Raw genomic sequence first — 41,101 nt, forward strand, 5'->3', positions numbered from 1 at the left:
ACGCCGCCTCCACCATTACCTGTGGGTCGCTCACTTTTGACGCGCAGCTCGGCACCTTCGAGCAGGACGGGCTGCCGTTGAAACTGACTGCGCTCGAATGGCGGGTTCTTTCTTGCCTCATCCTTCGCAAGGAGATCGTCGTGGATCGACGCGAACTGACAGAACGGGTGTATGACGGCGATGCGGAGGTCGATTCCAACTCGATCGAGGTGATCATCGCGCGTTTGCGGCGCAAGATCGGCGCGGACTGCATCGAAACCGTGCGGGGTCGCGGTTACATGCTGAAAGCGCAACCATGACACGCCCTTCTTCCGGTGCCAGTTCGTCAATATCGCGTCGCCTGACGATGTTTTCCGTGGTCTTCGTCACCGCAAGCGTGATTATCGCCTCCGCTATCCTCTACCTCATCGTTGCGGGTGTCGTGCGCGAACAGATCGATCAACGTCTTGATACCCAGATCGAGGGGGTGCGAAGCGCGCTCTCTGCCGATGGCGCAGGCGAGCTGACGCTGACTGCCGCGCTGGATGCGCCACCTTTCGACCGGCGTGGGTCGGGCTGGTACTGGCAGGTACGCGCCAAGGATACCATCATCGGCTCGCGTTCCCTTGCGGGCCGCACGCTCGACAATCCCCCTTCACCGATGGATTGGGGCAAGGTGCTGGGCCACGGCCCACACCCGGGAACCCACGCCAGTCTTGAGGGACAGGACCTCTATCTTCGGTCTATCCAGACCATCGTCGGCGGGACACTTGTCGACATCACCGCAACGGCGCCACGCGTCGCACTCGATACCCCCTCCCGACGCGCGCTTTTATGGCTCGTTCCAGCCATGACGCTGCTTGGCGCCAGTCTGGTCGCCGGCATCTTTATCCAGGTCAGATATGGTTTGAGGCCACTTCGCCAATTGACGGATGACATCGCCGCCATTTCGGCGGGTTCCCGAGACCATCTGCCGGACGTGGAGGTTGATGAACTCCGCCCCGCGACACGCGAAATAAACAGGCTCGTGGAACAGAACAAGGACAGGTTGACCGAGACGCGTCTGCATTTCGCCAATCTTGCCCACGGCCTCAAGACGCCGGTCACCAGCCTCTATCTGGCGTTGAACCAGACTAATGATCCTGATGGGACAATGCGCGGCCTGCTGGACAAGATCGATCAAAGAATTCGTCATCATCTTGCCCGGGCCCGTAAAACAGCCGCAGGCGGCGTCGTTGCCTCCACCGAGCTTTTGCCGAGAATCAACGACATCGTTGAGATCATGAGACACATTCACGCGGACCGTGGCATAGCTGCCCGTGTCGCTGTGGACGATTCATCGCGTGTGGGAGTCTTGCCGGAGGATCTCGACGAGATCATTGGCAACATCGTCGACAACGCCTTCAAGTGGGCAAAAAGCCGGGTGGAAATTTCCGCACGGAAAACAGGCCGCACCGTGAACCTCATAATTTCTGACGATGGACCCGGCATCGATGACGACCTCGTTGCGCAGGCCTTCCAGCCGGGAAAACGGATGGATGAGTCTGTTCCAGGAGATGGGTTCGGGCTCACCATCGTCAAGGAACTCGTTGAACTCCACGGCGGGCAAATCAACCTCGAGAGAAGCGCCGATCGTGGGCTGTCCTGCATCGTGACACTACCGACCGCTCTTTGATAGGAGCAACATCGACGCGATGTTGACCCTGTCTTCACCTAAGGGTAGACAGTGGCATCACAAGAAGGAGACTTATGCGCAGAGGTTGAAATTCTGGCCGTCATTCTGGCGGGTTCAGCCGGCCCTTGAGGGGCCGATCCTTTGACATGTCTCACTTAGTGGACTTTCCGTGAATAAAAAATCAGTCGAAATCCGGCCGTTTGACGCGGCGCGGGATACGCAGACTTTATCTCTCATCTGGCTCGAAGCCTCGCTGCTCGCTCACCCGTTCATCGGTACGGAGCGTCTTAGTGTACAACGCAAGCTGATCGAAGATACATATCTGCCGAATTCCGAAACATTTGTTGCCGAAATTAGTGGTCAAACAATCGGCTTTATCAGCCTGATCAATAATTTCGTCGGCGGCCTGTTTGTCTCGCCGCACTGGCAGGGCAAAGGTGTTGGCCGCGAACTCACCGCTCACGCTCTCACGATCCATGATGCGTTGACGCTCAATGTTTATACCGAGAACGCGCAGGCGATGGGTTTCTACAAATCACTGGGCTTCCGCGAGGTCACTCGCAGTTCCCACGATGATGACGGCATGCCGTTTGAAAATGCACGCTTGCAGCTGACGCGGTGAAGGAAAAAGGGCGGCCGCCGGGCCGCCCGTCTTTTTTTTCGCAGGAACGATCAGCCGAAAAGAACGAGACTGCTCTTCACGGTGACCCAGACACCCCAAAGAAGCGGAATTCCGACAGCTGCCCAGGCAAGGGCCGCCTTGGCGTCAAAACCGCCGCGGCCGATGCCGAACGAACCTGTTGGCCCTGCATTGGCAGCCGCTGTCTTCGCCTGAAGTGCGGCAACTTCAGCGTCGGACATGAACCATTTCTCCGAGAGCGGTCGGACGAAGGCATTTGCGACAAGGCCAATCGCCAGCATACCCGCCAGAATATACATCGTGCTGGTGTAAAGAGCAGGCCCGGGAGCCACGCCGGCAGCAATCTGCGCTTCGCGGATATAGTTGACGACGACGGGACCCGCGATGCCGGCAGTCGCCCAGGCCGTCAACAGACGGCCATGGATTGCGCCGACAAACTGAGTTCCGAAGATATCGGCGAGATAGGCCGGGATCGTTGCAAAGCCACCGCCATACATCGACAGGATGATGCCGAAGGCGAGGACGAAGAGCGCTTTGTTGCCCATCGTCGCGAGCGTCGGTGCGAGCGCGTACAGAATGATGCCGAGGATGAAGAAGCAGAAGTAGGTGTTCTTGCGGCCGATCTTGTCGGACATGGAGGCCCAGAAGAAGCGGCCACCGATGTTAAAGAGCGAAAGCAGGCCGGTGAAGCCGGCTGCAATCGCCGCAATCTGAGCCTTTTGTCCGGCATCGAGATCGGCAAAACCGACACCCGGAAGGCCGATGAGAGAACCCGCAAAAATTTCCTGCAGCATTGGCGAGGCCATGCCGATAACGCCGATACCAGCCGACACGTTAAGGCAGAGCACCGCCCAGATCAGCCAGAACTGCTTCGTCTTGTGGGCATCGCGCAGATGGACGTGGCGCGTTGTGATCATCGCGCTTTTTGCCGCCGGTGGTGTCCAGCCTTCCGGACGCCAGCCGGCGGGCGGAATGCGATAACCGAAGGCGCCGGCCATCATGAAAGCGAAGTAGATCACCGCCATAACGACAAATGTCTGCCAGACACCTACCGAAGTCTCGGTCTTGAAATAGTTCATCAGCAGGTTGGCAAGCGGTGCGCCAATCATGGCACCACCGCCAAAGCCCATGATGGCCATGCCTGTCGCCATGCCGCGACGGTCCGGAAACCATTTGATCAGGGTGGACACCGGCGAGATGTAACCGAGGCCAAGCCCGACGCCACCGATGACACCTGCTCCCAGCCACATCAGCCAGAGTTGATGGGTCATGACGCCGATAGCGGCGACCAGAATACCACCGCACCAGCAGCAGGCGGAAACGAAGCCTGCTTTGCGTGGGCCAACGCGCTCCAGCCACCCACCCCATATGGCGGCAGAGCAGCCGAGAAGTACGAAGAAGAGCGTATAAATCCAGCCGAGATCCGCCACGCGCCAATTGCACTCAGTGGTAAACAGCGCCCCGATCAGCGTCAGACTGGAGCAGCTGGGATCGGCAGCCGGCAGCGCTTTTGACAGCGGCAGCCAGAAAACGCTGAAACCATAGGCCATGCCGATGCACAGATGGATGGCAAGGGCGGCTGGGGGCACCAGCCAACGATTAAAACCCGGTGTTGCGATTATTCGTTCACGGTCCAGCAAACCGGTTTGGGTTGCCCCTCCCGCCGTTGCGCCTGCTACTGCCATCGACATTTCCTCCCTCATGGATGTCAGGACATTTCATTCGCCCCGCCAGGCGTCATTCGTTACGCCGCACCTCATCCTGCACGGCCTGTATTGATTCGTCTCGCCTGTCTCAAGCGCGTGACGTTTCCGGCACGCTAGGCTCCGACAACGATTCACCGGCAATCGGTCCCTTGCCGCCCGGAGCGCCCTTTGCATCATCACCAAGGCCCACGGCATCGCCCTCCGGTTCGCCAGGCCTCCTGATTTCTTTGGACGCTGCGATGACGAGCGGCAGGAAATCACCGGCACCGGCGTCCACCATCTCAAAGAAGCGCCTCCGCATGCGCGGTTCCCAGAATTTGTTGATGTGGGTGGCAACGCCATCAACTCGGATATCGTCCGGCTGCGACAGAAAAAACGTCGCAATCTGGTTTGCCATCCTCACCAGCTTTTCGTCCGTGTGATTGAGTAACATGATCTGCTCCCTGCGCCGGCTCGCGTCCAGACGCCACATGATGAGAAGGCCGGGACAAGCCCGGCTCCCGAATTATTCCGCAGCCTCCAGTTTGCCGGCGATGCGGCGGGACTGACGCGAAAGCGCATCATATTCCTCCTGCCATTCCGTCGGACCGTTTGAGGGAGAAACCTGAACCGCCGTCACCTTGTATTCCGGACAGTTGGTCGCCCAATCGGAGAAATCGGTGGTAATGACGTTCGCCTGCGTGCCGGGATGATGGAAGGTGGTATAGACCACGCCCGGCGCCACGCGGTCGGTAATCAGCGCCCTCAGCGTCGTGTCGCCCGAGCGGCTGGCGAGCTTGATCCAGTCGCCATCCTTCACCCCGCGCTGTTCAGCATCGTGCGGATGAATTTCCAGACGATCCTCCTCGTGCCAGACGACGTTCTCGGTGCGCCGTGTCTGCGCCCCGACATTGTATTGGGACAGGATGCGCCCGGTCGTGAGGAGCAGCGGGAAGCGCGGCCCCGTGCGCTCATCCGTCGCCACATATTCCGTGCGGATGAACTTGCCTTTGCCGCGGACAAAGCCGTCCACATGCATGATCGGCGAACCCTCGGGGAATTTTTCGTTGCAGGGCCACTGCACCGAACCCTTTTCTTCCAGATAGGCGTAGGAAACGCTGGCAAAACTTGGCGTCGTCGCCGCGATTTCGTCCATGATCTCCGAGGGATGGGTGTAGTTCCATGCAAGACCCATGGCCTGCGCCAGCTTCTGGGTCACTTCCCAGTCGGCGTAACCGTTCTTCGGCGACATGACCTTGCGCACGCGGTTGATGCGGCGCTCGGCATTTGTGAAGGTGCCGTCTTTTTCGAGGAAGGTGGAACCCGGCAGGAACACATGCGCATAATTCGCCGTCTCATTCAGGAAGAGATCGTGCACCACAACGCATTCCATGGCGGCAAGCCCGGCGGAGACGTGTTTGGTATCCGGGTCTGACTGGAGGATATCCTCGCCCTGAATATAGATGCCCTTGAAGCTGCCATCGACAGCGGCATCCAGCATGTTGGGAATACGCAGCCCCGGTTCGTTGTTGAGCTTCACACCCCAGAGTTTCTCGAACACATCGCGCGTCGCATCATCGGAGATATGGCGATAGCCCGGCAGCTCGTGCGGGAAGGACCCCATGTCGCAGGATCCCTGCACATTGTTCTGTCCACGCAAGGGATTGACGCCCACGCCGGGACGGCCGATGTTGCCGGTCGCCATGGCGAGATTGGCGATCGCCATGACGGTCGTTGAACCCTGGCTGTGTTCGGTGACGCCAAGACCGTAATAGATCGCGCCATTGCCACCCTTGGCATAAAGCCGGGCTGCCCCGCGCAAATCTTCCGCGGGAACACCGGTGAAACGTTCCGTCTCTTCCGGGCTGTGCTGCGGCTCGGCTACGAAAGCAGCCCAGTCCTCGAATTCCGACCAGTCGCAGCGCTCGCGAATGAAGGCCTCATTGAACAGCCCTTCGGTGACGATCACATGCGCCAGAGCCGTCAGAACGGCAACGTTGGTGCCCGGCAACAGTGGCAGGTGGAAAGCAGCCTCTACATGGGGCGTGCGGACGAGATCGATGCGGCGCGGATCGATGACGATCAGCTTTGCGCCCTGACGCAGCCGCTTCTTCAGTCGCGAACCGAAAACGGGGTGGCCGTCGGTTGGGTTGGCGCCGATAACTAGTACCACATCGGATTGCTCGACACTGTCGAAGTTCTGCGTGCCGGCGGACGTGCCGAAGGCCTGGCCGAGGCCATAACCCGTCGGCGAATGGCAGACGCGGGCGCAGGTATCGACATTATTATTGCCAAACCCGGCGCGAATGAGCTTCTGGACAAGGAATGTTTCCTCGTTCGTGCAGCGCGACGAAGTGATGCCGCCAATGGACTCGCGGCCATACTTGCCCTGAATGCGCCGAAACTCCGAAGCGACATAGGCAAAGGCCGCATCCCAGCTCACTTCACGCCAGGGATCGCCGATGTTCTCGCGGATCATCGGATTGAGAATGCGATCCCTATGGGTCGCATAACCATAAGCGAAGCGGCCCTTGACGCAGGAATGGCCGCGGTTCGCCTGCCCGTCCTTCCACGGCACCATGCGCACCAGCTCTTCGCCGCGCATTTCCGCCTTGAAAGAGCAGCCCACACCGCAATAGGCGCAGGTGGTCACCATCGAATGTTCCGGCTGGCCAATCTCGATCACGGATTTTTCGGTCAGCGTCGCGGTCGGACAGGCCTGCACGCAGGCGCCGCAGGAAACACAGTCTGAATCGAGAAACGCCTCATGCGCGCCGGGCGATACACGGCTCTCGAACCCACGGCCCTCGATCGTCAGCGCAAAGGTTCCCTGCACTTCCTCGCAGGCCCGCACGCAACGCGAACAGACGATGCATTTGGACGGGTCATAGGTGAAATAGGGATTGCTCTCGTCCTTCGGCATCCAGCGGGCATTAAGATCGCCCTCCCCGGTGCGGGCCTTGACGTGGTTGTCGCCCTCGTAGCCGTAGCGAACGTCGCGAAGCCCCACGGCGCCTGCCATGTCCTGCAATTCACAATCGCCATTGGCGGCGCAGGTCAGGCAGTCGAGCGGGTGATCGGAGATATAAAGCTCCATCACGCCCTTGCGGATCTGCTTCAGCCGCTCGGTCTGCGTGTGCACGAAGAGACCGGCAGCGACAGGCGTGGTGCAGGAGGCGGGGGTGCCGTTGCGGCCCTCCACCTCGATAAGACAGAGCCGGCACGAGCCAAAGGCATCCACCATGTCGTTGGCGCACAGTTTCGGCACATCGATGCCCGCTTCGCGCGAGGCGCGCATGATCGACGTTCCCGCGGGAACAGTCACCTGGCGGCCGTCGATTGTGAGCGTCACCATATCGGTAGCGTTGGACTTGGGGGTGCCGTAGTCGAATTCGGTTACAAGGGCCATGGTCTTACTCCGCCGCTTCAACACGTGGGGTGGGGGCAAAATCAGCAGGGAAATGCCGGAGCGCGCTCATCACGGGATAGGGCGTGAAACCGCCCAGCGCACAGAGCGAACCGAATTTCATGGTTTCGCAGAGGTCTTCCAGTAGCGCGGTGTTTTTCTCTCGCTCGATCCCGAGCGCGATCTTGTCCACCGTCTCGACACCACGTGTCGAGCCGATGCGACAGGGCGTGCATTTGCCGCAACTTTCGACGGCGCAGAACTCCAGCGCGAACCGAGCCTGATGCAGCATGTCTGCCGTATCATCGAACACCACGATGCCGGCATGGCCTATCAATCCACCAGCCGCCGTAAAAGCTTCATAGTCGAAGATCGTGTCGAACAGCGACACCGGAAAATAGGCACCGAGTGGACCGCCCACCTGCACGGCCTTCACGGGACGGCCGGTGATCGTGCTGCCGCCGATATCGTTCACCAGTTGCCCGAGCGTCAGGCCGAAGGCGGTTTCGTAAAGCCCACCATGTTTCAAATTGCCAGCAAGCTGGATCGGGATGGTGCCATGCGACCGGCCGACACCGAAATCGCGATAGAAGGCCGCACCGCGATCCATGATGACGGGAATGGAGGCCAGCGAAATCACATTGTTGACGACCGTCGGCTTGCCGAACAGGCCCTGCAGGGCGGGCAGCGGCGGCTTGGCGCGTACCGTTCCGCGTTTGCCTTCAAGGCTGTTCAGGAGTGAGGTTTCTTCGCCGCAGACATAGGCACCGGCGCCCATGCGCACTTCCATGTCGAACGCACGGCCTGACCCGAGGACGGAGGACCCGAGAATTCCCTCACGCCTTGCGATCTCGATCGCCTTTTCCATGACCCTGATGGCGTAGGGATATTCTGAACGCGTATAGATGAAGCCCTTGGTCGCGCCAACGGCCAAGCCGGCAATCGCCATGCCTTCGATCAGAACGAAGGGGTCGCCTTCCATGATCATCCGGTCGGCGAAGGTGCCGCTGTCGCCCTCATCCGCGTTGCAGACGATATATTTCTGGTCGGCGACTGCGTCAGCGACAGTCTTCCATTTGATACCCGTGGGAAATCCAGCGCCGCCGCGTCCGCGCAGGCCGCTCTGGGTCACCTCCGCAACGATATCGAGCGGGGCCATCGCCACAGCTTTTTCAAGACCCTTCATGCCCTGATAGGCGCGATAATCCTCCAGCGACAAGGGATCGGTGACGCCACACCGGGCAAATGTGAGACGCGTCTGACCCTTCAGGAATGGGATGTCCTTTGTCGGCCCGAGACAGAGGCGGTGGTCGCCGCCGGTCAGAAAACCGGCCTCGAAAAGCGAAGCGACATCGCCCGCCTTGACGGGGCCATAGGCGATACGGCCATGCTCGGTGCGCACTTCCACCAGCACTTCAAGCCAGAGCATGCCACGCGAGCCGTTACGGACAATATGGACGTCGAGGTTGCGGACAGTGGCTTCGCGGGCGATGGCATCGGCAACGCGATTTGCGCCAACGGCAAGGGCCGCAGAATCGCCGGGAACAAAAACGGTGACACTCATCGGCGTGCCTCCGTCAGAATCTCACTAAGACAGTCCTCATCAAGACGGGCATGGACCTCGCCATCCAGCATCAGGGCCGGCGCCTGGGCACAGAGGCCGAGACAGAAAACCGGCTCCAGCGTCACGGAACCATCAGCCGCGGTTTCATGCCAGTCGAGGCCGAGCCGGGACTTGATGGTTTCCGCAAGAGGCTCGCCACCCATCGACTGGCAAGCCTCGGCGCGACAGAGCTTCAGGACATGACGTCCGTGAGGATGATCGCGAAAATCGGGGTAGAAGGTAACGACGCCATGAACTTCAGCGCGCGAGATGTTCAGCGCGGATGCGATGATCTGCTTGGCGCTTTCCGGGATATAGCCGAATTCTTCCTGCACCGCGTGCAGGATGGGCAGCAGAGGCCCTTCCAGGTGAAGAAATTCGTCAATGACAGCGGAAACACGGGCCGCCTCATCCGCGGCAACCGCTCTGATATTCATAAGCCAGTCCTCCCAAACCGACAGGGGCAGGAATGGCGACCAAGACTTTCATCAAGCACGCCGCAGCCCCCTGCGTGTATAAACAATGGCGAAGCCGGGTGGATCAGGTCAATAAGGCGTTTCCGTCATCTGATAGGAAATGCCTATCAAACGCCTTTTCCGCTGCCCTTTGACGTGCCTCGTGTAGAAGCGCAGAGACCAGAGGCGTGTGTGGCTCCCGGTGGGTGGCGATCAAACCAACGAGATGCTCGGGTTCCGGATCGGTGATGGGAATGATCCTGATCTGCTTCGGAAAACCGAAGGATTCAGCAAGGTTACGCGGCATTATTGAAGCCCATTGTCCGGTGCGGATATGGGAAAACAGCACGATCATGGAGTTGGATTCAAGCGTCGGTTTAGCCTCCACCCCCGCCTCGGCCATGTGCTTGTTGATGATGCGCCTGTTCTGCATATCCGGCGTTAATAGGCAAAGCCTAAGACTGGAAACCTGCTTCCAGGTAACACTTTCCTGATCCGCAAGCGGCGTTCCGGCAGCGGCAATGAGGTGATATCGCTCAGAATAAAGCGGGACAGTGGTCACGCGCCCAAGTGGCTCATTGTCGAGGTAACTGATTCCCGCATCGATCTCGAGGTTTTCGATCTGGCTCAAGACCTGCAGCGAGGTGCGTGACGTGACGGAAAAAGTCACATCGGGATGGCGCGCCTGAAACGATTCCGTCAATCGTGGCACCATCGCAAGCGCGGTCGGAATGACGGCCAGGCGAATATGTCCGGTCAGGCCCTTGCGGGCAGCGCGCATTTCCTCACGCATTGTGCGTGCATCGCCAACGATGCGGCGCGCCCATTCCAGAACACGCTGGCCCTCCGGTGTCAGCCCCTGATACCGTGCCGAGCGCACCACCAGAACGACGCCCAGTTGATCCTCCAACTGCCGGATTGCCGCCGACAGGCTGGGCTGGGAGACACCACATTCCTCCGCCGCCCGGCCGAAATGTTCAGCCCGCGCCAATGCAATGAAAAATTCCAGCTTGTCGATCATACGCTCTCCCCCCGCGGCGCGCCCATTTGACCGGTGTGCGCGGGAGAACCCTAGAACGTGGCGCAAGCGCCCGCAAATGGCTGCGGGCATTTTCCTGCAAACTATGCGCAGGCCACGAGAGCGGGCCCCTTCACGCGCGGATAGTCATAGGCGTTGACCTTCGAGGTACTGTAGCCGGCACCAACAAGAGCTTCGGCAAGCTTGATCGCCGCCGTCACGCCATCGATGACCGGAACACCTGTGGCGTCGCGCAGCCGGTCGCAGAGCGAGGACATGCCGGCGCAGCCGAGAATGATCGCTTCTGCCGCATCCTCGCGTTTGGCGACCTCGATTTCGCGACGAAGCAGGGCTTCCGCGACCTCCGGGTCTTCTTCAAGCCCAAGAACCGGCAGATTGATTGCCCGGACCTTCCGGCAATGACGTTGCGCGCCGTAATCCTCCACAAGATCCTCGATAACAGGAATGGAGCGAGGAAGCGTGGTAATGATGGAGAAGCGGCGACTGATCGTCATCGCCACTTGCACGGCCGCCTGGCAGATGCCAATGACAGGCCCCTGCGCCACTTCGCGGGCGGCATGAAGGCCGGGATCGTCGAAACAGGCGATCACATAGGCGTCCACGCCCTGCCCCTCGCCCTTGCGAATTTCCGCCAGAAGCCCGGGAACGGCCATGGCCTCATCCGCCTGCCCTTCGATACTGACGGGGGTGTCGACCGGATTTGTCGCAGAGACTTGCGTTTCCTTTTGCTTGACCCGTAGCGCGCTATCAAGGGCCTGCGCGGTCATAGAAGCGGTGGAATTGGGATTGATCAAACGAATATGCATCGCACGCATCCTGATGAGCTGTCACTTGCCGTCAGGCGCGGTGAAATCGGTGATTGGTGGCGCCTTCAAAACAAACTGGCGGTCCGAGGTGATATAGTTGTCGGCGTGAAGCCGGGCGATCGGCTGATAGCGATCGGCATCGACATAACGTCCCTCTTCATCGAGGCATTCGTTATGAACATGCATGTGCACCACTTCGCCGAGCACCAGTGTGCGGCGGGGGTAATCGATCAGTCGTTCCACCTTGCATTCGAATGCACAAGGCGATTGCTCGGCATAACTCGCATCGATCTTGTTGCACGGCATGGCCGTAAGTTTGGCCATCGACATTTCGTCAACTTCATTGTCGAAGCCGAGGCCGCAGATCAGCATCTGCTCCGAAAGCGCCATATCGACCATATTGACGACGAACTCGCCGGTGCGGCGGATATTCACCATCGTGTCCTTCTCCTCGCCGCTGACCTTCGGCTGAATGCCAAGGACGACGATGGGCGGATCATGCGAAAAGACGTTGAAGAAGCTCATCGGGGCTGCATTGTTATGGCCGGCTTCAGAACGCGTCGTCACAAGCGCGATCGGTCGCGGACCGATAAAATTCGTCAGAAGGCGGTAGCGGCTCTGGGGCTCAAGCGCGCTGAAATCGAATTCCATGATCGGCATCCTATTATAGTCTACAATTATCTTTCATATTGTTGACAATGTTGCAACCAAAATCCCGTTGATACAGTTGACTTTTTCATTCACATCACGCTTCTCTATGGCGATTGGGGAGTATGTCGAATGAGCGAGCAGCCCGGCCCGTCCACGCAGCAGATTGTCGAGAAAGTATGGCTTTCGATCGCCGAACGCCGGCTGCGTCCGGGCGTGCAGCTGAAAGAAGAGCAACTGGCGACAATCTTTGGCGTCAGCCGTGCTAAAATCCGCCAGGCATTGTCCGTTCTCGAGCGTGACGGACTGGTGACCATCGTTCCCAATCGCGGCGCTTTTGTCTCCAAACCGTCGGTCGAGGAAGCCCGCGATGTCTTCTTCGTGCGCCGTACCGTCGAGCAATGCGTGGTCGAAAGACTGTGCAAATCCGCCACCAAGACAGATCTCAAGAAGCTACGCGACCACGTGGCCAAAGAGCGTGTGGCCAATGCCAAAAACGTCACGACCGACATCATCAAGCTTTCCGGCGGGTTCCACCTTCTGCTTGCGGAAACGCTCGGTTCCGACTTCCTCTTCACCACCATGCGCGACCTCATTTCCCGCTCGTCGCTCATTACCGCCGTTTACCGTAACACGGATCGCTTCAACTGCGGCCCGGACGAACATGCGGAAATCGTCGATGCGATTGCCAACAATGATCCGTCGCGGGCCATCCACCTGATGACCCACCACCTTGAGCATGTGGAAGCGGAACTCGATCTCAGCGAAATCCGCGACCTTTCCCACGACCTGCGCGCCGCGCTCGGCTGATCTTCCGCTCAGGCGCTTTGTCGCTCGCCCGCCCATTGCGTGTCATCTTCGACCAGATGACAGGCAACCCGCGTGCTGTTGGCGAGGCATTTCACCTTCGGGACTTCTGCCGAACATTGCGCCGTTGCGAGCGGACAACGGGGGTGAAACGCGCAACCCGAAGGTGGCTTCAGAGGGCTTGGCACTTCACCGGCAACAATCTCCCGGTCCCGCTGCGGCGTCTTGATATTGGGGATCGTCTGGAGAAGCAGCCGTGTATAGGGATGGCGCGGATTGGCGAAAAGCTCTTCCGTATCGCCCTCCTCCACGATCCGCCCGAGATACATCACCGCGATACGGTCTGACATGTGACGGACAACGCTCATGTCGTGGCTGATGAAGAGATAGGTGAGGCCGAGTTCATCCTGCAGGCGGCGCATAAGGTTCAGCACCTGCGCCTGCACCGACACGTCGAGCGCAGATGTCGGCTCGTCGCAGACGAGGAATTCCGGTTCGCTCGCCAACGCGCGGGCAATGGAGATGCGCTGGCGTTGGCCGCCGGAAAACTCATGCGGAAACTTTTCGCCGTCAGAGGCCGACAGCCCCACAGTGTTTAGAAGTTCCTCCACGCGCGCCATCGTTTCGGCCTTGGTCGCGCGCAGCTTCAGTTCACGGATTGGCTCTGCGATGATGTTCTTTACCCGCCAGCGCGGATTGAGCGAGGCATAGGGATCCTGAAAGATCATCTGCGCCGACAGGGGTTTGCCCTTGCCGCCTGCCGCGAAACGAAACTCGCCGGCGCTTGGCCGGAAAAGCCCTGTCACGAGGCGGGCGACGGTCGACTTTCCGCAGCCGCTCTCGCCGACAATGCTAAGACAGCCGCCGGCCGGAACGGAAAAGTCGATATCGTTGACCGCCTGTACGAATTGCCGGGGTTTGCGCTCGATAATACGGTTGAGCAGCGGAGCCGAAACGTCGAAGGTTTTCGTCAGGCCCTTCACCGTCAACGCCGGCTTGCCCAATGCTGCCTTTTGAGATGCGGATTGTGTCATGCTGTGCCTCCTGCATTCAGCCAGCACGCACTGGCGCCGTTGCCGACGGTTTCGAGTTCAGGCCGTTCCCGCCGACAGCGTGGCCCGGCAAATCCACAGCGGGGATTGAATGCGCATCCGGGCGGAATTGCATCGAGACGTGGCATCGCGCCGTCGATCTGGTTCAGCCGCTCTACCCGCGCACCAAGCGAGGGAATGGAGGCCATCAGGCCCTGCGTATAGGGGTGGCGCGGTTCGTGCAGCACCTGCTCGACCGGTCCCACCTCTATCAGCCGGCCGGCATAAAGCACCGCCACCCGGTCGGCAGCCTCGGCAATGACGCCCATGTCGTGGGTGACGAGCATGACCGCCGTCTGCTTTTCCTTGCACAGCCGCCGCAGCAGCGAAATGATCTGCGCCTGGATCGAGACGTCGAGCGCGGTCGTCGGTTCGTCGGCGATGATGAGTTTTGGAGAGGCGGCGAGCGCGAGCGCAATCACGACACGCTGGCGCATGCCGCCGGAAAACTGGTGCGGATAATGATCGACACGATCCGCAGGTGATGGAATGCCGACATCTTTCAACAGTTGAACAGCCCGTGCACGGGCATCTGCTTTCGACAGCGGCAGGTGCTGGCGGATCGTTTCGACAAGCTGCGCACCGACCGTAAAGAGTGGATTGAGCGAGGTCAGCGGGTCCTGAAAGATCGCACCGATCTCACGGCCGCGAATGCTTTCCATCGCCCGGTCATCCAGTTGATCGATACGCCGCGACCCGAGCCATATTTCGCCATCGGCGATGTGGCCAGGTTTCTCGAGCAGGCCCTGGATGGCAAGGCCCGTCATGGATTTACCGGCGCCGGATTCACCGACGACACCCAGGATTTCACCGGGCCGGATCGAAAGGCTGATATCGGAAAGGGCGGTAACGGTCCCGCGACGACCGGGAAACTCGACCTTGAGATTGCGGACATCGATAACCGATTGGTTCATATCAACCATGCTGGGCAACCTCCACCGGATAGCTCGGAGGGAAGATTTCGGAGACGGGCGGATTTGCCCAGCTCCGTTCGGGATATTTTGCAATCAGGCGGCCGAACTGCGCCTGTGCCTGTTCACGGGCACGCCGCATGTCGATGTGGGCGACCTGCCTTTCACGCATCGAAAGACGGCCGTCGACAAAAACGGCCCGCGTGACTTTGCCCGAGCCGCCGGTCACCAGCGTGGTGATCGGGTCGATGCTCGGCGCCATGACGGTATCGTCGAGGTCAAAGACGGCAATGTCTGCCCTAGCACCCGGCGAAAGATGGCCAAGGTCAGACCGCCCAAGCGCGCGTGCGCCGCCAAGTGTGGCCGCATCGAAAAGATCGGCACAGCGGATCTGGTCCGGAGCACCGTCATTGATGCGGCAGGTGATCAGCCCTACGAGCAGATTCATCAACATGTCCGCCGGGGCCGTATCCGTTCCCATCGCAATGTTGATGCCGCGTTTGCGGCAGGAAGAGAAGGATGAGAGCGTGCTGCCACCACGGCTCGAGACCAGCGGACAGTGGACGATGGAGACGCCGTTTTTCGCATAGAGTGCCAGGTCTTCCTCCGTCGCATTGGTGGCGTGCGGGGCGATCAGCCTTTCGCTGAGCAGGCTCGCCTTGGCAAGCCAGACTGGCGCGGTCGAGCCGTGGAGCTTGCGAACCGTATCGACCTCCATGGCGCCCTGCGCCATATGGAGACGGAACTTGCAGCCGAGGTCTCGGGCAGCCGCATCGGTGCGCTCTATGAGCGCAAGAGTGGAGGTTTCCACCCGATCCGGCGCGAGCATGCCGCGCACCAGATCGCCGTGCCTTCCACTCTGCTTTTCGATGAAGGCGATCGCGTCGGCGAGGCCCTGAAGGCCACGCTGCTCATCAAAGACCGGAACCATGCGGCCCGGCTCCTCAAGCACCATGCCACCCGAACGGAAGGCGGGGCTGAGATAAACGCGCAGGCCAAGTTCGCCGGCAGCATCCGCGGCAGCATCGAACTCCGCCACGGTCTCCCCCCACTCGCGATAAAACAGCGATGCGATGGGGGCTGCCGTGGTGATGCCGTTTAGGAGCAACTGCCCGAAGGCGAAACGCTTCTGAAAGGCAAGCTCTTCCGGGGAATACATTTCGTAAGGACCAGCCTCGACATAGGAGCGCGGCCAGACACGACCCTTCGCCCAGCCCGGATGATGATCGATGCCGAGGATCGTCGTATCCAGATCGGAAAGCGCATCGAGATCGATCAGGCCGGGGCTGACGAGCGCATTGCCAAAATCGATACGCTGGGCGACCTCTCCGGGAAATCGATGCCCGACAAAGACGATTTCGCCGTCTTCGAAAACAACTTCGCCGTTTTTAAGCAGCCGGTGCGAACCGTCCCGGTGCCCTACAACCCAGCTGGCTGTCAGCAACGTCCGTCCTTCCGGCCTTTTGCCAAGTTGCAACGAATTGAGAACATCGCTCATCACGGCGCCTCCACAATGGCTTTGCCATCTCTCGCCGTAACGCGGCCGCCTTTGACGACCAGTGGCCGGGGGGCGATATCGACAACGGCTTGCGCCAGCGTTTCACCGGTCAAGAGGGTAAAGTCGGCAGCGCAGCCGATTTCCAGGCCGTAATCTTCAACGCCCATGACATCGGCGCCGCCCTTGGAAACGACATAGAGCACATGAGCAAGTTCGATATCCGAACGCAGGCCGTTTTTCATGCCGATGATCTTGGCGCGATCCAGCATATCCGGCTGTCCCCACGGACCCCATGTATCGCGGATACCATCACAGCCACCGCCAACGCGCACACCCGCTTCCTTGAGGCGCATGATCGATGGCACGCTTGCCGATGGCGCACCCGTGGTCAGGATGGCGACATCAAGCCGCGCAATCTCGTCGATCAGCCTACCGACGCGAAGATAGTCATTCATGCCGAGCGCGAAGGCGTGGCTGATGGCAACATTGCCCTGCATGCCGTTTGCCCGGATGCGCTCGAAGATGAGCTCCATGGTGAAGGCGCCGAGGTCGGCGGCTTCGTGCAGATGAATATCGATCGGCACGCCGTGTTTTGTCGCGAGCTGAAAAAGAATGTCCAGCTGACCCTTGGGATCGCGGTCAATGCCACAGGGATCGATGCCGCCAAGCACCTCGCAGCCCTGCTTTAAGGCTTCATCGAGAAGCTCCACCGTGCCGGGCATGACCATGACGCCCGATTGCGGGAAGGCGACGACCTCGATATCGATGATGCCATCAAGCTTTTCCCGTGTTTCCCAGATGCCTTCGACCAGCTTCAGCCCATGGGTCGGGTCGATATCGACGTGGCTGCGAATATGGGTGCCGCCATTGGCCGCAAGCCCGATGGCATGGCGCATGGACTGGCGATGCGGATCGATGCCGATCTGAACGCGGTTTTCCCGCTCGAAATCGATCCGCTCGCGCAGGATGGCAGCACGATTGTTGACGTGCCAGGGCATGCCCCACGTCGTCTTGTCCAGATGCGTATGGGCATCGACAAGACCGGGGACGGCAATTGCTCCCTTGCCATCCTCAATCGGCATGCCGGGTTCGGCGTCGAACTTTCCGAAGCCGATAATCTTGCCGTTCCTGATCATGATGTCGCTGGCTTCGCCCGCCATGGGCCTTACGTTGCGAAGAAGAAGATCGTGCATGGAACTCACCTCAGTTTTGGATTGAGCGCATCGCGCAGCCAGTCACCCAAAAGGTTAACGGTGACGACGAGCAGGCAGAGCTGGAAGACAGGGAACAGCACGATCCACCAGGAGCCGGAGAACAAGAACTGGTTGCCGATACGGATCAGCGTGCCGAGCGACGGCTGGCTTGGCGGCATGCCGATGCCGAGAAAGGACAGGGTTGCTTCGGTAAGAATCGCCATGCCGAAATTGAGCGTCGCGGCAACCATGATCGGCGTCAGCGTATTGGGCAGGATATGCGCCGCCATGATGCGGCGGGCGGGGACGCCGATCAGCTTTGCCGCCTGAACATAGTCCTTGCCAGTTTCGACGATGGCCTGGGCGCGCACCGTACGGGCATATTGCACCCATGCGGAAAGCGCGATGGCGAGAATGAGCACGGCAGATGCCCCCACCTCCCGCAGATTGTCGGGCAGCATCTGGCGGACGACAGTGGAGACGAGGATCGCCACGAGAATGGTCGGGATGGAGAGCGTGATGTCACCGATGCGCATCAGGAGGCCATCGGCAAAACCACCGAAGTACCCCGCCACCAGACCTGCCGTCATGCCGATGACGAGCGAAAGCAGCACGGAGGCAACGCCGATGACGATGGAGATGCGTGTGCCGTAAAGAATGGCCGAGAGCATGTCGCGTCCCTGCGTATCTGTTCCCAAGAGAAACGGCCATTCGCCGCCCTCCTGCCAGATCGGCGGCAGCTCGGCCTGCCACATGTCCAGCGAGGCGCCATCATAGGGATTCTGGGGTGCAATCCACGGCGCGAAGACAGCGGCGAGGATGAGGATTGTCAGGATGAGCGCGCTGATCTTTGCCGATTTGCTGCGGCTGAAGGACCAGTAGAGATCGCTGTCACGCATGCGACTGAAAAGCGACCGGCGGGCGGATTTTTCCGTTTGCGAAAGGTCTGTCATGAAACCGGCTCCCTTCGGTTAGCGCGCGGCGCGCAGACGCGGATCGATGACCGCATAGGCGATATCAACGAGCGTGTTGAGGACTACGAAGATGAAGGAGATGATGCAGAGATAGGCCGCCATGACGGGGATATCGAGGAAGGTGACCGCCTGGATGAATAACATGCCCATGCCCGGCCACTGAAACACCGTTTCCGTGATGAGCGCGAAGGCGATGAGCGAGCCCACATTCATCGTCGTCAATGTCACCACCGGCATCAGACAGTTGCGCAGCGCATGACGGAAATAGATCCGCCAGCGTGGGATACCGCGAGCCCGTGCAAATTTCACGAAATCGGACCGCAGAACTTCAAGCATTTCCGCCCGCACCAGACGCATGACAAGCGTGATCTGGTACAGCGAAAGGGCAATGGCCGGAAGAATGAGGGCCGCGCGTCCGGATGAGGTCAAAAGCCCTGTCGACCACCAGCCGAGCTGAACGACATCGCCGCGACCGAAGGCCGGTGCCCAGCCGAGGGAAACGGAAAAGACCAGAATGAGAAGGATGCCGACAACGAAGCTCGGCAGCGAAACGCCGACAATCGACAGGAATTGCAGGCCCTCCGTATACCATTTTCCGCGCCGGATCGCCGTCAGAACGCCGAGAGGCAGACCGACGACCAGCGATATGATGGTGGCAACCAGCACCAGCTCAAGCGTTGCGGGAAACCTTTCGGCGATCAACGGTAGAACCTGCTGCCCATTGCGGTAGGAAACACCGAAATTACCCTCCGCTGCATCTTTCACAAATCGCAGATATTGGGTCGGCAGGCTGTCATTGAGGCCCAGCCGTTCACGTAGCGCGGCACGATCTTCCTGCGAGGTCTGTTCGCCGACCATCAGTTCGACGGGATCGCCCGCCAGCCGAAAAATGAGAAAGGCGAGAAGCGCGACGGAAAGCATGACGAGCACGGCATTTCCCAAACGCTTGATGATGAAAACCAGCATTGTTACCTCTCGGACGCGAGCCTGAGCCACGCGGGCTTTCAGGTTCGATCACTCTCTTCCAGAGATGGGCCAAAGATTTCACGGCCTGACTTAGCCGCAACAACATACAACTTTGTCGACAATTTCGACGCGGATTCACCCTGATCCCGGACCGGTTAACCGCCAAGCAACTGAGGCGCTCGGCCTGGGCCGGCGCCTCAACAACGCGTCTTACTTGTCGACCTGGGTCAGCCAATGGCGTGGCTTGTTGTCGGCACGGAAGTCGACACTTTTGACCTTTGCCAGCATAGCCCAGGCAATCGGCTGCTGGTGCAACGGCACGAGCATGGTCTCGTCCTTGGCGATCTTCAGCGCAGCTTCTTCAAGCGCCAGGCGCTTCGTATTGTCCTGCTCCTGCGCCGCCTGCGCGACAAGCTTGTCAATTTCCGGGTTGGACCAGCCGCCATAATTGGAGACGCCCATCGCACCCTTGCGGGTGGAGAGGATCTGCGACAGCATCGAGAAGGCGTCCAGCGTCGGCTCGTTCGCCCAGCTGAGGTTGAAGACGTCGGCCTTGCCGCCATTGCGCTTGGGTGACTGTACCGAACGTGGCGCAATATCGATCGTCGGCTGGAAGCCGCCGCGCTTCAACATGTTGGCAACGCCCGAGCAGATATCCTCCTCATTGACGCTCTCGTCATTCATGCAGGTATAGGTGAAGGCGAGGTTCTTCATGCCGGCATCGGCAAGCAGCTTCTGCGCCTTGGCCGGATCGGCCGGTTCAAAGGTATCAAGCGACTTGGCGTAGCCCGCAATTTCGGGCGCGATCAGCGAACCAGAAGGTCTTGCAAGACCACGCATGACTTTTTTGTTAATCAGGTCTCGATCGATCGATGCTTCGAAGGCCTGACGGACACGCAGATCATTGAAGGGATTCGGCTGGCCATTCTCGAGCTTTTCGCGGCGATTGAAGCCGATGAAGAGCGTGCGAAGCTCGGTGCGTTTCTTGACCGAGATATTGGGCGAGGATTCCAGGCGCGGCAAATCCTGGATCGGAGCGGAATCGATAAGGTCGATTTCACCCGACAGCAGTGCCGCAACGCGTGTCGCAGCAGATGCAATAGGCACGAATTCGATGCGGTCGAGATTGTGCTTCTTCTGGTCCCACCAGCCTTCATTCGCAACGAGAACAGTTTTGCTGTCCGGAACGCGGCTCTCCAGCTTGAAGGGGCCGGTCCCATTGGTGTGCATGGTGGTGTAGCCATCAACCTTCGACGCGAAGTCGGTAGGCTTCTCACTATTGTTATCTTTCAACCACTTGGCGTTGAAAATGAAGATGTTGGTTATGTCGTTCAGAAAGAGCGAGGTAGGCGCGTTGACATCGAGGTCAACCGTGTAGTCGTCGACCTTTTTGACGCCAGCGTAAATCGGAATATTGCCACGCAGCGGCGAGGTTGCGTCCGAAGCGCGTGTGAAAGATGCGACGACGTCATCGGCGGTAAAGTCTGCGCCGTCATGGAACTTCACACCCTTGCGCAGGGTGAAGCGCCAGGTCTTTCCATCAATCAGCTTCCACTCGGTGGCAAGTGCGGGCTCGATCTGAAAATCCGGCCCGTAGCGAACGAGGCCCTCGTAAATATGGTTCAGAAAAGCCAGGTTGGACGTCGACGGCACCGAATAGGGGTCTAGTGAATAAAGATCGGCGCGACCGCCCCAGCGAAGGGTCTCGGCATTGGCGGGAACGGCAATGGCGGCGGCAGCCATGGCCGCCAGGACGAAACTTCTGATACGGGACATTTGATCCCCCCTTTTTTATAAATCGTTGAAAGACCGCAAGGCGGTCCGGTCTGGCAGAGGGAGTATTGTTTCGCCCAGGCTTATTGTCAATAATATTGTTGACAATTATCGTACTCGAAATCGTATGTTTTTGGATACGGGCTGAAATTCAGGGAGGACGAAATATGACAGGCTTTCTGCTGCTGCACGGAACGATCGTCACGGTCGACAGAGAGAGACGCATGATTGAAGACGGCGCATTGGCCATCGAGGGCGACAGGATTGTCGACATCGGCGCTGCGCAAGATCTCCAGTCTCGGCACACCGACAAACAAAATATCGACTGCCGGGGAAAGCTGATCATCCCCGGCCTGATCGATGCTCATGGCCATGCTGGCCACGCGCTTCTTCGCAGCATTGCAGCGGACACCAATGCAATGTGGATGAAAATCATCACCCCCACCTATTATCACTACGTGACCCGCGATTACTGGTATGCGGACGGGTTGATTTCCGGCATTGAACGGTTGCGCGCCGGGGTGACGACCGGGGCGAGCATCATCTCCTCGATGCCACGCGCGGATGACCCCGTCTTCGCCATCAACCATGCCCGCGCCTATAGCGAAATCGGCCTTCGCGAAATCATCTGCGTCGGGCCGTCGGGCCTCCCCTGGCCGCATCCGGTTACGCGGTGGGAGAGCGGTTCGCCAGAGCGTCGCGACGTGAGCTTCGACGAGATGATGGAGGGCAGCGAAGCGGTGATCGAAGCATTGCACGGCAGCGCCGATGGCCGCATCAGCGTTTTCCTGACGCCTTTCACCATCGTGCCTTCGGTCGAACCATCAAATGCATCGACACCCGATCAGGCTGTGAAACTGACCGAAGGCGACAGGATGCAGGCCCGCCGGATACGCGAGATGGCGCGCAAGACAGGTGTGAGGCTTCATTCTGACGCCTTTGCGGGGCAAATCCGCATGGCGTTTCAGGACAAGGAAAATGCCCTGCTCGGCCCTGACATTCACCTTCAGCACTGCTGGGGCATCTCCCATGACGAGATCGACATCCTGGCGCAAACCGGCACCCGCGTGACCCACGCGCCACCGGGCCGCGCGACCCCCATCATGGACATGATGTCGAAAGGCATTCGTGTCGCCATCACCACCGATGGCGCGGCCCCCAGCCGCCATTTCGACATGTTGCAGACGGCGCGCCTTACACAGTTCACGCAACATCTCCTGCACAATCACGACCGCTACCTGCTTCCGCCCGGCAAGATATTTGAGATGATCACCATCGATGCCGCCCATGCCATCGGCATGGAGGACGAGATCGGTTCGCTCGAAATCGGCAAGAAGGCTGACGTCGTCATCATCGATATGCGCAAACCGCACCTCATGCCCATGTGGATGCCTGTTCATCGGTTGGTGCATCAGGTTCTCGGAAGCGATGTCGATACCGTATTTGTGGACGGCAAACTGCTGATGGAAAACGGACGGGTGCTGACGGCAGATGTCGATGCTGCCATTGCCTTTGGCCAGCAGGAAGCCACGGCGCTGACGGAGCGGGCCGGGCTGAGATCACATATGCATGATCCCGGCTGGGGCCGGCTGCTGCGCACATTTGACGAACCGGTGCACCCTCCGCGTCCACCGGAAGATGCAAGCGATCGCGCGGGCGAGCATGGACTCGATCAGAACCGATAGAACAACAGGCTACGGCAAATCCTCATTTGTAATACCGTCAGCTTCACGACAAAAACTCCCCGGCCTGGAGTGGACCGGGAAGCAAACCTGACATCATGTCAGGAACTTTGACTGGAGCTAGTGGCTCACCTGTCCGGGAACAGGGTGGATCTGAGTTGCCTAACCCAACTATATTTTTTATTCAGAGGATCAGAACGAACGCTCGAGACGAACGAAACCGGTCCAAGCCTCAGGCTTCTTTTCGACGTCGAGGTAGTTCGCCGCCAGCCTCGTGGAGAGGCCGTCGGTGATTTTGTAATCGACCGTCAGACCGGCCTTCCAGGCATCGTTGTTCGAGAAATTATCCCAGGAAGCGAGGCCATAGCTGCCGTAATACTGAACGCCGGGAGTGATCTTCAGCTTATCGGTTGCCTTGAGGGCGTAGGATGCAGCAACGGCCCATTCGGAAACGTTGTAATACGCGTTTGCACCGGAAGCCCAGACACCAGCCAGCGCGAGCGTGCCCGGACCAACGCCAGCTTCTGCGATGAGGCGAACGGCACCATTCTCACGATCGGTGTCATAACCGCCGATAAGAGCGAAGGATACGCTGTCGAACTTTGCACCAACGCCGGCAGCTACGCCCACATTGTTGTCGCTCTTGTTGAAGGAGCCAACAGAAATGCCTTCCAGCTCGTCAACCGAAACGCCAGCCCAGAACGAACCTGCGTCATAGGTGTAACGAATGGAGTTGAACTTGGAGTTCGACGACAGTTCGTCGGTTTCACCACCAATACCATCGTCCCACCAGCTGGTGAACTTACCAACCTTGAGGCCGGCGAGTTCAATGAAGGCCTGGTCAACGAAAACCGCCGAACCCTTATCATTGGAATTGGTCGCAGAAGCGGCTGCCGATCCGGTGTCAGCACTGCCCTGGAAGCCGATGAAGCCACGAAGAGCACCGAGCTCGGTGTCGGTGCGGGTGTCAACTTCGAACTGCGCACGTGTGAAGGAATCCCAGTCGGACTTGCCGGATTTATCGCGACCGAAGTCAGTCTGGAAACGCACGTAGCCCTGGTACTTCAGGCAGGTTTCGGTGCCTGGGATGTAGAAGAAGCCGGCGCCGAAAGCGTCGCAAACGCGAACGTATTCCAGGGGCTCAGGCTTAGCAGCGACGATAGCGTCGGCAGCGTGAGCGCCGGATACTGCTGCGAGGGCCGCAGCGGAGCCGATGAGAAGGCTCTTGATGTTCATTTGAAATCTCCAGTCAAAAATTTTTCAACGAGTGCGCAAATTTGAGGGCTGGTCTTTCCCTGCCGCCCGCCTCCCCTGCGCTGACTAAGCAAATGACAGAAATCATCAGCGACTCGCAATTAAAATCGTCAAAATCGAAATACTGATAAAGTATCGTTCAGAATGTCGTAGTAAAATTACAACAAATTAAAAGTTGTAAATAAAGTAATTAGTTTTTTTATTCTATATTTTTGTACTAAATTGCTGATGCATTATTTTATAATATACTTAATCGAAGCAGGTGGGCGGCACGGTGTCGCCGGGCCGCGAAAGCTGCGACTTATGCTGCCGTGGGGATGTTGCAGTTGGGAAACAAGAAAAGGCGATGACAGGAAATGCCGGCCACCCAGGTCGGGGCGCACGTCCGTTCTTAAATGGTCAGCAATGTGCCGCAATTTAGCGGCTGGCTTAGGATGCCCCGTTTGGGAAAATCGAGCTTTGCGCCAGCATGGCCGCGATCGCCTGAGCGGGCACCGGCGGGCTGAAATAATAGCCCTGACCACAGGGGCACCCGGCGTCCCGCAGAAATTTCGACTGCTCACCGGTCTCCACGCCTTCGGCGATGACATCGATACCCAGCGAGCTGGCAAGCTGGATCATGATCGAGACGATGGCACTGTCCTTGGCATTACCAGGCAGGTGGGCGAGGAAGGAGCGGTCGATCTTCATGCAGGAGAGAGGAAAGGTCTTGAGCATACCGAGGCAGGAGTAACCGACCCCAAAATCATCCAGCGCGAGGCTCACCCCCATGTCCTTGATGGCCCGCATGATGCGCACGGATGCGTCAACGTCCTGAATGATGAGCGTCTCAGTGATTTCGATTTCTAGAAGCGATGCCGGAAGTCCGGTTTCCTTCAGCGCGGCCCTTATCTGTTCAAGCAGCCCGCCCTGAAACTGCCGCGGCGAAATATTGACCGCCATCTTGACGGGCGGAAGCCCGGCGGCCGCCCATGCCTGCGCCTGATGACAGGCCTTGCGCAGGATGCTTTCGCCGAGTTCGACGATCAGGCCGGTTTCTTCCGCAAGTCCGATGAATTCCGAGGGAGCAAGCAGACCTTCCGTCGGGTGCTGCCAGCGCACCAGCGCTTCGACACCATTCATTACGCCGCTCGCAAGATTGATCTGCGGCTGGAAGTGTAGCACGAACTCGTCGCGCGTTACGGCCTTGCGCAGTTCCTCGATGCGGTTGACCTTCTTTTTCAGATCCTCCGCCATGTTGGGGGTAAAGGTGGCAATCTTGTCACGCCCGCTATGTTTGGCTTCATACATGGCAAGATCGGCGGCCGCGACGATCTCCGCCGTGTTCTTTCCATGCTCCGGGAAAAACGCCATTCCGATGCTGCATGTGACCTTGATATCGTAATTGCCGATACGCAGAGGTTGTGAAACAGCAGCGCGGATGCGGTGCAGCCGCGTTTCGACATCTTCTTGGCGTACGTCAAGAACGATAACGAATTCATCGCCGCCAACCCTCAGAACCAGATCGCTTTTACGCAGCGCTTTGGCAATGCGCGACGCGGTCTTTGAAAGAAGCGCGTCCCCGATGCTGTGGCCGAGCGTATCGTTGATTTGCTTGAAATTGTCGAGATCAAGAAAGCAGACGGCCACCCTTCCCTTCGTTTTCCCGGCCGTCTGCAATATTTCAGGTAGCCTGGTATCGAGAAAACGGCGGTTCGGCAGCCGGGTCAGCATATCGTGATCGGCGAGAAACGCGATGTGTTCCGCTGCCCTCTTTCGGTCAATGGCAAGGCCCGCCATGCGCGCCGCCGCGCCGATGAATTCGAGGAGCGCAGGATCCGGCAGACGGCCGGCCAGCATACACCAGACGAAACCGTGCGCCTTGCCCCCGCTTTCGGGGATATCGAAACTAAAGGCCACATCTTCGGCGGAGTGGGTTAGGCCGTCGGGGTCGCTGACGCTGGAGAGAAGCGCGATCAGTCCCTTTTGCTGCGCCAGAGCCGGCGAAACATAAACGGACGGTTCTCCCTCCGCAGCATCGAATACCCGCACGGCGCAGGCCAGTCCGGTTGCCAGATTTTCAATAGCCTTCACGAATTCTTCGAGAAAATCCTCGATGCGGGCGGCCGCGACAATCATTTCGAGAATATGCGCCTGTGCCTGAAGCAGTCTTTCCGACGCTTTTTTCTGGGTAATATCCCGCGAGGCGCCGACCACACCGATGATGTTGCCCGCCTTGTCCCTAAGCGGCACGCGGGACATCATGAGCCAGCGATCAACATCGCCACGCATGGCGCGTTCTTCATATCCAAGATCCGCCTTGCCAGTGCGCATCACGCGCGATTCGGTGTCGGGAATGCCGGCGATATTAGCCGCTTCCCCGTGAATCTCGTAGTCGGTGAGCCCGATAAGCTGCTCGACCGTGTCAAAACCGTTCTCATTGACGATGGCACGATTGGCGAAAAGGAAGCGCCCTTCCAGATCCTTGGCGTAAATGAAATCCGGCACGTGATCGATCATCGCTTCCAAAAGGGCGTGCCGGTCGGACGGATTGGTGTTTTCGCGAACGGCAGCTGAGGCTGGCGTGGCACTCCTGCGAGTTTTTCGCGACATCCGGGTCTGCTCGGGTGTCTTCGGGCCTTTGGAACGCACCACTCCGCCTCATTGCTTTATAAGAAAGCAGAATAGTAGGATTATACATATTATATAAATGTGAACGGCGGTTCGAAACGAGGCGTAAATCGCCGTCTTTCCGGGACCGAGAGCAGATCGGTGGATGCGTCACGCGAAACGGCGCGGACAAAATCCGCGCCGTAACAATGGCCAGTGTTCAGAAATTGTATCAAACGACAGGGGTCGGCAATTCCTGACCGGCAAAATGCGCGTCAAGATTGGCGAGAACCAGATCTGCCATGGCACGCCGGGTTTGGTGCGTGCCGCTGCCGACATGCGGGGCAAGGATGACCGTATCGAAGGCAAACAGCGCTTCAGGCACGCGCGGCTCTTCTTCGAACACATCCAGCGCCGCGCCGCCGATCGCGCCTTTCGATAGCGCCTCGATGAGCGCCTTCTCATCCACCAGCGAACCGCGCGCCACGTTGACGAGTATGCCCTGAGGCCCTAGTGCCCTCAGCACATCGGCATTGACGATGTGCCGTGTTTCGGCGGTGGCAGCGGCGGCGATGATGAGGACGTCGCAATTGGCAGCAAGGTCTTCTATGCTGCCGTAATAATCATAAGCGACCTCACGTCGGCTTCTGGCGGTGTAGGATATCTTCCCGTCAAAACCCTCCAACCGCTTTGCGATCGCCTGACCGATGCGGCCAAGGCCGAAAATGCCGTAGCGGCGACCGGCCACCCGTGTGGAAAGGCCCATGTCGCCCTTCAGCCATTGCCCCGTTCGGACATATTGGTCCGCCTGCGGCAGCTTTCGCGCCTGTGCCAGTATGAGGCCCAGCGCAAGGTCGGCCACATCCGCCGTCAGCACGTCGGGCGTATTGGAGACATGAAACCCACGTTTTCTGGCTTCAGCCAGGTCAACCTTGTCGAAACCCACCCCATTAATGGCGACAATTTCAAGGCTGGGGAGCGCAGCACCTATATCCGCAGGCAGACCGATATGGCCGCCAGTGACAACGCCGCGGATTGCGCCGCCGTGCTTGGCTAGGAAAGCAGCTTTGTCTGTGGCTTCAAACAGGCGATGTACCGTAAAGCGCTGTGCGAGTTCTTGTTCGAGTGCCGGGATGAGCGGGCAAAGTTGCAGGATTTCAGGGGTCATGAATTTTCCTTTGAGCCGGTGAGCTACTTCACATCGGCCTTGACGAACTGCCGGAGTTCCGGCGTTTGCGGATTGGCAAAGAGCTCGGACGAGCGACCCTCTTCCCAGATCTTGCCCTTGTGCATGAAGATGGTTTGCGTCGCCACGCGGCGCGCGAAGGCCATTTCGTGGGTCACGAGGATCATGGTCATGCCGTCCTTGGCGAGGTTCTCCATCACGGTCAGCACTTCCTCGGTCAGTTCGGGATCGAGCGCCGAGGTCACTTCGTCGAACAGCATCACTTTCGGCCGCATGGCAAGCGAGCGGGCAATGGCGACGCGCTGCTGTTGGCCACCGGACAGCTGGTCGGGATAGGAATCGAATTTCTCCGAAAGGCCGACCAGCTGCAGGACTTCGCGGGCGATATCCTTGGTTTCCGATTTTGGCACATCCTTGACGATGCGCGGCGCCAGCATGATGTTTTCGCCGACCGTCAGGTGCGGGAAAAGATTGTAGCTCTGGAACACGATGCCGACGTCGGTGCGCAGCTTGCGCAGAGCCTTGGCATCTTCGCCGATCGCATGACCGGCGATTTCTATGCGGCCGGAATTGATCTTTTCCAGCCCGTTCATGCAGCGCAGAAGTGTGCTCTTGCCCGAGCCCGAACGGCCAATGAGGGCAAAGACTTCGCCGCGACCGACCGAAAGCGACGCGCCTTTGAGGACTTCCAGGGCACCAAAGCTCTTATGAACGTTTTCAACGATTACTTCCGGCATGAAGCCTCCTTTCCAGCCAACGCGACAGCTGGGACAACGGGTAGCAGACGATGAAATAAAGAACGGCCACCGCGACGAAGACGCGGAACGGCTGGAACGTGGCATTGTTGATGAGTTGCCCTGCTCTTGCCAGTTCGACGAAACCGATGATCGATGCGATGGACGTGTTCTTGACGACCTGAACGGCAAAACCGACGGTCGGCGGTAGCGAAATGCGGATCGCCTGCGGCAGGATGACGTAGCGATACTGCTGGGCGCGGGTGAGAGCGAGCGATTCCGACGCTTCCCATTGCTGCTTCGGCACCGCCTGAATGCAGCCGCGCCAGATTTCGGCGAGATAACCTGACGTATAGATGGTCATCGACGCGCCGGCGGCAAAAAGCGGCGGCAGTTCCAGCCCGGCAAGGCTGAGGCCGTAATAGGACAGGAACAGGATCATCAGCACCGGAATCCCCTGAATGACCTGGATATAGGTGCCGGCGGCAATGCGCAGCAGCTTGCTGTCCGAGGTGCGGGCAAGAGCGATAAAGAAGCCGACAATGCCGCCGCCGATCAGCGCAATGATCGTCAGAAGCACGGTCCATTGCAGGGCGGTCAAAAGGAAGCCGAATTCGTTCCAGCCGAAAGTTCTAAGGGTCATGACTGCACCTCCGGCAAAGCGGTTATCGTCTTGCGGGCGACACGACGGCCAAACAGCCACATGCCGACAAGGGCAAGGATGAGCCGCAACGAAAGCGCCAGCGCCAGATAGATGAGCGTGACGACGATATAGACCTCGAAGGAGCGATAGGTTTGCGATTCCACGAAGGCTGCGGCCGCCGCAAGCTCATGGGTGGAAATGGCCGAACATATGCTCGATGCCAGCATCATCAGCACGAACTGGCTGCAGAGTGACGGATAGACCTTGGCGATGGCAGGCACGATGATGACGTGGCGATAGATCTGGTACTTGGTGAAGCCCAGCGCCTCGCCCGCCTCGATCTGCGACTTGTGCACCGCCTCGATGCCGGCGCGGATGATTTCCGTCGAATAGGCCGCGAGATTGATCGTCATGCCGATCAGCGCCGCGGTATCCGCCCCGACGCGAAAGCCCAGGCCCGGAAGGCCAAAATAGACGATGAACAGTTGCACGAGAAACGGCGTATTGCGGATCACCTCGACATAAGCGTCCACGATGATGCGGACGATGCCGCCATTGATGGAGCGAAGCGAAGCGAGAAGAATGCCGAAAGCGCAGCCGAGCACGATGGAGAGGACCGACAGTTTGATCGTCAGCCATATGCCGTTCAGAATCTCATTCTGATATTGGGCGAGTGCGCCGAATTGGAATGTGTAGGACATGCGTCACTCCGTTGACATTTCCCGTCCCGCCGGAAGCCTTCCCGGCGGGCGCGTTGAAAGGCTCAATCAGAAGCTTGGCAATTGCGGCAGCGGACGGCCGGTCCACTTGACCGAGATGCGGTCGAGATCGCCGGACATCTTCATGAGATAGATGGAGGTGTTCAGCCACTGGCGCAGCTCGAAATCCTCGAGCTTCGTCGCCATGGAGTTGCCCTGCTGGAAGAAGGTGAACCCAACCTGCAGACCGGCTTCCGGACGCTGTTTGATGATCGCCTCGCCGACTGTGGAGGGCAGTGCCACGGCATCGACCTGACCTGCAAGCAGTGCCTGGGCGCTGGTGGAATCGTCCTCGTAGACAACGATTTCCAGACCTTCGATATTGGCCTTGCGCAGCGCGGTTTCCTGCGAGGAACCGCGATTGACCGAAACGCGCTTGCCCTTGAGGCTGTCGAGATTTTCGAACTTCTGGTCCTTGCCGGAGATGATATCCATGTTGAAGGCGCTGTAAGGCTGCGTGAACATCACGGTCTTGGCGCGTTCGCCGGTCGGGGCGAGCGTCGCGACAAGGAAGTCGACCTTGCCGGTCTGAAGCGCGGGAATACGCGCCGGCGGCGTCAACGGCACCAGTTCGACCGGCAGAGACAGGTAGGAACCGATGAGATTGGCGACATCGACGTCATAACCGGAAGGATTGCCCTTCTCATCCACCATGCCCATGGGCGGTGCACCGGTCAGAACGCCGATCTTGACCTTGCCGCGCGCCGTGATCTCGCTAAGCGAGACAGCATGAGCGGATGTGCTGGCGGCAAGTGCCGCTGCGGCAACACCGACGGCAACGGTCATGTTTTTCAAAAATCTGGATATGCTCATGGTCTCTCCTCCAACCTTTTAAGCGGCTGCCCCACGCGGAACAGCGATCTTGCGCAAAGCGAAAAATGTTCTCGATAACATTTTACCGCGATTGACAAAAACTCCTCCCAAGAAAGAACGAAAGCTCGAAACGACGACATTTTTCGTTCTTTTTCAGCATTTTATCGGGGCGATCGATTTTCCTCTTGTCGACACTCTCTCTCGTTCTTGGCAGGATCAATAATGCATGTTATCGGTATCATTGCAAGTCTGATCTGCGGCCCTGTTGCATTGGACAGTCATTCGGGAGGAAAACCATGTATACACGCTCGGCAATTTTCGAAGGCAAGATCCACCCCGGCCGGGAGGAGGAGTTCTTCCGCATCGTCGAGGAAAAATTGCTGCCAGTCTGGAAACGTATGCCGAATGCACAGGCCGTGCGGGTGATGCGCACCGAACGCACCGATCCGGACGCGGCCTCAATCATCATGGTGCAGGAAATAGACTATCCGTCGATGGAGGCGGTGGAAGAAGCGCTGGTTTCCCCCGTCCGGCTGGAAGGCCGGGTGCTGACGGACGAGATGATGAGCATGTGCGACGGGCGTTTTTACCATCTGGTCTATAGCCGCGTCGCATAAATCCGGTGCACGCCGCATTGATATCAAATCATACGGCGTGCTTTCCCTTGATATCTTCGTGTATGTCTTGTCCTGAACCGGTTCGAATTTCGGGAGACATGCTTTGGTGGAGCGCACGCCCTTGGCCGCAGCGTTAGTCACGTCAAAAAAAGCTACCATGAGCGACGTCTCGAAACTCGCGGGCGTCTCCAAGATGACCGTTTCGCGGGTGTTGGCCGATCCTGCCCTGGTGTCGGAAGAGACGCGCCAGAAGGTGATGAACGCCATCGAGAAGCTTGGCTATGTGCCGGACCGAATCGCCGGTTCGCTCTCTTCCCGGCGCACCAATTTCATCACCGCCATCCTGCCGACACTCACCAACTCCAATTTCGCCGACAGCGCTCAGGGGCTGGCCAAAGCGCTGCGCGCGGCCGATTACCAGTTGCTGATCGGTTATACGATGTATGACCTGCAGGAGGAGGAGCGCGTCATTCGCACCATGATGGAGCGCCGCCCTGATGCTATCGTCGTCGCCGGCACGGTGCATACCAAGACGGCGAGCGAAGTGTTGATGCGCGCCGGTATCCCGATCGTTGAAATCTGGGACGTACCCGAACATCCGATCGACCACGCGGTCGGTTTTTCCAATTACGAAGTGGGAAGAACCGCCGCCAAACACTTGATATCGCTCGGCTTCAAGAGAATCGGTGCGCTCGGTTCCAGGGCCGACGGTGATGTGAAGGACTGGCGCGGAGAAAGCCGCTTGCTCGGTTTCGGGGCCGCCCTGCGCGAAGCCGGCATTTCCGACGATCTCATCATTCGTGAAGGCAGCGCGCCGGTCTCCTATGATCACGGAGCAAGGACGCTCGGTTCGCTGCTGACAAAGGCGCCCGACGTCGAAGGTATTTTCGCCGTCTCCGATATTTCCGCCGTTGGCGCGCTGATGGAATGTCACCGCCGCGGCATTACCGTGCCCGATCAGGTTTCCATTCTCGGCTTCGGAGATTTCGATATCGGCCGGCAATGTTATCCGGCGATTTCGACTATCCGGGTCGATGCGCAGATGATCGGCCGCAAGGCGGGCGAATTGCTGCTTTCGATATTGGAGCCGGAAAAGGATGCCGCTGTTCCCGAAGGGGCACGGGTGGATGTCGGGTTCGAGCTGATCGTGCGGGAGACGACAAAGCGGTTGGCTCAGTGAAGCTTTAGCGTTTCAGAACGAGCGGGTGTCGCTTGTTTCTTCTCCCCGCCAGGGAGAAGAAATATGCGGCACCGCTGTGGCGTACTCAACATTCCGCCTGAGTGACCTTTAACGCCCTTACCTCGCACCCCAGGTATCCGTCAGCCGATACCCCTCCGGCCATGGATCCGACGGATCGAGCATGTGCTGGTGTATTCCGGTGATCCAGCCTCGGCCGGAGATTTCCGGCAGGATGGCCGAGCGGTCGCCGACTGTTGTGGTTCCGAGGATACGGCCCGTGAAGGTCGAGCCGATCAGCGACACCGCCGTCAGCGTTTCGCCTTCCTTCATTTCGCCGCGTGCATGCAGCACCGCCATGCGGGCCGAAAGCGCTGTACCGGTCGGCGAGCGGTCCACCTTGCCCGGCTGGATGGCAACGGCCGCCCCTGCCCGCAGGCCCTCGGCTGTGCGTTCTACCTTGCCAGCGAAGAGGCAGAAGGAAAAATGTTTCCAGTCGGGGTTTTCGGGATGGTCGAAACCCAGAGCCTTGTTGGCGGCATTGGTGATGCGCACACCGAGGCGGGCGATCTCATGCGCCTCTTCCGGCTTCAGGCTGAAGCCCATCGCCTCGGCATCGACAATGACGAAACTATCACCGCCATAGGCGGTATCCACTTTCAACTTACCGAGACCTTCGACCTCAAGTTCCGCATCGAGCTTCGCGGCAAAGCTCGGCAGGTTCTGCACGAAAATGCGTTCGGCCTTGCCGTTACGGCATTCCGCGCGCACCTTCACCAGCCCACCCGGTGCTTCCAGCAGCATATGGGTTTCCGGCTCCTGCATCGGCACGATGCCGCCATCCAGCAGCACGGTGGACACGCAGATTGAGTTAGAGCCGGACATGGGCGGCGTATCTTCCGGCTCCATGATGATGAAGGCGGCATCCGCATCGGGATGTTTCGGCGGCACCAGCAGATTGACGTGGCGGAAGACGCCGCCGCGCGGCTCATTCAGCACGAAATTGCGCAGGGTTTCATCACGGGCGATGAAGCGGCTCTGTTCCCAGATCGTCTCACCCGGCGGCGGCTTCACCCCGCCAACGATCACATCTCCCACTTCACCTTCCGCATGGGCGGAGATGACATGAACGGTCTTGATACTGCGCATTAATTTCTCCTCAGGAAAGCCAGGAAGGAAGACGGGAAACGGCTTGGCCGGTCAGCGCGCTGTCGACACAATCGGCAAGGCTGCCGAAACGCACCGCGCGGCCGCTTAGACCAGGGCCGTAATGGGCGTACTTGCCGGAATTGGTCATGAGCGCACGGGTCTTCGTCGGAAAAACCGGCTCGGAAATCGAGCACCAGCAAAGGTCAGGCAGCACCTGCACGCCACTATCTTTCAGACGTTGCAGTGTGCCATCCTGTTTGGCCGCATCGATAATCTGCTGGCCGGCAGTCACGATGACGGCGACATCCGCATGGCGGTTGCGGCCGTTGAACGCGGCGGCAAGGGCGCGGCACTCTTCCAACGAGGCATGAGGGCTACCGATGGCAACGAGTTGCACCTCTTCCGGCCCCTCGTTCAGAAGCGACCACCCAGCGGCCATATCGGCGAGCGAAATGGTTACGGTGTCGGCGGTTTCGAGCGGCGCAAGCTCCGCCTCCGGCGTCACCCCCTCGATATGCAGCATGGGCGAGGCGGAGGTGGTGCCGAAAGCGGCGCAAAGCGCTTTCAGATCATCCCGCGAGGGCATTGCGGAACCGAGGCCGCGCAGCAGCGGAATGCAATCCGGCGCGGCCTTGCCGGCGAGATAGCCGACGAGCGGCCAGAAGGCGTCATCGATGCCAGCTGGCAACGCCACATCGATGATACGCTGCGGGCGGCGGTTTTCTTCGAGATACACCCCAGAAAGCGGCGCCCTGCCCGTCATCGCAATGCAGAGATCGAGAAAATCCGGGTGCTTTGCGGTGCGGGCACCGAGCACCGTATTGGCGAAAATCACCGCATTCGATTCGGCCCAGCCAATCGATTCGCCGGCGCCTGGAGCGCTATCCAGCAGGTAAGGCGAACACGTGAAGGTGGGACGACAGCCCATGCGCACATAGGCATCCGCCAGCCTTGCGGCCGGATCGCCGAATTCCTCCGGCACGCCTTGCGCCCGCCAATGCGCCTTGTCCACCGAAATGGCGTTCATGGTCGTCGCCACCCGCACCTTGCCGCCCATGTCAGCCATTTTTTCCGCAAAGGTTAGGTTGGCGGGACTGGCATAGATACAGCCATCGATATGGCCCTGCGTTACATTCACAAGCGCCGATGCGCCCTGCTGCGCGGCCATGGCGACAATGATGCGCATGGCCTGCCGTACAGCGATACCATCGCGACCATCAAGCATTGCCCCATCGTCCTCCTCAAGGTCGAGATGGGCCGTCGCCGGCGGCGCGATGGTAAGCGAGATACCATCAGCCTCGATGGTGTTCTCGTTGATGCGGACATGCGCGGCACGCGAGAAGCGGTCGAAATTATCCGCATCAAGACGCACGACCGGCAAAGCCTTTTCGAACATTTCCGCCGCCACAAGTGCGCCGAGCGTCAGAACATCTTCAGCCTCGCAGAAAACCAGCGCCGAGGGCGCTCGGCCGGTGAGGATAAGATCAAGCAGAACTCCCGAACCGGTGCATGAGCCGCGGCTGGTCGGCATGAACAGCACGCCGCCGGTGAGACAGACGCCATGCAACGGGTGGTGAACGTCGATCACCTTGCCGGTGGCAGGATCGACCCCGCCCCAGAAGCTCAGCGCTTCGGTCGCGGCGATCACGGGACCCTCGGCGGCTCCGGCCAGAATGCTGCGAGCTTCAGGAACGGCAGAAAACATCGAAAACCTCCCTAAAGCATTTCCGTCAAAACCGCGTAGCGGTTCTATGCCCGGTAAATGCTTGAAAAACAAAGCCAAGAGTTTTTGCCTTTCAGAGAAAAGCCAAAACTCTCTAGAAACGTTGCGGCGAAAATGCCCCTGTATCGATGGCGGGTTTTTGGCCCGTCAGAAGATCGGCGACAATGCGGGCGGTGCCGGCGGATTGCGTCAGCCCCAGATGGCCATGACCAAAGGCATAAATCACCCTCGCCGTGTGCGCTGCTTCACCTATGGCCGGCAGGCTGTCCGGCAGCGAGGGGCGAAAGCCCATCCACTGCTTGCCGCCTTCCGTTTTCAGGCCCGGCAGAAAAGCCTTCGCCTTGGTCAAAAGCGCCTCGGACCGGGCGAAATTGGCCGGAAGCTCCAGTCCGCCGAGTTCCACCGCACCGCCAACGCGAATGCCGGAGGATAGACGAGTAACGACGAAACCATGGCCACCGAAGGTGACCTGCGTGCGCAGGTCGAAAGCGCCGGACGGCAGGGTGGTATTATATCCCCTTTCCGTTTCCAGCGGAATTTTTTCCCCGAGCGAACGGGCGATGCGGTGCGAGAAAGCCCCCGCCGCCAGCACCACCTTGCCTGCCCTGCGCGTGCGGCCATCATGGCTCAACACCTCGACGCCATCGTCCAGGGGTCGGAGCGAGGCGACATCAAGGCATTCGATACGGCCGCCAATGGTGCGGAAATGGTCGGCCAGCGCCAGCGTATAAAGCTTGGGATCGGCGATGGAATACCAGCCGGGCGTAAAGGTGCCGCAGGAAAAACGCGGCGCGATGCCGGGCTGTATCTCGGCCATCTGTTCGGCGTTCAGATGCCGGAACTCGATGCCATGGCGTTCGCGCGCCTTCCAGCCGGGAAGCGAGGCTTCGAATTCGGCCTCGCTTTCATAGACCTGAAGGTTCCCCTCCTTGCGCAGCATCGCAATCGTGTCCGTCTTTTTGAGGAACGGCTCCAGCTCTGCCTTGGAAAGGTCCATCAGCGCCGTCTGGGCGACGGTGGAATGTTCGACTTTCGATGCCGCGCAGGCCCGCCAGAACCGGAGCATCCACGGCGTAATCTTCAACGCGTAAGAAGGTGGGACGCTGAGCGGACCCAGCGGATCGAGCAGCCATTTTGGTGCTTTCCACAGGATGCCCGGCGATGCGAGCGGCAAAATATCGGTAAAGGCAAATGCGCCTGCATTACCAGCCGAAGCGCCTGCGGCCGGTCCTTCGCGGTCGATAACGGTAACCGAAAGACCGCGGCCCTGCGCCGCGATTGCCGCCGAGAGGCCGACAACGCCGGCCCCGATGACGATGACATCACTTGCAGGCATTACCGAACGCTCGCCAGGAACTTCTGCGTCTCAGGATGCTGCGGCGCGCCGAAGAGCTGATCCGGCGTGCCGATTTCCGCCATCACGCCCTGATGGAAGAAGGCCACGCGGTTCGAGACATCACGAGCGAAGGCCATTTCGTGCGTGACGCAGATCATCGTCATGCCCTCATCCGCCAGCATCTTCAGCGTATCGAGCACCTCGCCCACCAGCATCGGATCGAGCGCGGAGGTGACTTCGTCGAACAGCATGTATTCTGGCGACATGGCGAGCGCGCGGGCAATCGCCATGCGCTGCTGCTGGCCGCCGGACATGCGGTTCGGGTAGACCTTCAGCTTTTCGGCAAGGCCGACATGGGTCAACTGTTTGACTGCGATTTCCTCGGCCTTTTCTTTGGAAATCCCGAGCACCTTGCGCGGCGCCAGCATGACGTTTTCGAGCACCGTCAGATGCGGAAAGGCGTTCCACTGCTGGAAGACGATGCCGACCTTGCGGCGCAGTTTGTTGAGGTCGGTCGACTTGGCGTGGACCTCGGTGCCGTCGATGACGATCTTGCCGCTGTCGATCGGCTCAAGGCCGTTGATGCAGGTAAGCAGCGTCGACTTGCCGGAACCGGAGCCGCCGATGATGGTGACCACCTCGCCCTTGTTGACGGTGAGGTTGATCCCTTTCAGAACCTCCAGCGGGCCGAAGGATTTGCGGACGTTTTCGATCTCAATCATTGGGGGACCACCGTCTTTCGAGATACCCGCCGAAACGGGCGATGGGGAAGCTGATAAGGAAGTAGATGGCGCCGCAGATCATCAGGATGGTCAGCGGTTCCTGCAGGCGGGTGACAAGGATCTGCGAGGCGCGCAAAAGCTCGATGAGACCGAGCCACAAAACAAGCGCGGAATCCTTCATCACGCCAAGCGTGAGGCCTATCCATGCCGGCAAGGATACTCGGGTAGCAAGCGGCAGAACGATAAAGCGCATGTCCTGTGACCAGGTCATGCCGAGCGACCGGCAGGCCCGGCGGGTGTTCGACGGCACCGCTTCGATGCCGCCACGCACGATTTCCGTGCAATAGGCCGCGGTATAGAGCGACAGAACCACGCAGGAAGTCGTGAATGGTGGCCAGCCGAGCTTGGCGATCGACTGGAAGGCATTGCCGAGAACCAGCTGGATGAGCAATGGTACGGAACGGAAAATATCCAGAATGAACGTCAGCGGCAGCGACCAATAAGGTCCGACCTGGAAACGGATGATGCCGAAGATGATCCCCATGATGGTGCCTGCCGAAACGGCAACGGCGGTGACGGCAAGCGTCATGCCGGCACCCTTGGCCAGGAAGACGAGATCACTCCAGGTGAGAGCGGTTTCAAACATGGCTCACCTCTCTCAGTAGCGGAACAGACGCGCGGCCAGCAATCGGGCGGCGAGCGTGACGATCTTGGCGATCACATAATAGATGACCGCGGCAAGCGCGAAGAACTCGAAGGTACGGAACGAGCGGGCGTTCAAGGCCTGCGTGACACCGGCGAGATCGGTGTTCATGCCAACCGTAACCCCGAGCGAGGTCATGAGGATCGCCCAAACCATCTGGTTTGTGGCGGGCAGAAACGCAACGCGCAGCATCTGAGGCATGATGATGAGACGGAACGTCTGCATCGACGTCATGCCCAGCGAGCGGCCTGACCGCGTCTGCGTATCCGGAATGGCTTTCAGCGCACCGCGGAAATTCTCTGCGAGATAACCGGCATTGTTGAAGGCGATGCCGACGAGAAGGGCGGTATAGGGGCTGAGGTGAATGCCGAAATTGCCAAGGCCGAAATGCGACATGTAGATCTGGAACAAGGCCGGCGTGTTGCGCGCGACTTCTACCCAGACAGCAGCGAAAGCACCCAGAATCCGGTTGCCGGAAAGCCGAAACAGCGTCAGCACAATGGCGCATGCAAGGCCGATAACCATCGACAATATGGCGATCTGGAGCGTCACCACCGCACCGTCCAGAAGCTGCGGCAGAGCCTTCAGCGCCTGATTCCAGTGGAATGTATAGTTGAACATGAAGGTCCCGCCTCCTCAGAAACGATCAACGGCGCGATCATTTCGACCGCGCCGTTTACGAAAAGTCCTGATTAGCGATAAACGCCGTTGACGGTGAGTGAAGGCACTTCGCCGCCAACCCACTTTTTGTAGAGTTCGGCGTAACGCCCTGTGCGGACCTGCTGATTGATGAAGAGGTTCAGATAATTGATGAAGCCGTATTCATCACGGTTGGTGAAGAGCGCGACATAGTCAATGTCGTATGGCGCCTTGCCGACAACGGAAATGCCTGCGAACTTGCCGCTCTTGACGTTCGACTGAGCAACCGTCGAGGTCGAAACGGTCGCGTCGATCTGGCCCTGGCTGAGAGCAAGGAAAACGTCAGCCTGAGTCTGGTACGGGCGGAATTCGCCGACTCCCCATTCCTTGACGGTCTTTTCAAGCGCGATCGCCTCGAAGGTGCCGGCAGTCGCACCAACCGTCTTGCCCTTCATGTCCTCGAACGACTTGACGCCCGACTTGTCGTTAGCAGTCACGGCCATTTCGAAAGCGAAATAAGGCACGGTCATGCCGACCGTTTTCGCGCGTTCCAGCGTATCGGAGGTCGAGGCAACGCCGACATCAACGCGGCCGGACATCAGTGCCGGAATACGCTCGGGGAACGGGGTCTCAACGATCTCAGCGGTGACGCCGAGCGCCTTGGCGAGATCGTTGCAATAGTCAACGTCAAAACCGATCGGGTTGTTGGCGTCGTCACGCGCGCCCATGGGCGGGAAGTCAAGGACGACGGCGCAGCGCAGCGTGCCGGACGAAATAATGTCGTCGAGCTTGTCGGCCTTGGCCGGGGTGATTGCGGAAGTGGCGGCCAACAGGCCGGCGAAAATGGCCGATTTTTTCATTTTTGATTTGCTCCCAGAATTGGTCTGCCCTTGAAGGCCAGGCCACTATTTCCCCACCCAAGCGAGAAATCAATATAAAAATACAAGGAGTATACAAAAAGAATTTTTGCACGTGCGAAATTGGAGGAGGCACCCGTTAGACTGGGTAGGAAAACCGCTTTGGAATCAATTGGGCAGGAGGGACAGCTCGACGCTGCCTCAAAGTGATGCTTTGCGCCTGCACTCACCCGATGCGCATTTGAATCTTTCGCGCCGATCAGCAGGTAGGGATTTGTTTGACTGGTCTAGATCTGCGAAAGCATTGGTAAATGGCTCGATTTTCGCCTCCTTATGCCTAAAGGAGCCGCGCGCTCTCGGAAGGATGAATAAAATGAACCGTTGCATTACGTCGCCCTTTGTATACTTTATGTATTCAAATTGTGCGATCCTGTTGGAGGACTATGATGAGCGACACGACCACCTTGACCGTTGAGGCACTCTTTCAGCGGGTCGAGTCGATTTTCCTGAGGGCCGGTCTCAATGATGTGCAGTCCGCTGCATTGGCGCGCGTCATCACAGCAGGTGAGCGAGATGCCTGCAAATCTCATGGAGTTTACCGTATCGAGGGCGCGTTGCGGACCGTTAAGTCCGGCAAGGTCAAGCCGGATGCAATACCGCAAGTCGCGGAGGACGATGGAACGGCAATTGTTAAGGTCAGTGCCAATGGCGGCTTCGCCAACCCCGCTTTCGAGCTTGGCCTGCCGGTTCTGGTGGAGCGCACGAAACGCCTCGGCGTCGCAGCGCTTGTCATCAATGACTGCACGCACTTTTCGGCACTCTGGCCCGAAGTTGAAGGGCTGACAGAAAACGGGCTCGCCGGGCTGGTGATGTGCCCGAGCTACGCCACCGTCGCACCCACGGGCGGTAGCAAACCCTTGCTCGGTACAAATCCCTTCGCTTTCGGCTGGCCGCGCAAGAACACCTCACCTTACGTCTTCGATTTCGCGACGTCGGTCGCTGCCCGTGGCGAGATTGAACTACACCGCCGCGCCGGTAAGGCCCTGCCAGAGGGTTGGGCCGTGGACTCCAATGGAAATCCCACCACAGATCCTGAAGCAGCACTTGCCGGCGCCATGCTTCCTTTTGGCGGCCACAAGGGATCAGCCATCGGCACCATGATAGAACTTCTCGCTGGCATCATGATCGGTGACCTGACAAGCCCAGAAGTGCTTGATTATCTTGGCACGACCACACTTGCGCCCTTCCATGGCGAGTTGATCGTCGCCTTCTCGCCGGAAGCCTTCGCCAAGGGCCGCCCCGGTGACCCATTCCAGCGCGCGGAAGTGCTGTTCGAAGCGATCGTCGGCCAGGGTGCCCGCTTGCCCTCC

The 41,101-nt window shown here is 59.1% G+C and carries 37 protein-coding genes; 8 read left to right on the top strand and 29 right to left on the bottom strand.

The features are described from left to right. The 3 genes from ACUTJJ_RS12430 to ACUTJJ_RS12440 all read left to right on the top strand — a co-directional run. On the top strand, window positions 1-299 hold a 299-nt coding region (locus ACUTJJ_RS12430; RefSeq protein WP_445542369.1), incomplete at its 5' end, for a winged helix-turn-helix domain-containing protein. Next, window positions 296-1,654: a sensor histidine kinase gene (locus ACUTJJ_RS12435; RefSeq protein ID WP_445542370.1), complete on the top strand. Its 1,359-nt coding sequence runs from the start codon at window positions 296-298 to the stop codon at window positions 1,652-1,654. The genes ACUTJJ_RS12430 and ACUTJJ_RS12435, both read left to right, overlap by 4 nt. 169 nt (window positions 1,655-1,823) lie before the next feature. After that, a complete protein-coding gene (locus tag ACUTJJ_RS12440) occupies window positions 1,824-2,276 on the top strand; it encodes a GNAT family N-acetyltransferase (protein WP_445542371.1) in 453 nt (150 codons plus the stop codon). 50 nt (window positions 2,277-2,326) lie between these two features. On the opposite strand, the gene ACUTJJ_RS12445 is transcribed toward ACUTJJ_RS12440, so the two are convergent. The 8 genes from ACUTJJ_RS12445 to ACUTJJ_RS12480 form a co-directional block, all read right to left on the bottom strand. Further along, on the bottom strand, window positions 2,327-3,979 hold the full coding sequence (locus ACUTJJ_RS12445; RefSeq protein WP_063951694.1) for an OFA family MFS transporter: 1,653 nt from the start codon (window positions 3,977-3,979) through the stop codon (window positions 2,327-2,329). Window positions 3,980-4,088: 109 nt separating this feature from the next. After that, window positions 4,089-4,433, bottom strand: a complete 345-nt coding sequence (locus ACUTJJ_RS12450) for a formate dehydrogenase subunit delta (RefSeq protein WP_063951693.1) — start codon at window positions 4,431-4,433, stop codon at window positions 4,089-4,091. A 72-nt stretch (window positions 4,434-4,505) separates the two neighbouring features. Then, a complete protein-coding gene (gene fdhF, locus ACUTJJ_RS12455; protein WP_445542372.1) occupies window positions 4,506-7,388 on the bottom strand; it encodes a formate dehydrogenase subunit alpha in 2,883 nt (960 codons plus the stop codon). 4 nt (window positions 7,389-7,392) lie between these two features. After that, a complete protein-coding gene (locus tag ACUTJJ_RS12460) occupies window positions 7,393-8,949 on the bottom strand; it encodes a formate dehydrogenase beta subunit (RefSeq protein ID WP_445542373.1) in 1,557 nt (518 codons plus the stop codon). Further along, entirely contained in the window at window positions 8,946-9,425 is a 480-nt protein-coding gene (locus ACUTJJ_RS12465) for a formate dehydrogenase subunit gamma (RefSeq protein ID WP_445542374.1), read from the bottom strand. The genes ACUTJJ_RS12460 and ACUTJJ_RS12465 overlap by 4 nt, the downstream gene beginning before the upstream one ends. Before the next feature lie 103 nt (window positions 9,426-9,528). Further along, window positions 9,529-10,464: a LysR family transcriptional regulator gene (locus tag ACUTJJ_RS12470; RefSeq protein WP_063951689.1), complete on the bottom strand. Its 936-nt coding sequence runs from the start codon at window positions 10,462-10,464 to the stop codon at window positions 9,529-9,531. A 101-nt stretch (window positions 10,465-10,565) separates the two neighbouring features. Continuing rightward, complete coding sequence (locus ACUTJJ_RS12475) at window positions 10,566-11,288, bottom strand: aspartate/glutamate racemase family protein (protein ID WP_445542375.1); 723 nt, start codon at window positions 11,286-11,288, stop codon at window positions 10,566-10,568. Between the two features lie 21 nt (window positions 11,289-11,309). Next, the gene (locus ACUTJJ_RS12480) at window positions 11,310-11,939 is read right to left on the bottom strand and encodes a flavin reductase family protein (RefSeq protein ID WP_445542376.1); all 630 of its coding nucleotides are present in this window, start codon (window positions 11,937-11,939) and stop codon (window positions 11,310-11,312) included. Between the two features lie 129 nt (window positions 11,940-12,068). On the opposite strand from ACUTJJ_RS12480, the gene ACUTJJ_RS12485 reads away from it, so the two are divergent. Further along, window positions 12,069-12,746, top strand: coding sequence for a GntR family transcriptional regulator (locus ACUTJJ_RS12485; RefSeq protein ID WP_445542377.1), 678 nt, complete (start codon window positions 12,069-12,071; stop codon window positions 12,744-12,746). An 8-nt stretch (window positions 12,747-12,754) separates the two neighbouring features. Here the strand turns inward: ACUTJJ_RS12485 and ACUTJJ_RS12490 are convergent, their stop codons facing one another. The 7 genes from ACUTJJ_RS12490 to ACUTJJ_RS12520 all read right to left on the bottom strand — a co-directional run bounded on the left by ACUTJJ_RS12490 (window position 12,755) and on the right by ACUTJJ_RS12520 (window position 21,152). Further along, window positions 12,755-13,777 carry an ABC transporter ATP-binding protein gene (locus ACUTJJ_RS12490; RefSeq protein ID WP_445542378.1) on the bottom strand — a complete coding sequence of 341 codons (1,023 nt, stop codon included), beginning with the start codon at window positions 13,775-13,777 and terminating at the stop codon, window positions 12,755-12,757. Further along, entirely contained in the window at window positions 13,774-14,757 is a 984-nt protein-coding gene (locus tag ACUTJJ_RS12495) for an ABC transporter ATP-binding protein (protein ID WP_004444579.1), read from the bottom strand. Before ACUTJJ_RS12495 ends, ACUTJJ_RS12490 begins: the two co-directional genes overlap by 4 nt. Beyond that, window positions 14,750-16,243 (bottom strand): amidohydrolase family protein, encoded by a 1,494-nt coding sequence (locus ACUTJJ_RS12500; protein ID WP_445542379.1) that lies wholly within the window; start codon window positions 16,241-16,243, stop codon window positions 14,750-14,752. Before ACUTJJ_RS12500 ends, ACUTJJ_RS12495 begins: the two co-directional genes overlap by 8 nt. Then, entirely contained in the window at window positions 16,243-17,436 is a 1,194-nt protein-coding gene (locus ACUTJJ_RS12505) for an amidohydrolase family protein (RefSeq protein ID WP_445542380.1), read from the bottom strand. The genes ACUTJJ_RS12500 and ACUTJJ_RS12505 overlap by 1 nt, the downstream gene beginning before the upstream one ends. Window positions 17,437-17,441: 5 nt before the next feature. Further along, window positions 17,442-18,389 carry an ABC transporter permease gene (locus ACUTJJ_RS12510; RefSeq protein ID WP_063951684.1) on the bottom strand — a complete coding sequence of 316 codons (948 nt, stop codon included), beginning with the start codon at window positions 18,387-18,389 and terminating at the stop codon, window positions 17,442-17,444. Window positions 18,390-18,407: 18 nt separating this feature from the next. Beyond that, window positions 18,408-19,376: an ABC transporter permease gene (locus tag ACUTJJ_RS12515; protein WP_445542381.1), complete on the bottom strand. Its 969-nt coding sequence runs from the start codon at window positions 19,374-19,376 to the stop codon at window positions 18,408-18,410. A gap of 210 nt (window positions 19,377-19,586) precedes the next feature. Further along, on the bottom strand, window positions 19,587-21,152 hold the full coding sequence (locus ACUTJJ_RS12520) for an ABC transporter substrate-binding protein (protein ID WP_063951682.1): 1,566 nt from the start codon (window positions 21,150-21,152) through the stop codon (window positions 19,587-19,589). Window positions 21,153-21,316: 164 nt separating this feature from the next. Between ACUTJJ_RS12520 and ACUTJJ_RS12525 the strand changes: the two genes are divergently transcribed. Next, window positions 21,317-22,834, top strand: a complete 1,518-nt coding sequence (locus tag ACUTJJ_RS12525) for an amidohydrolase family protein (RefSeq protein ID WP_445542382.1) — start codon at window positions 21,317-21,319, stop codon at window positions 22,832-22,834. 189 nt (window positions 22,835-23,023) lie between these two features. Here the strand turns inward: ACUTJJ_RS12525 and ACUTJJ_RS12530 are convergent, their stop codons facing one another. The 7 genes from ACUTJJ_RS12530 to ACUTJJ_RS12560 form a co-directional block, all read right to left on the bottom strand. Next, window positions 23,024-24,067, bottom strand: a complete 1,044-nt coding sequence (locus tag ACUTJJ_RS12530; protein WP_445542383.1) for a porin — start codon at window positions 24,065-24,067, stop codon at window positions 23,024-23,026. A 447-nt stretch (window positions 24,068-24,514) separates the two neighbouring features. Then, entirely contained in the window at window positions 24,515-26,677 is a 2,163-nt protein-coding gene (locus ACUTJJ_RS12535) for a putative bifunctional diguanylate cyclase/phosphodiesterase (RefSeq protein WP_445542384.1), read from the bottom strand. Between the two features lie 229 nt (window positions 26,678-26,906). Further along, window positions 26,907-27,842: a 2-hydroxyacid dehydrogenase gene (locus ACUTJJ_RS12540; protein ID WP_445542385.1), complete on the bottom strand. Its 936-nt coding sequence runs from the start codon at window positions 27,840-27,842 to the stop codon at window positions 26,907-26,909. A gap of 23 nt (window positions 27,843-27,865) precedes the next feature. Further along, window positions 27,866-28,597 (bottom strand): amino acid ABC transporter ATP-binding protein, encoded by a 732-nt coding sequence (locus ACUTJJ_RS12545; protein ID WP_445542386.1) that lies wholly within the window; start codon window positions 28,595-28,597, stop codon window positions 27,866-27,868. Continuing rightward, a complete protein-coding gene (locus tag ACUTJJ_RS12550; protein WP_445542387.1) occupies window positions 28,578-29,237 on the bottom strand; it encodes an amino acid ABC transporter permease in 660 nt (219 codons plus the stop codon). The genes ACUTJJ_RS12545 and ACUTJJ_RS12550 overlap by 20 nt, the downstream gene beginning before the upstream one ends. Then, the gene (locus tag ACUTJJ_RS12555) at window positions 29,234-29,938 is read right to left on the bottom strand and encodes an amino acid ABC transporter permease (RefSeq protein ID WP_063951675.1); all 705 of its coding nucleotides are present in this window, start codon (window positions 29,936-29,938) and stop codon (window positions 29,234-29,236) included. The genes ACUTJJ_RS12550 and ACUTJJ_RS12555 overlap by 4 nt, the downstream gene beginning before the upstream one ends. Window positions 29,939-30,004: 66 nt before the next feature. Continuing rightward, complete coding sequence (locus tag ACUTJJ_RS12560) at window positions 30,005-30,808, bottom strand: transporter substrate-binding domain-containing protein (RefSeq protein WP_063951674.1); 804 nt, start codon at window positions 30,806-30,808, stop codon at window positions 30,005-30,007. A 296-nt stretch (window positions 30,809-31,104) separates the two neighbouring features. Here ACUTJJ_RS12560 and ACUTJJ_RS12565 point away from each other — a divergent pair, with 296 nt between their 5' ends. Together ACUTJJ_RS12565 and ACUTJJ_RS12570 are read left to right on the top strand one after the other, a co-directional pair. Continuing rightward, on the top strand, window positions 31,105-31,425 hold the full coding sequence (locus ACUTJJ_RS12565; protein WP_144578645.1) for a hypothetical protein: 321 nt from the start codon (window positions 31,105-31,107) through the stop codon (window positions 31,423-31,425). Window positions 31,426-31,582: 157 nt separating this feature from the next. Beyond that, window positions 31,583-32,605, top strand: a complete 1,023-nt coding sequence (locus ACUTJJ_RS12570) for a LacI family DNA-binding transcriptional regulator (protein ID WP_445542388.1) — start codon at window positions 31,583-31,585, stop codon at window positions 32,603-32,605. Window positions 32,606-32,722: 117 nt separating this feature from the next. Here the strand turns inward: ACUTJJ_RS12570 and ACUTJJ_RS12575 are convergent, their stop codons facing one another. From ACUTJJ_RS12575 to ACUTJJ_RS12605, 7 genes are all read right to left on the bottom strand, one after another. Beyond that, complete coding sequence (locus tag ACUTJJ_RS12575; RefSeq protein ID WP_445542389.1) at window positions 32,723-33,751, bottom strand: trans-3-hydroxy-L-proline dehydratase; 1,029 nt, start codon at window positions 33,749-33,751, stop codon at window positions 32,723-32,725. A gap of 10 nt (window positions 33,752-33,761) precedes the next feature. After that, on the bottom strand, window positions 33,762-35,456 hold the full coding sequence (lhpI, locus tag ACUTJJ_RS12580) for a cis-3-hydroxy-L-proline dehydratase (RefSeq protein ID WP_063951670.1): 1,695 nt from the start codon (window positions 35,454-35,456) through the stop codon (window positions 33,762-33,764). 112 nt (window positions 35,457-35,568) lie between these two features. Beyond that, window positions 35,569-36,810: an NAD(P)/FAD-dependent oxidoreductase gene (locus tag ACUTJJ_RS12585; RefSeq protein WP_445542390.1), complete on the bottom strand. Its 1,242-nt coding sequence runs from the start codon at window positions 36,808-36,810 to the stop codon at window positions 35,569-35,571. Further along, the gene (locus ACUTJJ_RS12590; protein WP_004444624.1) at window positions 36,810-37,532 is read right to left on the bottom strand and encodes an amino acid ABC transporter ATP-binding protein; all 723 of its coding nucleotides are present in this window, start codon (window positions 37,530-37,532) and stop codon (window positions 36,810-36,812) included. Before ACUTJJ_RS12590 ends, ACUTJJ_RS12585 begins: the two co-directional genes overlap by 1 nt. Beyond that, on the bottom strand, window positions 37,525-38,178 hold the full coding sequence (locus ACUTJJ_RS12595) for an amino acid ABC transporter permease (protein WP_445542391.1): 654 nt from the start codon (window positions 38,176-38,178) through the stop codon (window positions 37,525-37,527). Before ACUTJJ_RS12595 ends, ACUTJJ_RS12590 begins: the two co-directional genes overlap by 8 nt. Window positions 38,179-38,190: 12 nt before the next feature. After that, window positions 38,191-38,856 carry an amino acid ABC transporter permease gene (locus ACUTJJ_RS12600; protein ID WP_445542392.1) on the bottom strand — a complete coding sequence of 222 codons (666 nt, stop codon included), beginning with the start codon at window positions 38,854-38,856 and terminating at the stop codon, window positions 38,191-38,193. 71 nt (window positions 38,857-38,927) lie between these two features. Further along, on the bottom strand, window positions 38,928-39,734 hold the full coding sequence (locus tag ACUTJJ_RS12605) for an ABC transporter substrate-binding protein (protein ID WP_063951666.1): 807 nt from the start codon (window positions 39,732-39,734) through the stop codon (window positions 38,928-38,930). A gap of 443 nt (window positions 39,735-40,177) precedes the next feature. On the opposite strand from ACUTJJ_RS12605, the gene ACUTJJ_RS12610 reads away from it, so the two are divergent. After that, window positions 40,178-41,101 (top strand): Ldh family oxidoreductase (locus ACUTJJ_RS12610; RefSeq protein ID WP_445542393.1); only part of this gene is annotated, 924 nt, incomplete at its 3' end.

The sequence above is a fragment of the Agrobacterium sp. DKPNP3 genome, assembly GCF_052686535.1.

Bases quoted from the DNA above. Each gene is read 5' to 3' on its own strand.
- ACUTJJ_RS12435 (WP_445542370.1), top strand. From the start codon at position 296: ATGACACGCCCTTCTTCCGGTGCCAGTTCGTCAATATCGCGTCGCCTG.
- ACUTJJ_RS12445 (WP_063951694.1), bottom strand. From the start codon at position 3,979: ATGGCAGTAGCAGGCGCAACGGCGGGAGGGGCAACCCAAACCGGTTTG.
- ACUTJJ_RS12450 (WP_063951693.1), bottom strand. From the start codon at position 4,433: ATGTTACTCAATCACACGGACGAAAAGCTGGTGAGGATGGCAAACCAG.
- fdhF (WP_445542372.1), bottom strand. From the start codon at position 7,388: ATGGCCCTTGTAACCGAATTCGACTACGGCACCCCCAAGTCCAACGCT.
- ACUTJJ_RS12460 (WP_445542373.1), bottom strand. From the start codon at position 8,949: ATGAGTGTCACCGTTTTTGTTCCCGGCGATTCTGCGGCCCTTGCCGTT.
- ACUTJJ_RS12465 (WP_445542374.1), bottom strand. From the start codon at position 9,425: ATGAATATCAGAGCGGTTGCCGCGGATGAGGCGGCCCGTGTTTCCGCT.
- ACUTJJ_RS12470 (WP_063951689.1), bottom strand. From the start codon at position 10,464: ATGATCGACAAGCTGGAATTTTTCATTGCATTGGCGCGGGCTGAACAT.
- ACUTJJ_RS12475 (WP_445542375.1), bottom strand. From the start codon at position 11,288: ATGCATATTCGTTTGATCAATCCCAATTCCACCGCTTCTATGACCGCG.
- ACUTJJ_RS12480 (WP_445542376.1), bottom strand. From the start codon at position 11,939: ATGGAATTCGATTTCAGCGCGCTTGAGCCCCAGAGCCGCTACCGCCTT.
- ACUTJJ_RS12485 (WP_445542377.1), top strand. From the start codon at position 12,069: ATGAGCGAGCAGCCCGGCCCGTCCACGCAGCAGATTGTCGAGAAAGTA.
- ACUTJJ_RS12490 (WP_445542378.1), bottom strand. From the start codon at position 13,777: ATGACACAATCCGCATCTCAAAAGGCAGCATTGGGCAAGCCGGCGTTG.
- ACUTJJ_RS12495 (WP_004444579.1), bottom strand. From the start codon at position 14,757: ATGGTTGATATGAACCAATCGGTTATCGATGTCCGCAATCTCAAGGTC.
- ACUTJJ_RS12500 (WP_445542379.1), bottom strand. From the start codon at position 16,243: ATGAGCGATGTTCTCAATTCGTTGCAACTTGGCAAAAGGCCGGAAGGA.
- ACUTJJ_RS12505 (WP_445542380.1), bottom strand. From the start codon at position 17,436: ATGCACGATCTTCTTCTTCGCAACGTAAGGCCCATGGCGGGCGAAGCC.
- ACUTJJ_RS12510 (WP_063951684.1), bottom strand. From the start codon at position 18,389: ATGACAGACCTTTCGCAAACGGAAAAATCCGCCCGCCGGTCGCTTTTC.
- ACUTJJ_RS12515 (WP_445542381.1), bottom strand. From the start codon at position 19,376: ATGCTGGTTTTCATCATCAAGCGTTTGGGAAATGCCGTGCTCGTCATG.
- ACUTJJ_RS12520 (WP_063951682.1), bottom strand. From the start codon at position 21,152: ATGTCCCGTATCAGAAGTTTCGTCCTGGCGGCCATGGCTGCCGCCGCC.
- ACUTJJ_RS12525 (WP_445542382.1), top strand. From the start codon at position 21,317: ATGACAGGCTTTCTGCTGCTGCACGGAACGATCGTCACGGTCGACAGA.
- ACUTJJ_RS12530 (WP_445542383.1), bottom strand. From the start codon at position 24,067: ATGAACATCAAGAGCCTTCTCATCGGCTCCGCTGCGGCCCTCGCAGCA.
- ACUTJJ_RS12535 (WP_445542384.1), bottom strand. From the start codon at position 26,677: ATGTCGCGAAAAACTCGCAGGAGTGCCACGCCAGCCTCAGCTGCCGTT.
- ACUTJJ_RS12540 (WP_445542385.1), bottom strand. From the start codon at position 27,842: ATGACCCCTGAAATCCTGCAACTTTGCCCGCTCATCCCGGCACTCGAA.
- ACUTJJ_RS12545 (WP_445542386.1), bottom strand. From the start codon at position 28,597: ATGCCGGAAGTAATCGTTGAAAACGTTCATAAGAGCTTTGGTGCCCTG.
- ACUTJJ_RS12550 (WP_445542387.1), bottom strand. From the start codon at position 29,237: ATGACCCTTAGAACTTTCGGCTGGAACGAATTCGGCTTCCTTTTGACC.
- ACUTJJ_RS12555 (WP_063951675.1), bottom strand. From the start codon at position 29,938: ATGTCCTACACATTCCAATTCGGCGCACTCGCCCAATATCAGAATGAG.
- ACUTJJ_RS12560 (WP_063951674.1), bottom strand. From the start codon at position 30,808: ATGAGCATATCCAGATTTTTGAAAAACATGACCGTTGCCGTCGGTGTT.
- ACUTJJ_RS12565 (WP_144578645.1), top strand. From the start codon at position 31,105: ATGTATACACGCTCGGCAATTTTCGAAGGCAAGATCCACCCCGGCCGG.
- ACUTJJ_RS12570 (WP_445542388.1), top strand. From the start codon at position 31,583: ATGAGCGACGTCTCGAAACTCGCGGGCGTCTCCAAGATGACCGTTTCG.
- ACUTJJ_RS12575 (WP_445542389.1), bottom strand. From the start codon at position 33,751: ATGCGCAGTATCAAGACCGTTCATGTCATCTCCGCCCATGCGGAAGGT.
- lhpI (WP_063951670.1), bottom strand. From the start codon at position 35,456: ATGTTTTCTGCCGTTCCTGAAGCTCGCAGCATTCTGGCCGGAGCCGCC.
- ACUTJJ_RS12585 (WP_445542390.1), bottom strand. From the start codon at position 36,810: ATGCCTGCAAGTGATGTCATCGTCATCGGGGCCGGCGTTGTCGGCCTC.
- ACUTJJ_RS12590 (WP_004444624.1), bottom strand. From the start codon at position 37,532: ATGATTGAGATCGAAAACGTCCGCAAATCCTTCGGCCCGCTGGAGGTT.
- ACUTJJ_RS12595 (WP_445542391.1), bottom strand. From the start codon at position 38,178: ATGTTTGAAACCGCTCTCACCTGGAGTGATCTCGTCTTCCTGGCCAAG.
- ACUTJJ_RS12600 (WP_445542392.1), bottom strand. From the start codon at position 38,856: ATGTTCAACTATACATTCCACTGGAATCAGGCGCTGAAGGCTCTGCCG.
- ACUTJJ_RS12605 (WP_063951666.1), bottom strand. From the start codon at position 39,734: ATGAAAAAATCGGCCATTTTCGCCGGCCTGTTGGCCGCCACTTCCGCA.